Origin of the sequence: Vibrio minamisatsumaniensis (assembly GCF_050337445.1) — a bacterium.
Classification (GTDB): Bacteria; Pseudomonadota; Gammaproteobacteria; order Enterobacterales; family Vibrionaceae; genus Vibrio; species Vibrio artabrorum.
Window position 1 is genome coordinate 1 of sequence record NZ_JAKJSY010000036.1, and the last position, 43,120, is coordinate 43,120.

Below are 43,120 nucleotides of genomic sequence, written 5' to 3' on the forward strand. Positions count from 1 at the left end.
ATGCAGATATCTTTATATGCAGATATCTTTATTAATGAATAAGAATGACATATGCGCAATACAGAAAAACAAGACAACTTAGTTCGCGCTTTTAAATCGCTATTAAAAGAAGAACGTTTTGGTTCACAAGGTGAAATTGTTGATGCCCTAAAACACGAAGGTTTTGAGAGCATTAATCAGTCTAAAGTTTCGCGTATGTTAACCAAGTTTGGGGCTGTTCGAACACGCAATGCCAAAATGGAGATGGTTTACTGTCTGCCTGCTGAGCTAGGAGTTCCAACCGTTTCTAGTTCTCTAAGAGAGTTAGTGTTAGATATTGACCACAATAATGCCTTGGTTGTCATACATACCGGACCAGGTGCGGCACAACTGATCGCTCGCTTACTGGACTCATTAGGTAAGTCGGAAGGCATACTCGGCGTCGTCGCTGGTGATGATACCATCTTCATCACCCCAACCTTAACAGTAACGACTAAGCAATTGTTCGATTCAGTATGCGAACTGTTTGAATACGCTGGGTAATTTTTTACGGTTGCATAATCATTTATCACAATAATGGGTCATGAGCCAATCATTCACTTCGTGACCCAGATCACAGACTGAAATATCTTCTCCTTTTGCTGGTCATACAGGCCAACCTGTTGATTTAAAACAATTAACCATCAAATCAGACTCGATATCCCCGCCTCACTCACTAGATTTATTATCTATGTTTTTTAACATTTGAGTAATTTCCTGCCAAATTTTGCTATTATCCGGCCACTTTTTCATCACATGGATTGAAAAAGGTGCCGTTTCCAAATAGGAAACTCCAGAAACAACTACACTTGTTTCAGGGTTAATAATGAATAAAGGAAGGGAAATTCATGGCATTTACCAAACTTATCAAAGTTGGTGCTATTGCAGCTGCTGTAATGGGCGCTGGCGCTGTTAACGCTCAAGAGTTCATCACAATTGGTACCGGTTCAGTTACGGGTGTTTACTACCCAACTGGCGGTGCCATTTGTAAATTAGTGAACAAGGGCCGTAAGGACCATAACATTCGCTGTTCTGTTGAGTCGACAGGCGGTTCTATCTACAACGTTAACACCATCCGTGCTGGTGAACTTGATTTTGGTATTGTTCAATCGGACTGGCAATACCATGGCTACAACGGAACAAGCAAGTTCAAAGATCAGGGCGAGTACAAAAAGCTGCGCGCTATGTTCTCTCTACATACAGAACCGTTCAACATCATTGCTCGTTCCGATTCTGGAATCAACAATGTTGCTGACCTCGCCGGCAAACGTGTCAACATAGGTAACCCAGGTTCAGGTGACCGTGCAACCATGGGCGTTGTCATGGACGCAATGGGTTGGACTAACGATAGCTTCAAACTGGCTTCTGAACTGAAAGGCTCTGAGCGTTCACAAGCACTTTGTGATAACAAGATTGATGCATTCATCTACATGGTTGGCCACCCGAATGGATCAATCAAAGAAGCAACGACGTCTTGTGATGCAAAACTGGTTTCAGCAACCGGACCACAAATCGACAAAATCGTAGCTGAAAACCCATACTACGCTTACACCACAGTACCTGCTGGTATGTACCGAGGCACAGATGCTGACGTAAACAGCTTCGGTGTAGCTGCAACAATGGTCACAACGTCAGATGTTTCTGATGAAGTCGCCTACAACGTTGCTAAGGCTGTATTTGAAAACTTTGCCACCTTCAAACGCCTACATCCTGCCTTTGCAAACCTGAAAAAAGAAGACATGGTTAAAGCGGGTATCTCGATCCCACTTCACCCTGGCGCAGTAAAATACTACAAAGAAGTCGGCCTTCTAAAGTAGCTCTACTTTAAGCCGACTCAACCAATAAGGAGGGGCATCCTCCTTATTGGCTTTTCACGTTTATAAAAACAATATAAGTGAAAAGAGCAAACCTTTAAGTTTCTCCCATTTGGAGGACTTACCTTCGTATCAAGCCTAAGACAAAGCGGACAAAAATGTATTCCCTGTCAGTTCACGACACTGGATAAGGAATAAATATTGTCTCATTGTTCGTTATAAAGGCAGACCATCAATATTAAGGATAAAGTACATGACGCAGACAACATCACCGTCTCCAGATGTGCAAGAAATGGTGGCACAATCAGACACTGGTGCGCGTAGCCCTCACGGTATCCAAGGCCGTATTTTATGGTTTGTGCCTCTCTGTTGGTCACTGTTCCAACTTTGGTATGCATCTCCGCTGCCGTTCATTTTTAACTTCGCTATTTTAAATGACACTGAAGCTCGAGCGATTCACCTTACCTTTGCTATTTTCCTAGCCTTTACCGCTTATCCAGCCATGAAGAACTCGCCTAGGGATCGCATCCCTGCTGTCGACTGGATATTAGCGCTGGTAGGCAGTTTTTCAGCTTCTTATATCTATATTTTCTATACAGAACTTGCTGGCCGTTCAGGCGCACCCACTACATTCGATATTGTTGCAGCGGTATTCGGTATGGTTTTACTGCTTGAAGCAACACGACGCGCTTTAGGTCCACCTCTTATGGTTGTGGCAGCTGTATTCCTACTTTACACCTTTGGCGGTCCACACATGCCCGACGTGATCGCCCACAAAGGTGCGAGCCTAAACAAGGCAATGTCGCATCTGTGGCTAACAACTGAAGGTGTATTTGGTGTTGCACTTGGTGTATCAACGTCATTCGTATTCTTGTTTGTACTGTTTGGTGCAATGCTAGAACGTGCGGGGGCGGGTGCTTACTTCATCAAGGTTGCATTCTCTCTACTTGGTCATATGAAAGGCGGCCCAGCAAAAGCCGCCGTTGTCGCATCAGGCCTTTCTGGTCTCGTGTCCGGTTCATCGATCGCTAACGTGGTCACTACCGGGACTTTCACCATTCCTTTGATGAAAAGAGTCGGATTCTCAGGTGAAAAAGCCGGGGCGGTAGAAGTTGCCGCTTCAACCAATGGTCAATTAACACCACCCATCATGGGGGCTGCTGCGTTCTTGATGGTTGAATATGTGGGCATCTCTTATGTAGAAGTCATCAAAGCCGCACTACTGCCTGCCCTGATCTCTTACGTCGCTCTCATTTACATTGTTCACTTAGAAGCCTGTAAAGCAGGCATGACTGGCTTACCTCGCCGTCACACACCAACTATCGTACAAAGCCTCCTCTCTTTCACTGGTACCATTTTAGGTCTCTGTGTGGTCAGTGCTGCGGTTTACTACGGTGTCGGTTGGACAAAAGATGTCTTTGGCGATGCCGCAACACCGATGGTGACGGCTGCTCTATTGATCGCCTATATTGCCTTGGTCCGTGTTTCAGCAAAATATTCAGCGGAAGGTGGCATGGATATCGATGCCGAGCTAACGGAAGTTCCGGATCCTGGCCCTACGATTAAATCGGGCCTGCACTTCCTACTGCCTATCGTGGTGCTTGTTTGGTGTCTGACTGTCGAGCGTTTCTCTCCAGGCCTTTCTGCCTTCTGGGCGACTGTATTTATGATCTTCATTTTGACCACACAGCGTCCTTTAATGACTCTGATGAACAAGTCGGACGATCTTGCAGAGCAAACGAAAGCAGGGTTCATTGACTTATTAGAGAGCTTGGTGGCAGGTGCTCGCAACATGATCGGTATCGGTGTCGCGACAGCCGCAGCAGGTACGGTTGTCGGCGTGGTAACTCTGACCGGCATCGGCTTAGTCATGACCGACTTCGTTGAGTTCATCTCTGGCGGCAGTATCATTCTTATGCTGCTGTTTACAGCGGTCATCAGCTTGATCTTAGGGATGGGCTTACCCACAACGGCAAACTACATCGTTGTATCGACCTTGATGGCTCCGGTAATTGTTACCTTAGGCGCGGCGCACGGCCTAATCATTCCACTGATTGCGGTTCACTTATTCGTGTTCTACTTCGGTATTCTTGCCGATGATACACCTCCGGTTGGTTTGGCTGCATTCGCAGCCGCCGCGATTGCAAAGTCAGACCCTATTCGAACGGGTATTCAAGGATTTACCTACGACATCCGGACCGCGATATTACCGTTTATGTTCATTTTCAATACCCAACTACTTTTGATGGGCATTGATTCTTGGTGGCATCTAGTACTGACAATCTTCTCTTCGGTAACGGCTGTACTGATCTTTGCCGCTGCAACGCAAGGTTGTTGGTTTACCAAGAACAAGTGGTGGGAAACAGTACTGTTGTTAGTGCTAACTTTCTCTTTCTTCCGCCCAGGTTTCTGGTGGGACATGCTCTATCCAGAGAAAGTTCTTTCACCTGGAGTTGAGATCGCTCAAATCACAGAAGGTCTATCAGTGGGACAATCTCTTGAATTAAGAGTGGGGGGCGAAAACTTAGAAGGTGACTATTCTGAGAAAACGGTTCGCCTTCCATTTAAAGATTCTGCGATAACAAGTGAAGATCGGATTGCTTCAATGGGCCTAATGCTGACGAAATCTGAAGGCAAAATGATTGTCGACATGGTTGAGTTCGGTAGCCCAGCAGAAGCGGCTGGCATTGACTTTGATTGGGAAATTAAATCCGTTATCCAAGACGCAGAAAGACCAATGAAAGAGTGGGTATTCTTACCTGCCCTACTGATTTTAATTGGCTTAGCGATGAACCAAAGAAGGCGTGCTTGTCAGGATGAGATTAGCGCGTAATGGATAGAGCCAAGTACCGCTCAACTCTACTTGGCTTTATTACATGGAAAGGATAATCACAGCGCTTGGTCAAGACTCTGCGCTGATAAAAAAGAGAAAAACACATGTATAAACAAATCCTTGTTCCTGTTGATCTTAACGATAAAGGCTTTTCTGACAAAGCTGTTGAATTGGCGGTATGGCACGCAAAACACTGTAATGCTGAAATCCACATCTTGAACGTATTACCGGGGATTCACATGTCGATGGTAGCATCCTACTTCCCGAAAGATGCCGCAAATCAAATGAAGCTCGACGTTAAAAATCAGCTGAAAGAGTTTGCCGACAAATACATCGACGATACAGTGGTTTATAAGGTTCACGTTGCCGAAGGCAAGACCTACACGACGATTCTAGATTACGCAGAAAAGCTTGGGGCTGACCTTATCGTGATGCCTAGCCATAAGCGTTCGAAAATCGACAACGTGGTGCTTGGTTCTGTTGCAAGTAAAGTGGTACAGAACTCCCCCATCAATGTATTGGTCGTTAAGCCGCAAGGCTAACTTACTGAATCGACACAACGATTCCAAAAAGGTTGGCCTAAAAGCCAACCTTTTTTGTTTTGTGCTCGCACCATTTAATTCATCAATCAACTGACTAAGTTCTGCGGATTACCGGCAACAAACCCATCAATATTGTCGATTAATATATCAGACAGCTTTTGAATTGAACTGTCACTGCCCCACGCCACATGAGGTGTCAGCAGTAAATTAGGTAAGTGACTGTGAGCCAATAGTGGATTCGACCTGTCTGCCGGTTCTTGTGTAAACACATCCATACCCGCGCCTGCAATCTCATGATTTGTCAACGCTTCGACCAAGGCTTGCTCATCGACGAGTCCACCACGGCCTGCATTAATTAACACCGCACTTGGTTTCATCATTGCTAGCTCTCGCTCTGAAATCAGATTTCGAGTCGCGTCGGTCAGCGGACAATGTAAGCTGATCGCATCAGCTTGCTGCATCACAGTATCAAAAGGCAGATACCCCTCTCGACAACTGTTCGCCCCTTTGCGCTCTGCAAAAATAACGTTCATGCCTATCGCTTTAGCCAATATCGCCGTTGCTTGCCCTAAACTGCCGCTGCCGATTAAACCGAATGTGCTGCCTGCTACATCTTGAATCGGATGTGTAAAAAAACAGAACTGTTTATCCTTTTGCCACTCGTTAGCTTCGATGTCACGATGATAACCAACGAGGTTTCGCTTTAACGCAAACAGCATCGCAATAACATGCTCAGGAACCGATTGAGTCGCATAGCCTTGCACATTGGCTACTGCGATATTGTTACCCTTACAATACTCGACATCGACATTATTGACACCAGTCGCTGACACCGCGATCAACTTGAGTTGTTGTGCTTGAGCTAAATTGTCAGCGTTGAGTACAACCTTATTGGTAATAACAACATCCGCTCCCGCAACCCGATCAGCAACGAGTTCTGGAGCCGTAAAATCATACTCGACCCACTCATGTTCAAAGCAGAGAGGTTTCAAATGGATTTGAGATGGGATGGTGGCTCTATCAAGAAAGACCACTTTCAACTTCGGCATTGTACGTCCTTGAATTGATATTGATGACACCATTCTAAACTTTTCGCTTACTGTAGTCTGGAAGCTTTGGCGCAATTTCAAAGTGCTGCTCGATTTGTGGCGATGCTTGAGGATAAAACTCACACGGAACAAAGGCTTTGAATAACTGATCATTAGCCGGGTGATAAAAACAGAGTTCACATGCGTGCAAAGCTAACCTATCGCTATAGTTAAATGCATCTGGCGTGGCATAAAACTCGTCACCCACAATTGGATTCCCTATCGCCATACAGTGCACTCGCAATTGATGAGAACGCCCCGTTATTGGCAGTAGCTTCAATAAGGTCGTTTGCTCTTCCTCTTACTCAACCACATACCGCGTTTGTGATGCTTTGCCCTGTTCGAAACACACTTTTTGTCTTGGTCGATTCGGCCAATCACAAATAAGTGGCAAATCAATCAAACCCGCTGCTTTTTCCACTGAACCCCATACTCGCGCGTAATAGAGTTTGTGCGTCAGTCGATATTGAAACTGCTTTTTTAAATGACGCTCTGCCTGTTTGTGCTTGGCTAACAACATTAAGCCGGAGGTGGACATATCTAAGCGATGCACGACTTGAATATTCGGAAACTCGATAACCAACCGACTCCACATACTGTCGTAATGATCAGGCAATCGACCCGGAACAGAAAGTAGACCTGCAGGTTTGTTGACCACGAGAATATCGTCATCTTGATAAACAATATCAATCCAAGGGTCACGTGGTGGAGTGTACAGTTCTAACGCCATTGAATCCTCTTAGTGGCTGCTTAATAAATGACTTAGTGACCACTCTGTTTATTAAAAAGTACAATTTAAACCATTTTTGTACATAAAAGTTGACGACTTTACAAAACATGGTATTGATAGAGTCTCGAATAATAGGAACCTCAACATCAAAGGAAAAATGATGGAAAGTATGGTGAAAACCCCCACCCAACAAGCACAAAAACCGGCCTCCCTATCAAGTTTAGTCAAATCTCTTGGCCCAGGTATTATGATGGCTGCCGCGGCTGTCGGCGGCTCTCATTTAGTCGCCTCAACCAAAGCTGGCGCTATTTATGGTTGGCAGCTCGCGGCTCTTATTATCCTTGTTAACGTGTTCAAATACCCATTTTTTAGAGCCGGGATCCAATACACTCTCGGGACCGGTCAAAGCTTGGTGGAAGGTTACTCTAACCTAGGTCGCCCATACCTTGTGATTTTTTCGATCTTGAGTGCTATTTCCGCAGTCGTGAATACCGCTGCCTTGCTGTTATTCAGTGCCAGCCTACTCAGTTACTTTGTTCCTTTCGATTTGGCCACCAGTACGCTTTGTATGATCGTACTCGCGACCTGTTTGATCATTCTATTTGCGGGCCACTATCGCGCTCTTGATACGCTATCTAAAGTGATCATGGCGATCCTGACCATTACAACCTTAGCGGCGGTTGCGATTGCTATCGGCTCTCCGGTTGAACCTGATGCGGCTTTTGTTCCCCCATCACCTTGGTCATTGGCCGCTATTGGCTTTATCGTGGTGACCATGGGTTGGATGCCTGCGCCTATCGAGATCTCCAGCATCACCTCTATGTGGCTAAAAAGCCAAAAAGAGAAACAAGAAGTGACCGCTCAATCAGCACTGTTCGATTTCAATGTCGGCTATATTGGTACCGCATTGCTTGCTTTAGTGTTTGTTGCGTTAGGCGCGCTAGTGCTTCATGGTTCCGGTGTTGAACTGTCTCGATCTGGTGTTGGCTTCACTCATCAATTGGTCGGCATCTATGCGTCTACAATTGGTGAATGGTCTCGTCCATTAATCGCTGTTGTCGCTTTTTTCTGTATTTTTGGCAGCACCATTACGGTTATTGATGGCTACTCACGAGTGCTTGCTGAATCACAGCGCTTGCTACTCAAAAAAGAGTCGAATCCAAGAATGCTGCAAGGCTGGATCATCATTATCTCTATCGCTGCATTGGCGATTGTGATGTTCTTTAGCGCAGCACTGATGCCAATGCTTGATTTTGCGATGGTGCTTGCCTTTGCGACTACGCCATTCTTCGCGCTGCTTAACTTCATCTTAGTGAACAAAGCTAAGCTTCCAGAAGCACTGGCCATTGGCAGCAAACTAAAATGGCTGTCTGTCGCGGGTCTTGTTTACCTGTTTGGTTTCTTGGCGGTATTTGTTTGGTGGAAGTGGTTAATGTAATTCCTCAGCCAATACATCTTTCAACCACCAATACACTTTTCAAACGCTAGATAAACATAAGGCCTTCATCATGAAGGCCTTATTTCGTTGCAGCATGTCGCTAATTGAAAACTAGTTGTGAGAAACCACAATCAAGCGTAAGGAATCTAGCTGAACCTGAGCTTTGCTGATATAACCTGTCAGTTCATTGATTTGAGTTTCAATGACCTCTAGCTCTTCATCACGAATGTTAGGGTTCACGGCTTTAAGCGCTTGTAGACGCTCTAATTCACCGTTCAGGTTAGTCTGCATGTCTCGTTGAGCTTGTTCACGTACTTCTTCCACTTTAGGGAGTACGTGCGTCTCAGCCGCTTCGATGAGCTTATGAATCTCACCTTGTACCGAGTTAACCAACTTGCTCGCTAGGTGACGGTTTACAGGGCTGAGTTGACGGTTAAAGCTGTCGAACTCAACCTGAGCTGATAAATCATTACCACGGCCATCCATCATCAAACGAATTGGCGTCTTAGGTAAGAACTGGCTGATACCGCTGCGTTTCGGTGCTTGCGCATCCACTAGGTAAACCAACTCAAGCAGGATAGTACCTACTGGCAGCGCTTTGTTTTTCAGTAGCGATACCGCTGATGCACCAACACCTTCACTCAGTAGCAGATCGATACCGCCCTGAATCATTGGGTGTTCCCAGCTAATGAAGTTCATGTCTTCACGAGAAAGCGCCGTATCACGGTCAAACGTAATGGTTGCGCCTTCGTATGGTAAGCCTGGGTAACTTGGTACCATCATGTGTTCAGACGGCGTCACAACCAGAGCATTCTCACCCTTGTCGTCTTGGTTTAAGCCAATCGTGTCGAACAGGCTCAGGGCAAACGTCACTAGGTTAGTATCGCCGTCAGTCGACGCAATCTTCTCTGCAATTTCATGCGCTTTGTCGCCGCCGTTTGAGTGCATCTCTAGTAGGCGATCTCGGCCTTTTTCTAGATCTGATTTCAAGCTTTGATTTAGCTTAGCCGACGCTTCAATCACTTCATCAAGTTGCTCTGTGTTACCCGAAGCCAGCATCTCGATAAGAACATCTGAGTACTTATCGTAAACCGTGCGACCCGTTGGACAAGTTTCCGCAAACGCATTCAGACCTTCATCGAACCAACGCGCAAGAATCGCCTGTGATGTGCCTTTGAGATAAGGAACATGAATGTCGATATCACGCAGTTGACCGATACGGTCCAAACGACCAATACGTTGCTCAAGCAAGTCTGGGTTGAACGGTAGATCAAACATCACTAATTGGTTAGCGAACTGGAAGTTACGACCTTCAGAGCCGATTTCACTACAGATCAGAACCTGAGCACCGCCCTCTTCTTGAGCAAAGTAAGCTGCCGCTTTATCACGCTCTAGAATCGACATGCCTTCATGGAATACCGTTGCACGTACACCTTCACGCTCACGCAGTGCTTGCTCTAATTGCAAAGCCGTACTTGCACGAGAAGCGATCACTAGGATCTTTTCGCTGCGCTTGTCTTGGATCTTTTCAATCAACCAGTTAACGCGTGAATCGAACTGCCACCAGCTTGAGTCTTCACCTTCAAACTCTTGGAAGATCTCTTCTGGGTACAGCATCTTCATTGCACGAGCCTCGGGGGCCATCTTGCCCCCGATCATGCCCGATACACGCATCGAGGTTGTATACTGCGTTGGAATCTCCATCGGCAGTAGGTTGACATTACGCTTAGGGAAGCCTTTGATTGCAGCACGTGTGTTTCTGAAAAGAACACGACCTGTACCATGGCGATCCATAAGGTTATCAATTAATTCTTGGCGAGCTAACGCTTGCTCTTCTTCGCTACTATCACCCTCGATAACGCGGAATAGAGGCTCAACATCTTGCTCAGAAAGCAGTTCAGTAATCTGGTTCTTCGCGCTGTTTTCAAGCTTCACACCTGAGAACAGAGCCGTTACTGCATCTGCAACCGGTGCGTATTGCTCTTCTTCTTCTACGAATGCTTGGTAATCGTAGAAGCGATCAGGATCCAGCAGACGCAGACGCGCAAAGTGACTTTCACGACCCAGTTGCTCAGGCGTTGCAGTGAGTAGTAGTACACCAGACGTATTTTCCGCTAGGCCTTCCACCACTTGATATTCACGGCTTGGTTTGTCTTGGCTCCACTCAAGGTGGTGCGCTTCATCGACCACCAACAAGTCCCACTCGCCTTCAAGTGCTTGCTCGTAGCGCTTACGGCTCTTACGTAGGAAGTCCAACGAACACAGAACGTATTGCTGGGTATCAAATGGGTTGTCTGATTCGGCGAAGGCTTCAATACAACGCTCTTCATCAAAGATAGAGAAATGCAGATTGAAACGGCGCATCATCTCGACTAACCACTGGTGTTGTAGCGTTTCAGGCACCACAATCAGAATACGTTCCGCACGGCCAGACAACACCTGTTGGTGGATGATCATACCCGCTTCGATGGTTTTACCTAGGCCAACTTCATCGGCGAGTAAAACACGCGGAGCGTGGCGACGCCCCACTTCATGAGCGATGTATAACTGGTGAGGAATCAAGCCAGCACGCATACCACACAAGCCACGCATAGGGCTCTTGTGTTGTTGGTACTGGTTGCTCAGCGCGCGGTAACGCAACACAAAATTATCCATACGGTCGATTTGACCCGCGTACAATTTGTCTTGTGGCTTGTTAAAGCGGATTTGGTTACTTAAAAAGATTTCACGCAGAGTCACCTCTGTCTCTTGAGTATCTTCACGAGTGCCTAAGTATGTCAGTAACCCTTTATCTTCGATAACTTCCTCGACAGATAGAGACCAACCTTCTTGGCATTCGATGACATCGCCTACATTAAACGTTACTCGGGTTACGGGAGCATCAGTACGTGCATAAACACGGTTTTCTTCTGATGCTGCAAACATTAGTGTCACTGTGCGAGCATCCATTGCTACAACGGTACCTAAACCTAAATCGCTCTCCGTATCGCTTATCCAGCGTTGCCCCAAAGCAAATGTCATGAATCGACTACCTCAATCTTATAGTTGGAATTTGGTCTTCTTAACTGCAGTTTCAAACAAGAACGCTCGCGTTCCTGAACTAAAAATATAGCCAAAAATACCTAGTTTGCAGCCACTTTTTAAGTGCGCTCTCAATAATCAATATCTCGAGAAAATGGTGCAGAAAAAGGTCGCTAATCTTACTCGATGCTGTGATTTAGGTCACGCCTAAAGGCGATGATTTCACACTTTTTTTCTGTTTTCGTCAGTGCAATCAAACTGTCAAAAATTCATGGTTAATCTATCAGTAGCAGATTGCTGCTCTCAAACGAATACGCCATATTCACTCATAACGATATGGCGCTGTTCCTCTAGATGAAGTTTAGGTGAGTAGTTGACTATCACCAGAATCAGAGACTAATCTTTATATGAGTTTTATCTACGTTCAATGAATGCAAAGCAAGCCGCACGTCGGCAAGGAGATGCTATGGGCGAGACCAACCGGAAGCTATTTGTTTTAGACACCAATATCCTACTTCACGAACCCTTCGCTATATTTTCTTTCCAAGAGCACGATGTCGTTATCCCCATGACAGTGCTAGAAGAACTCGACAGAATCAAAGACAGTAAAAGAGACGTTGCTCGAGACGCGAGAATTGCGATTCGAACGCTCGAAGACCTGTTCAGGGAAGCCACACCAGACCAAATATCGGAAGGCATCCCTTTTTCTAAAGACATAAACGCATCCGGCAGTATTTCAATACTCGCTGACTACGAACTTCAAGAAAGCATCAAAGCCTTCGCTGATGACAAGGCCGGTGATAACCGAATCCTCAACGCAGTCCTCTATCTTCAAAATAAACGCGCGCCACGCGAAGTGGTTCTTATCACCAAAGACATCAACATGCGCTTACGAGCCAAAGGCGCTGGGGTTCGTTTTGTCGAAGATTATCAAACCGACCAACTGATTGATGATATCCAATACCTCACCAAAGGCTTCCAACAACTGGAAGGCTCGTTTTGGGATGGTATCGATAATGTCGAGAGCAGAAGTTTAGGCGGAAAGACGCTGCACACCTTAGCAAGAGCACCTTTCGAGCCAACCTTCCTCAACCAATATGTGATTGACGAAAAAAGTGATTTTGCCGCTCGAGTCGAGGAGATTGAGCCGGAAAGCATTACCCTGAGAGACCTCAGCCGCGAACGACTGATGAATCGCAGGGCATGGGACATCACACCAAAGAACGTCTATCAGGGTATGGCGATTGATGCACTACTCGACCCTGATATTGATCTTGTGATTCTCACTGGCGCCGCAGGTAGTGGTAAAACGCTGTTAGCCATGGCTGCTGCACTTGAACAAACCATTGAACACAAACAGTTCGATAAGATCATCGTAACCCGAAACACACCTGACATTGGTGAGTCGATAGGTTTTCTTCCGGGTACAGAGGAAGAGAAGATGCTGCCTTGGTTGGCCGCGGTGACCGATACACTGGAAGCGCTACACAAGAACGATCACTGTACAGAAGGCTCGATGAAGTACATCTGTGACAAAGCCAACATCCAGTTTAAATCAATCAACTTCATGCGTGGCCGTTCGATCCAGAATGCATTTGTGCTTTTGGATGAGTGTCAGAACCTCACTGCTTCACAGATCAAAACCATCATCACCCGTTGTGGTGAAGGTACTAAGATCGTCTGCTCAGGAAACCTAGCGCAGATCGATTCTTCCTACTTAACCCCTGTGACCTCTGGCTTAACCTACATGGTCGAGCGTTTTAAAAACTTCGAAGGCAGTGCCAACATCCACCTCAATGGTGTGGTGCGTAGCCGACTGGCTGAGTTTGCAGAAGAGAACATGTAATCGTTTTTTGGCTCTTACTCATCATTAACCCAAAAACAAAAAGCGCCTCACATTAGAGGCGCTTTTCAATTTATCTTTATCGTAACTTTACAGAGGCTAGCCTGCTTTACTCCGTACCACCGACGGTGAGCGAGTCTAGCTTCAATGTTGGTTGACCAACACCCACTGGTACACTTTGACCAGCCTTACCACAAACACCAACACCACGGTCGATGCTTAGGTCGTTACCCACCATAGATACTTGCTGCATTGCTTCGATACCAGAACCGATTAGCGTCGCGCCTTTCACTGGGTGAGTGATCTTGCCGTTTTCAATCATGTACGCTTCAGAAGCGGAGAATACAAACTTACCTGATGTGATATCAACCTGACCGCCACCGAAGTTCGGTGCGTAGATGCCTTTCTCAACCGTTGCGATGATCTCTTCCGGCGTGTGTTCGCCCGGTAGCATGTATGTGTTGGTCATACGTGGCATTGGAAGATGCGCGTATGACTCACGACGACCATTACCTGTTGGTGCTACACCCATTAGACGCGCGTTCAGCTTATCTTGCATGTAACCTTTTAGGATGCCGTTTTCGATGAGCGTGTTGTACTGACCGTTCACACCTTCATCATCGACATTTAATGAGCCACGCAGGTCCGTTAATGTACCGTCATCGACAATCGTACATAGGCTTGAAGTGACTTGCTCACCAACTTTACCCGAGAATACTGAAGACGCTTTACGGTTGAAGTCACCCTCTAAACCGTGGCCTACCGCTTCATGCAGTAGAACACCCGGCCAACCAGAACCAAGAACCACAGGCATTGCCCCCGCAGGTGCAGCAACCGCTTCGAGGTTCACCAATGCTTGGCGAATCGCTTCATCCGCAAATTGGTAAGCCACTTGAGATCCGTCGACATCGCTTAGGAAAAAGTCGTAACCAAAACGGCCACCGCCACCCGCACTGCCACGCTCACGGCGATCGCCTTTCTGTGCAAGTACACTGATTGATAGACGAACCAGCGGGCGGATATCACCAGCGTACGTTCCGTCTGTTGCGGCGACAAGCATCTGATCATGCACACCACTTAGACTTACCGACACTTCAGTCACCATCGGCTCTTTAGTACGAATGTACGCATCCAGTGATTTCAATAATTCAGTTTTTTGCTGTTTTTCCCAACTCGCTAATGGGTTTACCGCATCATAGTAAGCTTGATTGGCGTTGCGTTTGAATGCTTGAACTTTCCCATTTTGACCCTGCTTCGCGATGCCACGCGCCGCGATGGCACTTTGGTTAAGGCCCTCTAATTGGATTTGATCAGAATAAGCAAAACCGGTTTTCTCGCCAGAGACCGCACGAACACCTACACCGCAATCGATATTGAAAGAACCGTCTTTGATGATGCTGTCTTCGAGCACCAAAGATTCATGCCAGCTTGACTGAAAGTAGAGATCAGCATAATCAATTTGGCGGGTAGCAATGCTCGCCAATGTATCTGCGATATTTTGCTCTGTCAGCCCTGTTGGGGTCAGTAGCGCTTCTTCAATTTGCTTAATACTCATAGATGGCTCTTGTTTGTAATTAAAATTGATTGGTAAATCGAGTATGTTGCGTGATTGGCATATTTTGCCGAATGGACTCGCAACTGGATGTGTCTATCTCAACCACCATACTTTTAGGATCTTGGTCTAACTGTGCGACCACTCGTCCCCATGGATCAACCACCATTGAGTGTCCCCATGTTTCTCTTTGGCAAGGGTGTTTTCCGCCTTGCCCTACCGCAACAATCCACGACTGTGTTTCAATCGCACGGCATCTTAATAATGCTTCCCAGTGCGCTTGACCGGTTACCGCAGTAAACGCTGCCGGTACTACCATGATTTGCGCACCTTGCTTGCGTAACTCTGAATACAAGTGTGGAAAGCGCACATCATAACAAATACTCAACCCTAAGCGACCAAAAGGCGTTTCCGTTGTCACAACTTGGTTGCCCGGCGTGAAAATATCCGACTCTCGATAGCACTTATGTGCATCAGCGACATCCACATCAAACATATGTAGCTTGTCGTAATGAGCAACTAGATAACCAAAATCATCAATCACCAAGCTTGTGGTCGTCACCCTTTCAGCTCGACGTATCGGCATACTCCCGATAACGATCCAAACACGGTGTCGCTTGGCTAGCTCAGAGAGCTTCTTTTGCCATGGGCCATCATTTAGAGGCTCAGCATACTGGTGATAGTCGGCTTTACTGCCAAAAACTAACGCGTTTTCTGGGCACACAACCCACTTCGCTCCCAACGCTTTGCACTTTGCGACTTCTTGAGCAAGGTGATCAAAGTTTAATTCAGGGCTAGGGCCAGAGGTCATTTGAATCAACCCAACACAATCCATGTGCGTCACTCCTCCATTCTTTATGATTCAGAAATCAGCATTTTCCGTCTATAAACTGGCGAATCAATTCACTCGCCAATTCATCGATTCGCTATTCATGCTTATTTCGCTAATTCTCTCAGTTTTTCTGGTAACTGGAATTCACCAGAGCTTCTTGATATCTCACTTACCGTTGGTGAATCTAGTGGCCCTTTCACCGAATAGTTGACTTGGGTAAAGACCTCCACAACCGGCGAAATAACCGTGGTGACCGCCAATACATACAGAGCGGTTTGCGGGGCTACCGCAAAGGCTGTTAATACAGGAATGCCCGAGGTAATATCAGGCGTGAAGTTCACCTCTGCATCGACTTGACGAGTATTAAGGTTAGCAATACCTTTGATCTTCATATCACCCGCGACGGCATCCATAGTTAGGTCGTTGGTCAGGAAAATACCATTCTTAATTTTACCCGTGCCGACAATACTATTAAACGCCATCCCGTTGTCAAAAACATCAGAGAAATCAAGTTGCATCTTACGAATGATCGAATCGAGGCTAAACAAACCAAGTAATCGAGCCGCGCCACTCACATCCGAGATCATGCCTTTACCAAACTTAGTTTTAACATTGCCCTCAAGAGTATCCATTTGGATCCCCCAAGGAGCCCCCTCCCAATTCAATTGACCTTCTAACGCAAATGGCGCTTTTTGAATTCCAGAAGTAATACCAAAACGTTCCATTAACTCACTGTTGTTTTCACCTTCAACATCAAGAGATAACGACGAATAGCTCTGGCCCTCTTTCAATTCCCACCAACCACTGACATCGGCTTTGTTCCGACCGCTTAGAATATGAATCTTCTTCCACTCGATACGATCGTCTTTCCTTACCATTTCAACATCAACTTTACCGACTTTGTAACCTTGCAGCCAAAAATCATTAATCGTCAGCGTCAAGTTAGGCATCGCGTCATGAATTTTTCTATCGAGTTCAGAGACTGATGGTGCCTTTTGTGGGTTGCGTTGCCGTAATGGATCTTGGTTGATGCCTTCGCCCCACTCAGGAACAAATAAATGCAAGCGATCCAAAGAAACACTTAAATCGTAAGGCGCCTGATAATTAATATCCCCTTCGAGCTCTTGGCTGGACACTTCCATTTGCCACGCCTGCTTGTTTTTACGAGCGCTAAAATCAACATCATTCCAAGAAATACCACCTAAAATTAACTCTTTGCTCTTAAAAGTAATACGACTTGGCGTCGGAATCGTCGGCGTATTCATTTGGCTGAGCACTGCGTTTGACTTTTTTACAGGCTCTGTCACTACCGCTAACCAATCATCGGCATTGAATTTATCGGTACGAATCAGTGCATGATGGCCAACGACAGGACTAATTTTGTAACCACCACGACCGAGCACTAAATTGGTGGCCGTTAACTTGGGAACATCCCCCGTGATATCTATTTCAGCCTGATATTTGGTGTTAGGTAACTGCAAACGTGCAGTAATCGATTCTTGGTTACCCGAAGCTTGAAGTCTTGCTGAACCACTTTCCAATGCTTTTTTAGTCAATGGATATGGGTAATCACTGGCTAAAAACTTAAGATCGGACTGCAGGTCCAATTGGTAACTAAAGCCGACATCATTGAGCTGTATATCAATCTGACTTTGCCATGGAGCATGACCTGACAAGCGACTTAACCAGCGCTCACCAATGTAAGGTTCTAGAGGTTTAACGTCCCAATCACCTAACACATCAATATCAACGGCATAGCCAGGACCATCATTAAGGCCCTTAAAATCAAGCGAGATACCTTGGTTAAGCAGATCCGCCGCGAGGCCATTGGCCGTTACCACATCGTTATCAAATTCAATACGCCCAGTCGTATGTTCAAGTACTATCGGCGGAGCTTCCATCTCAACATGATTACCACTCAGATCGGCATACCCCCAAGCCCTGGGTTCTTTACTCGAATCAAACGGGATATTGAGCTGAAATTCAGAAGAGACATCACCACTCACTTTAAGCGCTGTTAAAGCCGCTCCCACAGAATCAACCAGTGGCGAAGCCATCATGTAGTCACGGACAGCATTGCCTGACGCCGTTGCCTTAGCTTCAATTTCGATATGACCACCTTGGCCTAGATAAGGAATGCGCCCTGTAATTCGGTCAGCCTTCACATCCATTAATTGAGCTGAGCGAGAATCTAAATACATCGCATCATTTTCAAACAAAAGGTCAAGTTGAAGATCACTGATCAGTGGCCACGCGGTATCAAAACTGAACTTAGCATCTTCTAAGCCAACCCAAACTTGGAAAACCCCCTCATGATGGGAGTATGGAAACTGATCCAATTCACCATACCAAAGTAGCTTAACGGTATCGGCTTTACCCGCTTGAATCGCAGTCGAAAGATAGTTAGTTAAGTCTTGACCAAGGGCTAATGTCGGCAAGTAACGCCATGTTTCACCGACGTTGTAAGCATCCGCTTCTCCGTAAAAAGAGAGGTATGGGCTCGCATTGTTTGGAAAATCCAAGCGAAATGCCCCCAACACTTGTAAATCTGGTGTTGCTGCGGTGATTTTATCTGACCAAAGTTTCCAACCACTTTCATCTTGTTGCCAAAAAATATCAAGCTGACCTTGTTTAATATTCAGTGGCGCTTGGAACACATCGCCATATGGAAAGACATCATCAATAACGCTCAAACTGGCTTTCGCTTCTGATGTCGAGCCAGATACGCTACCTGAAACTTGGCTAAAACCCGGAATCAATTCCCATTGCTTGATAGCCAGATCAGAAAAATTGGCTGAATAACGTAAGCTTTCGATACTTGAATCCATGGATACACGAATATCGGAAACCAAACCTCCGGGAGCGAGCGAATCCATCATTTCGGTCGATGGTTTTGAATCGGGCAACAACTTAATCAATGGCGTGATGGTTCCGATATCTAGCTCAGAAACGTTGAGCTTCCAAGGGCCTTGACTCCACTGAAAAGCCACATCCAGTTCAGGCCAGGGCGTGTCATCTGTTCTCAACTTAAGTGAGTGCCCACTGACTTGCCAGCCTTTTTTCAAGGGGGTAAGCTTAAATACACCAGACTCGAACATCAAATCGTGCAAGCCATCTTCATTCCAAGTTAATTCAGAAGGCAACACTTCAACATAAGCACTCACTGGCTGACTATTTTTCAACGTTACCCAGCTATTGAGGCTAACAGTACCCGTTTCAATGCCAGACTCCTCCTGCATGTAACGAGTTAACCAAGGCTTGATCGAGATATTATTCGCGCTGACATAAAACTCCCCGGTCATATCGACCAACGAACCGCCATCCACAAAGTTAGCGCTTACTGACAAGGAGTTTAAGTTAGCGTCCTTAATACTCACCACACCTTCCGCAAGGTGATGTTTACCTGAATTTTGCCATTTTAGATTTTCAATATCGAGTTGGCGTTCTTCATCAGAAACCGTGCGATAGATGAGGGTTGAATTTTTAGCGGTCACATCCACTAATGTTTTTAAGAGCAAATTATCCAGCTCTTGCATCACTCGCTTTGAAGAATTCGACTCTTTTGAGGAGGGTTCCTTATCACTTTGCCCAGCAAACAGATCAATAGAGCGAATATCAAGGTACATTTTATTCATGACCAGATCGGCGACAACCGGACGCATCTGAATCAGTGATTGAACCAAGTCAAACTCAATTTCAACACGCTCAACCGAAAAGAGCGCATCTTCAGTATTTGGAAGGTTGGCTTTAACGCCTTGCAGAGCAATAGAGGGATGCGTATTCCGCCAAAAACCGCCAACATCTTGAATGGAAAATTCAAAACCGGAATGCTGGTTTACCCAAAGCGAAATTTCAGCTTGGTACTTGTTCAAATTGGGTAAGGCTACACGCAGTGTAGTAACGGCAATGGCTAGTGTTACTAAAAGAGTAACCACTAGCCATAAACATGCTCGAAGAATTAGAGTAACGCTTGAACTCACAAAATATCCATCACATCATAACAACATCAAACTGCTCTTGTATGTACAGAGGCTCAGCCTGAATTTTAACTTGTTTTCCAATAAACACTTCAAGCTCTGCAAGTGCATGAGATTCTTCACCCTCTAATGCTTCGGCAACCGCCGCCGCCGCATAGACGACAAATTTGTCAGCATCGTAGGCTCGGTTCACTCGCGTAATCTCTCGAAGTATCTCATAACAAACCGTTTCGACTGTTTTTACACTGCCTCGACCTTCACAGGCAGGACAACTCGAACATAAAATATGCTCAATACTTTCACGAGTCCGCTTGCGAGTCATTTCCACTAAGCCAAGTTGGGTAAAACCATTAATATTGGTTTTTACCCGATCCTTGCCTAACGCAGACTCTAAAGAAGTGAGCACACGCTTACGATGTTCCTCAGACAACATGTCGATAAAATCGATAATGATAATGCCACCTAAGTTACGCAAACGCAGTTGACGAGCAATGGCTTGCGTTGCTTCTACGTTGGTATTAAAAATGGTTTCTTCTAAGTTACGACGCCCCACAAAGGCCCCAGTATTAATGTCGACCGTGGTCATCGCTTCCGTTTGGTCGATAATCAGATACCCACCCGACTTTAATTCGACTTTACGCTCTAAAGAACGCTGAATTTCGTTCTCGGTATCGTACATATCAAAGATAGGTTTATCACCTTCATACAGCTCAAGCTTGTCGGTAAGCTCCGGCACATACTCAGCAGTAAACTCTTTTAGATTTTCATATTCGAGACGAGAGTCGACCTGAATTTTACTCAACTCAGTCCCGACGAAATCACGCAAAATGCGCTGGCTTAAGCAAAGCTCACCGTACAAACGCGTGCGAGCTTTATGTTTACCACGACGCTCTAATACTTTAAGCCAGAGTCGCTTCAAGAAGGCGGCATCTTGTGCCAGTTCATTCGAATCGGCCCCTTCTGCCGCGGTACGAATAATGAAACCACCATGTTCATCACAGTAACGGGACACTACTTTTTTAAGACGGTTACGTTCAGACTCACTATCAATACGCTGAGAAACGCCGACATGGCTGGAGCCCGGCATAAAGACCAAATAACGAGATGGCAGAGTAATATCCGTAGTTAAACGGGCACCTTTGGTACCAAGAGGATCTTTGACGACTTGAACGACAATATCTTGCCCTTGACGAACAAGCTCAGAAATATCACGAACTTGAAACTGCTTTTTTTCATTTTCCGCAACGCATTCAGTATGTGGAACAATGTCTGAGGCATGTAAAAAAGCTGCTTTATCAAGGCCTATATCGACAAAAGCCGCTTGCATTCCAGGCAGAACACGGCTGACACGCCCTTTATAGATATTTCCTACAATACCACGTCGCGCATCTCGTTCGACATGGATCTCTTGAAGGCCCCCCCCCTCAATCATGGCCACACGAGTTTCACTCGGGGTCACGTTTAGCAACAATTCAGCACTCATGGTGCACCTCAGATTAGTAATTATAAGAATTCTTGCAGTAGCTTATCCGTCTCAAATAAAGGTAAGCCGACAACGGCGTAATAACTACCTTCGATTCGGGTAACAAAACGCCCCCCTAAACCTTGAATTCCATAGCTACCGGCTTTATCGCATGGCTCCCCTGTATGCCAGTATTGTTCTATTTCTTGTTCACTGAGGGGTTTAAACCAAACGTCGGTAATAACAATGTCTGTTTTTTGTTTTACAGCTGAGACAACTGAAACCGCGGTCATCACTTGATGGCGCTCATTCGCTAACTGAGTAAGCATACGCTTAGAGTCAGCAAAATCACTGGGCTTCTCGAGCACTTGCCCTTGGCTGACGACCACAGTGTCAGAACCAAGAACGACAATATCAGAATCAAGAACTACAGTATCAGAACTCGGAACAACATGCTGCTTTTCAGAACGGTTACCTTTCAATAAAGAGAGCGCTGTTAAGGCTTTATCTAAAGAGAGTCGCTTAACATATTCTTCGGCGGTTTCTTGAGCATGTTGACACTCTTCAACATCGGTGACGAGGACCGAAAAATCATAACCAAGTTGAGATAACAATTCTTTACGGCGTGGCGAACCGGATGCCAAAACTAAATATTTCTTTTCCATCGTCACACTACCTTACATGCCAATGGCGACGCACACGTCTCATTAATAAAAACATCCAAGGCCAAAGTATGCCGTTTATCAAGGCACTCCATAGCGATAACGGATTAAAAACGACGTCTTGAATCAAGTATTCACCAAAGAATATCATCACCTCAAACAGTACCGTCAACACAGCAATAATTATCGCTTGTTGCCACAAAGCCATGTTGCGAATCACTAAGAAGTTAAGTGCAACAATATACATGACTATTGCCATCATCATGCCACGTATACCTAACGTAGAACCAATTAAAAGATCCCACAATAAACCTAGAATCAAGGCGCTACCAACATTCACTCTATGAGGCATCGCCAACACCCAGTAACACGTCACCAACAGCAACCAAGACGGTCTGAATAAGTCTAAACTACCAGGCCAAGGGATCGTTTGTAGAATAAGCGCTATTAAAAATGAACAGCCAATTACTACCTTACTTCTTAACACGCTATTGGCCATCTTTGCCCTCTAACAATACTTGTTCTGTATTAAGTAGCTCCGTTTGTTTCTGTCTGTTTTCGTCAGGCCATACAAGTAGTAAGTATCTAAGCTTATCAAACTCAACGACCGGCTTTGCTTTAATAACCGCAAACTCACGTTTAGGGTCATAATCGACAGAAGAGACATAAGCCACCGGATACCCCTCTGGATACACGCCGCCTAAACCGGATGTCACCAACAAGTCTTCTTCTTGAATATCAGTACTGGTTGGAATGTGGTCGAGTTGAATCTCATCAATCATGCCATTGCCCGAAGCAATCACTCGAATATCGTTACGAACGACTTGCACCGGAATGGCATTGTTTGCATCGGTGAGCAGCAGAACACGACTGTTGTGAGCCGCAACAAAAGTGACCTGGCCAACAATGCCTTTTTCGTTGATCACGGGTTGACCTTCATATACCCCATCAATCTGACCTTTATCGATCACAACCTGATGGCGATAAGGTGAAGTGTCTACCGCCATCACTTCGGTGACAACCTTCTTCTCATCACGAATAAACGGAGAGCCTAATAACTTACGAAGACGCTTATTCTCTTCTTTATATTGATCAAGAAGAACCAACTCGCTCTTCAAGCGCAATACTTCTCGTTTAATCTGATGGTTGGATTCGATTAGGCTTTTGCGGGTACTAAAACGATCGTATACCCCATCGAACATAGTGCGAGGTAAGTTGGCGGCATATTGAATGGGGGCAACCATGCTGTTCAATAAATACCGGACATTTGAGAAAGTATCTAAACGACTATCAGCCAGCATAAGGCTGGCTGATAAAATGACAGCAAAAAACAGGCGCAATTGTAGAGAGGGACCTCTACCAAAAATTGGCTTCATTCTATATTTGGTCCTAGAGCTACATTTGATCCCATAGACAAGGTCTTAGGCTCTTTATATAAAACAATATAATAAAAAGAGCCTAACACTAGAGGTTATTCTTCGCTAAACAGATCGCCACCGTGCATATCGATCATATCCAAGGCTTTACCGCCACCGAGAGCAACACACGTTAATGGCTCCTCAGCAACAACGACAGGGATACCGGTTTCTTCGGTTAACAGACGATCAAGATCTTTAAGCAGAGCACCGCCTCCAGTCAGTACCATACCATTTTCTGAAATATCAGAAGCAAGCTCAGGAGGGCATTGCTCAAGTGCGACCATCACAGCAGAGACAATACCGGATAGCGGCTCTTGGAGCGCTTCCAGGATTTCATTAGAGTTGAGGCTAAAGCTACGAGGCACGCCTTCGGCTAGGTTACGACCGCGCACTTCAATCTCTTCCACTTCATCGCCAGGGTAAGCTGAACCAATTTCGTGTTTGATTTTCTCCGCTGTTGCTTCACCAATCAAACTGCCGTAGTTACGACGAACGTAGTTGATGATCGCTTCATCAAAACGGTCACCACCGATACGTACAGAAGACGAGTAAACCACACCGTTTAGTGAGATAACCGCTACTTCAGTCGTACCACCACCGATATCAACCACCATTGAGCCTGTCGGTTCAGAGACACGTAGGCCAGCACCGATCGCAGCAGCCATAGGCTCATCGATTAAGTAAACTTCACGAGCCCCCGCACCTAACGCTGATTCACGAATAGCGCGACGCTCAACTTGTGTTGAACCACAAGGCACACAAACCAAAACACGAGGACTTGGTTTAAGCACACTGTTGTCATGCACTTGTTTGATAAAGTGCTGAAGCATTTTTTCTGTTACGTAGAAGTCGGCGATAACACCATCTTTCATTGGTCGAATCGCTGAAATATTACCAGGCGTACGACCAAGCATTTGCTTAGCCGCATGACCAACAGCCGCAACACTCTTTGCTGATCCTGTACGATCTTGGCGAATAGCAACAACTGAAGGCTCATCAAGAACAATGCCTTGGCCTTTTACGTAAATAAGGGTATTGGCTGTACCTAAATCAATCGATAGGTCGTTTGAAAACATGCCACGAAGTTTTTTAAACATACTCTTCGCTCATCCTGCAAGAATTAGAAGACAAAAATTGCACTAAATGTACCAATGCCTTGCAGTTACGGCAAGGCATTGACGTATAAACATGGACTGAAACCCGTAATTTCTTACAGATTCCTAACTTAAGGGGGCAAAATGATAGAATTACCGGCCTGTTAAGCCACTTTCCCCCCGATAGATCACGCGATCGTTCCCCCGATAGATACCGAATGTGACGACGGTTGATGGATCTTCATCACCTAACTGACGCCAGTTGTAGCGCAGCCATGGCTGATCTTGATCGCTGCCTGAACATACAACAGGATTCTCGCCAGTTTTAGCCAGAGGGGGCGATGCATCCAGTCTTAACCATAAACGAACTTGCTCACGGGGAGAAGTCGCAGAAGGTGTATTTTGCTGCGCGGTTACTTTGTCTTCACCATCATTCACCTTTCCACTGCCACTCGGTGAAACTGATGTGGTCACAGACCCCGCGCGATGCCAAATGACTTGCTTACAATAGTTGAAGCCATCAAAGGTACTACGATTATCGTCTTCGTTAACAACAAACTGATTGCCATCCCAGAACTCGACTCGAAGTGGGATCGTTAAGGCTCGACCAGAGTTTCCACCAATATCATCAAGCGCCATTCGACCGTATCGCGCAGGAGGTTGGATTGGGAAAACGGCCGAATTCGTCACCGGTTCAGAATCAGTAAATGAAACCGGGTCTGGTCCATCAAGCGTTAAACCGAAGTGAGTCGTTGTCGAGTTGGCATCCGAAGTATTGAAAGGCGTATCTTTAATGCTGACGCCATCAGTGCCTATGACTCGTTTAAAAACCGCCGCACTGTCATTCAATAACCATTGCCGATGAGCAGCAGACCAGGTTCCAGAGCGAGTATCCAACAAGAGGCTATTCTTTATACTGCTGTCCTTTAACACACCAAACTTTACTTGCAGCTGTGGAGCAAAGAAGCGGTAATTATTGAGCGCTTTATCCGTATCATTTTCACCAGAGGCCATGGGATACACTTGATGAACGGCTGAATCATAAGGCTGATCTAAATACGCGATATCGTTTTGATCCGCGACCTTCCACTCAGGATCACCTTGTATGAAATATTTAGGATAGAAGCGTCCTATCGATTTACTACCAGAGAAGCCGCCTAAAATTGAGCTATAGAAGTGCCCAGTTTCAGTCGCGATAAAATTAAAGCTACCCACTTCTGAATATTTTAAGCTTTTGAATTTATAACCGTTGTCAGCTGGTACTATCTCAGAAGTCGATTGAATGAGTCGATTGCTTGGTTCTAAACTCCCCAGCACGGCACCACTGTTACTTGGCGTATCTAAGGTGCGAGTGACACTGACCGCACCATCAGAAAGCCAATAGTTTCGTGTGACTAAGCGATCGTTACACAACTGGCTAGGATCGCCCGTAAACCTAATGGGTTTAGCAAACACGTCAAAGGCTTCACCGGCAGCAACAAATGCATTGCCTTTATCACTATTGCCATCCGAATTATTATTCGTACAAATCGCGAATTGCCAAGGTCTGACATCAACATTGACAATACCTTCCAATGTATCCCAACTTCCACCTTCGTTATCTTTACAATCATACCCCGTGGGACATTGAAAACTTGGATCTGAGAGTTTAAAGCTCACCCTCCCCGCTTCATTGTAAATAACAGACCCTGTCGCTTGAGCGGTGTGATCAAAATTAGCCGTGATGGCTGTATCACTCCAACCACCACTATTGCCTTTGACGAGTAAGTTGCCATCAACAGCCCCTTGCGCACTAGTCGGCTGAATCAATAAAAAGTCCGAAACGCTAAGGTCTTTGTCTCCTTGATAACCTGATACAGGAGTGACGGCATCATTCTTACAAGCTAGGACATTAAAAGTAAATTGAGCCTCTTTTCCAGCAATAGCAAACACATCACTCGCTTCAAATTTATAAAGAGAGACTAAAAAATCACCGGCATCGTTTTCCGTTGAGTCGGATTCTAATTCAGCCTCAACCCGAAAATGACCAATCGAAGCCGCATCCAATTGAAAGGTTAATACTCCTGACGAGTTGGTTAAATAGGACCGACCACCGTTGTAACTTCCTTCTACAACATTCATAACCGACATACCGGCAGGTACCGTTACATTGACCGCAACCTGCTTCGAGGGTGGATTCCCTTGTTTATCCGTAACAGTCACCGTCACTTCCGGGTTTTCACACAATAATGAGAAATCCTTATTCGGGGTCAAACTCAATTGATAGTCTGTGGGTTGGGGTTGCACAGGGCACAGTTGACCATCATCAATGATTTTTCCATCTGGTCGCAATTCTATATTTTTCGCAGTAACACGCCCGTGTATAAGGCCATTACCACCAGAGACAATCACCTTATCTCGACTGAAAATGAGTGCGTTTAAAGGCCGTTCAACACGCACTAACGCCTGACTCCCTTGATAGTTTTCAGCCCATATAGAGAGTTTGAAATTATTGCTAACGACCTCTCCAGCCCCCGTCAATTCAAAACGATTCACATAGATATGAGTATTTTGAGACAAGACTATTTTACCGCTTGCGCCAACCATTAAGCGTTCGATGTAATAGGTATCCCCCGTCAAATGAATAGTACCAGAACCGCCTGCTGAGACTGTATTGTACTTACCACTACCCAAATCAATCACTTGCCAACCAGCATCCACATTCTGACCTGTTGACAAGTCTAAATTAACGATATTCGGCTCCGCTACATATAACGATGAATTCTCGATACACTCCTTTCCATCACACTGTGTTTTTAATCCTGCCGGATTAGTAGGATCAACCCCAATACCCACCTGACCACTGGCCTGGTAAGTACCTTCTATCTGGATACTGGGCGTACTAGAAGTCCATTTTAAACGGCTATTCCCCCCCCAAGATTGAACGACATTTGGTGTCACATCACAAATCTCGGGGGATGGCGGTGGGGGCGGTGGTGTTGCGATATCACCACATTGGATGTCGCTGGCTCCATCCCCTGAAACCGCAATGGCAGCAGAAAGCCCGGAAAGGTCTGCATATTGCGGTACACCGACTTGTCGCCAAGAACGACCTTCCCATAAGTGGTAAGTTAACCACCCAGACTTATTCCTATCAGATTGATACTCAAGTAAAACTTCATAGAAATCACCGCTCACCGTTTCCTTGTCATCGATCACAGCATCTCTAACACGGCGATCATTCGTCCACATTGGAGCCGGGCTAGAACTGTTTCTTTTCGTGGCGTAGATGGTGTCTTGAGCTGATGCAGGATCCAACTTAAACCATACCGAAAAATCACTTCCAGAATTAAGGGCACGACATTGAGAGGAAGAAAAGTCCGCAAAAGCGGGAAAAGAAACCAAGATCAACGCAAATATAAGACTAAGATATTTCATTTTGTCTCTCTCACCCACACTTCTTGAATGCGTTGCACTTGATTGATTCCAGAGCCACACACCGCCGTTGATTCAATTTTAAAAAAGCCCACACCATCTAAAACACCAACCTGATGACAGGTTAATTGGTCTACACGACAGATAGTCGACATACCGTTGCTCACCTGATTTGAATTTAAGTCGTTACAGGCCGTATTAACGCTTGTTGACACCGCAGGTGAGACTGACAGAGGATACACTTGCGTCAATGCCCATTCATTCGCAGAATGCGCTAAAAGCCAAGCCTGAGTACCCAGTTGCTTACGCGTTAGTGTATCGTGATTCGACCACTGTACTTGCACTAAGGAAGTGGCAAGAAAGCCGATCACCACGATAACAAATACAGCCACGACCAGCACACTACCTTGTTGAGATGATTTTCTATGGCGCATTGAGTACCTGCACATCTTGTTGGTAAACACTAACTTCACGGTTTTGTTCAAGTACGAGGTCAATGTGAATCACACCACCTCGCTGTAAGCTGGGTTCTTCGTAGCGGAAATCACTTTGAGCGAAATTGATACTGTCTGCAACAGTGACGCCATTACGTTGGATTAGACCTTGATTTCGAACAGTATCATTCACCAAACAATAGCTCACGCGAGCATTGCTATCATAGATATAATGTCGCCGAGCAATTGACTGACTGCTAAGGCTTACCGAAGAGACCGTAAATACATTATTCGTAGAGGCTAAGCCTGAGACCGAAATTCGCTTGGTAGAGCCCGCCCCTAACTCAGAGGGAGTGGTGGGATTAATAATAAGATAATCATTAGCATCGAGTCTTGGGGAGTCTTGCCCGATAATAAAATTCAGTTTATCGTTCGCTTCATCTAGGTGATAAAAACCGGAATACTTAATCGCATAGAAAACGATACATTTTTGAGAAAAAGCCGAAGCCGGAGTGATCGTGGTAGTAAAACTATTCGGAACCGCGTGGCTTATCTCTCGTGACATTTTCTCTACAACAAATTGACCTTTTACTTGTACTTTTTGTCGGTCAATCGTCTCAGCATAGCCTTTCATACCGTATTCAACAAAACTGGCAATCGCCAACCCAATAACCGCCACCACAGCAATCGTTACGATCATTTCGATAAGAGTAAAACCCCGTTGCTTCATTAGTAATTCCCCTTGTAAGCAATCAAGCTATAGCGGGTTTGACCACCAAAGATTTGTAATTCAACGCGTTTCATTGTGCCAATCGCATTATCATCGGTTCCGTCCAGGTTTTGATCATAAAAGACCACAACCTCAACACGAAAATTCGCATAACTATCGGTGATATTCTCATCCAAAATATTGGCTAATGGGGATTGAGTAGAAGAGACACAATCGGACTTGGTACTGTCTGTATACCAACAGCCAATATAATCATCAACATCATTAAAAGCCGCAGGCGTTGCCTCTGAGCCATCCACACCGAGTTTATTCGGAGCAGAGCAAGTTGCCGCACCAGCATCACCACAACGAACCAAACCACCATCAAAATCACTGTGTTCATCAAAGCCAAGAGCTAAAATTTGATTCATCAAACTCTGCCCCAAAGCAACAGAACGATTTTGATATTGTGGATCTGCAGAACGGGTGACTTGTGGCACTAAAAAGCTCGCAATCGTGATCATCGCAATGCCCAGTATGACAATCGCAACAATACTTTCAATAAGAGTGAAACCTCTTGTTCGAATCATCAACACGCTCCCTCACGGACATAGCCTTGATAGTTGATACACACTTGAGAGCTGTAATTTGAAGAGTTTGAATGAATAGTAATATTCACTTCCGTACTCCCGGAAGGGGTAGAAGGGTTACCCAATAGATCAAAGTCGATAATGGTATTCGTCGGAGAAAATGAAATATCAGCCTCTCGGACATAATCACTACGCGCATCCGCTTGTTTTTTCTGGGCACTGTTCGATAGATCTAAGCGACAAGCGGTTACAGAGCCTAAACAGTCGCGGTTAATCGCCAGGCGAAAGCTATTATTAGCCCCAGAAACATTAGATTGCATTCGATTAACCTGAATTTGGCGTATAACGGAGATGGCTTGCTCTTGCGCAGTAAAAGTAGAAAAACTAGAGGTGCCGACGAAGCGGCTTGCGGCAAAAATTGAAATAATGCTGAGTATAATGATAACGATGATCAACTCGATTAAAGTAAAGCCGCGGGATTTGGGGCTGCTATCCATATTGAGCCTCTAACGTCTAACGAATACTGATTATACAAAAGAACGACAGTTACGATGTTATGTATAGATATCGTTTTGTTATTTGTGTGCTGTAGATAGAAAAAAGGCCAGCAATAGCTGGCCTAAAAGTTAAGTGCCATTATGGGGTAGTAGAAGCCGTACAATTTGCTTCAGTATCGATAACCTTAATAACGGGAGCTGAATTTTTGTCTATCGCTTCAGTGTAGCTAACGCAATGAGTTTTATAATCTTTAAGACCGAAAGTCACTTCACTACCTGCTGTCACTTCCTTAATAAAAGTAAAGTCTTCGTTTGTACCAAGACCGCCTACGATTGCGGTGATCGCAGAAGAAGACGCTTCCGGATAACCATATACAACGTTGATGGTAGACGCCCCTGCGCTAACAGCACCAGATGCAATGGATTCAATACCCTCAATCGCTGATTTACCGTAAATGATACCAGATGCGCCTTGAATAGAGCCTTTTAACCCTTCAAGAGTCGCTTTTTTCGCATCGTCTTGCAGGTTTAAGAAGCGGGGTGCAGCCGTAACCGCAAGGATACCCAGAATAACAATTACAACCACTAATTCGATTAGGGTGAAACCGCCTTGTCTTTTCATAGTTAAGCTCTCTCTATGTTCTATTTTGCGCAGACTTACTGCAAAGTTACGGTCACGCGACCGGTTTTAATTTCATAAACAAATTGGTGCTCAGTATTACCTTCTAATTGAATGTAAGTACAGGTTGCCTCACCTGAATTTGCTTTTGCTGAATATTTGTAATTTGAGTCGTTAGCAATATCAGAAACCGCGCCAACTTTAGGCGGATTTTGTAATAAATTTTCCATTAACTCAGAGCAGGTTTTATCTGAAATACCCTGTGGAGCGATGCCGGAATTATGATTCAGAGTCAATGGGTAGCCGTCTCGAAAGTCCGTTTCCACACCATTGCTATTTTTTGACCTAGTCAACCAAAAATCCACACCGTCATAATTTACAGTATTGTATGTTTCAACGCCAATTTTCTTCGATGGCCTTGCTTCCGCTTCCCACTGTGCTCTTGCCGATAAAACAGCGGTTGCAAAACCACCAGCAACACCTTCAATACTTGATTTCTTGGCCTCATCGGTCACATCTAAAAAGCGAGGTAAAGCCGCGGCTGCCAATAAACCGACAACGACAATGACAATGACCAACTCGACTAGAGAGAAACCTTTTTGATTCTTAAGCATTTGCTACCCACTCACCTAATTGTTAACGCGCAGTATACATTTACACATGTATAAAATCATTAAAACAGTGTCAATACGCTCTCAACGCCAAAATATTGGCCTTGACCGTAAACCTGTCTTTTTTTAATACGATGTCTATTTGATACTTCTCACCATAATGATAAATACAATGAAATTGTAAGGAACTGCTTTTATCTTCAATACTGGGCGACGTGATTCCCAAGATATTCTATTGAGGGTACAGTTGTTCTAACCAATATTGACAGTTTCGCTTTGAGCCTTGGATCGGCATGATCCAGCCCGTTCGGCTATAGTGCTTTAATCGTTTTAAATCATTTTTTTTCTCCGGACTCGATAACAGGTATTGTTGTTTGAACAAATTGGCCTGCTCCAAAATCCGTTTGCTTGCTACGATCAATGCGGTATTGGTTGCGTCTTCTTCTATTGTGTCCCATGCAGAAAGCAACGCTATCATTAAAAAAAGGATAACCACACTCCAAATAACAAAGCGTGAGCGTTGTCGGTTATTTAACATTCCCTACCCTTTGATAGCATCTAACATTCCCCACATAGGTAAGAAAATACCCAAAGCTAAGACAAGCACCATGCCTGCAACAATCACCAATAAAATAGGTTCAATTCTTGCTGTTAGTGTTTTTAAATCGTAATCAACTTCACGATCATAAAAGTCGGACACCTCCAATAGCAGCTCATCAATTCGACCGGTTTCTTCTCCCACCGAGATCATTTGTATAACGAGTGGAGTGAAAATTTCGCTATTAATCGCGGTAGATGAAATCGTACTACCCGCTTCTATTGCAGACTTCATACCTTGAACACGCAGTTCAAGAAAGCGGTTATCCAAAGCCTCGGCAGAGAGTGCTAATGATTGGTTCAGTGGCACGCCCGCTTTCAACATCAATGCGAAAGTTCGAGAGAAACGCGACAACAAAGCTCGATTCACGACGCCACCAATAACCGGTAGTTTCAACCGTAACCGATCCCAGTTTTCTAAGCCTTTGTCTGTCTTTAACCATGCTTTCAAGCCAAAAATAAGACCGAAAATCACAGCAAGCATTAACCCCCAATAATTAACAAAGAACTCCGACATCCCGATCAAAATACGTGTTGGTAATGGTAGCTCGACACCAAAGCGCGCGAACATGCTCGAAAACTGTGGGATAACTTTGATGTTGAGAATAAACATCGCCACCAAAATAAAGCTAACGACAAACGTCGGATAACGCATCGCCGTCTTGATCCGCTTACGAGTTTCGACTTCTTGCTCATAATATCCAGCTAACTGTAACAAAGCTTGATCTAAGCGACCGGTATTTTCACCAACACCGATCATCGATACAAATAATGAGCTAAATACCTTGGGGTGCATCTGCATCGATGTGGATAACCCCCGACCATTCGTTAACTCGGTGACCACTTCTTCTAAAGCCGTTTTCAGCTGTTTGTTTTCACAATTTTGAGTCAGGCCTTTCATCGATCTCAATAATGGAACCCCCGCCTTGGTCAAGCTGTATAACTGGCGGCAAAACAGAACCAACACCTCAAGCGGAACAGTCGGTGAGAACAGGCTAGAGACATCCCTATCCAATATTGAGCCACCACTTCTGCCGAGCTTGATTGAAGTAGGAATAATCCCTTTATTCAGCAAACTTTCTGTCGCAAGATCTTCGTTATTCGCATCCAATCGGCCAGTGACTTGGCGACCATCAGAACTGCGTCCGACATAACGATATGTTGGCATATCACTTTACCTCTACAGATAAATAGGATCCGTGGATCCAGAAGCATCACCTTCACCAAGAAGCATAAGCTCATCAAGACTCACCACACCTTGCAAAGCGAGCTCCATAGCAGAAGCTAATAGCGGTTTATAACTTTCAGACCGTCTCGCGGTTTGAGCAAAGCCTACCGCATCATTTGCTCTTAATGCATCCATCATGTTTTGCTCTAACTCCAACATTTCAAACACACCAATACGCCCACTGTAGCCAGTCAAGTTGCAGTTCTGGCAACCACGCCCTTTCATGAATGAGACACCCACCTGATTTGGAAAACGGACACTCAACCACTGTTTACGAGCTTCATCTAATTCGTCATTCACCTTACAATCTGTGCATACCTTACGAACCAATCGCTGTGCGACTACCGCTCTCACCGCGCTCGCCACCAAATAGCCCGGCGCGCCCATATCCATCATACGCAGCGCACTGTCTACAGCATCATTGGTATGCAGTGTACTTAACACTAAGTGGCCCGTAAGTGCTGCTCGCAAACCAATTTCGACCGTTTCTTGATCTCGCATTTCACCTATAAGAATAATATCGGGATCCTGACGAAGAAAAGTTCTAAGAACAGTAGAAAAGTCGAGATTTATCTTAGGATTCACTTGCACTTGATTCACTCGCGGAAGGCGATATTCAACCGGATCTTCTGCGGTAATGATCTTCTTACCCGGTTCGTTCAGTTCACTCAACGCCCCATAAAGAGTGGTTGTTTTACCTGACCCCGTAGGGCCTGTCACCAAGATCATGCCATGCGGGCGGCGTAACTGTTGACGCAGTCTAATAAGAAGATCACTGGGTATACCTGATGCTTCTAATTTACGGAGACCTGATGTTTGATTAAGCAAGCGCATCACCACCGACTCGCCATACTGTACCGGCATCGTCGACATACGAATATCAACCGATTGGCCTTTTGTGCGAATATTAAAACGACCATCTTGAGGAAGACGTTTCTCTGAAATATCGAGGTTGGCCATCAACTTTAAACGTAAAACTAACGCTGAAGCTATATTCACCTCATTGAGCAGTGTTTCATGTAAGACACCATCAATCCGCTGACGAAGGCGTAATACGTTTGAATCCGGTTCAATATGAATATCAGAAGCGCCAACTTGGATTGCATCTTCAAACAACGAGTTAATGAGCTTAACGACGGTAACTTCATCACTGTCTTCTTCAGCAATATCAAAATCAAAGGCATCATTAACTTGATGTTCAGCGTGCAACTGTTCAGCAAATGAGGCTATCTCTTTGGTTCTTCGATAATAGCGGTCAAACCCCTCAACCAATTGCCTTTCTTGCGCGACTACAAACTCTAATTCGTAGTTACCCAGTTGACCAAGCAACGACTCTTGCGCAAAGAGATCGGCCGGATCACTCATCGCGATACGTAAGGTATCCCCTTGACGTCCAATAACCAACGCTCGCAGACGGCGGGCATGCACCTCAGGCAACAACTGCACCGCTTCTACATCGACATCAGCACGACTTAAGTCAATAAGAGGAATCGCTAGCTGTTGAGATAAAAAGGTCAGCATCTGCTGCTCAGACAAAAAACCCAGCTCTATCAGCGCATCGCCTAGCTTACGCCCGGTATGCTTTTGGGCCGCAAGAGCTTGTTCTACTTGATTGTCTGTAACAATACCTTCTTCAACAAGCAAATCACCGAGTCGCTTCCTTAATCTAATTTTCATCGCTACTCTCCTCTAAGGTACTGAGTATTTTTAAGCGGTCACGGGCAAAACTTTGTGACTGCGACGATATACCAACTCGGGTTAAAGCACCTTGATAAGACTCTTTTGCCGCGGAAAAATCAAGCTGTCGCTCTTGTTGAATGGCCAACCCTAACCACCAGCGCGCATTCTCTGAGTCCACTTCAACGAGCCGACGATAGCTCTCCAACGCCATCTCCTCTTGCTGCGCTTTTTGGCTCAAAGCGGCACGCATTGCTAAATATTCTTTCGTTGGATTGGGCGGCAAGTGTATTAACGGGCTCAACGCCGCCTCAGCCTGATTTGCTTTGACCAGTAGTTTTGACAACCCTAGGCGCAGTTTTTCACCATCGTTATTCAATTTTATACCGGATTGAAAAAGCTCATAAGCTTTTCGAGTCTCCCCTTTTCCAAAATAGAGAATGGCCAGTTTCTGACGCACATCCTCATTTCTTGGCGCATAGCGGAGCGCCTCTGTATAGCCTTTCAAGGCGCCATTAAGATCGTTCGCATCCAACGCTTTCTGAGCTCGACCTTGTGCGTTTGTTGATAATTGTTTTGGCGTTAGCTCCACCTGCTCAATCAACATTGCGTTATTTTTTGAATCACCATCACTATCTATCTTATTGGAGACCGACCTAGGATCGGTTTTAGCCACACTCGCAACAGACATCGGTTTGGGAATGCCCGTATGAGTGGCTTTGGCGGTACTGGGCAGCTTAGGCATGACTTGAGATTGAGTGACTTGGGAGCCATGTGCCGTTGCTGCGTTCGATTGAGCCACAGCTTTAATTTGCTCGCCAGAAGATACCGTTAAATTTTCCGAAGAAATCGTCGTTGCGTTTAGCGTCACTAATTTTTTAGTTGGTGACAACAGTTCCGGTGTTATCCCACTGTGATTTTCGCTCTGATTATCCACAACCGAGAGCGGAGCTTGTGCATCCCGAGTTGATATTGTTCGATCAACAGCCGGGCCTTGTGATATCGCCCAACCACTCATGGCCAGACTGAGTGTAAAACCCACAGCAACCCACATTAAAGGAGAGTGTGTTCGGATTTTCGGTACGACGACCGCTTCAATCGAAGTTGTTGACTGCTTTTTTGCCAACTCAGATAAGGCGTTGTTAATGACACTCATAATTAATTCCAACCCCACAATATTGGCGTTTTAAATTTTGGTTTACATACATCGTATGTCTCGTGCATGGCTGAATACAGGTGCTGATTCTCAATGTGTTGCTTATTCTCACTAAACGAAAGCAATAAAGCTTTGTGACAGAGTTGATTGATCAACCTTGGAATACCTAACGAAGAGCGGCTGATTGCCTTTTTTTGATTCAAACTGAACAACTCAGGATTACCACCCGATTTCACGATCCGATTGTCAATGTAAGCGACGGTTTCATCGAGAGTTAGCGGCCTCAATGTCGAGCTAAAAGTAATCCTCTGACGAAACTGCCTAAGATGATACTCCTCCAACCTAACATCCAGCTCCGGTTGTCCTAGCAGCACCATTTGGAGCAGTTTCTTATCTTCAGTCTCGAGGTTACCGAATAATCTCAACGTTTCGAGCACCTCATCCGACAGAGCTTGAGCCTCATCGAGTATCGCAACCACTCTTAATCCTGCGCGATTCAACTCAATTAATCGATGTTGAATATTATCCACTAAGGTGGCTTCGCTCTCGACGACAATATCTAATTCTTTGGCGACGGCTTGACGTAAGTCGGCACCCGATAACATTGGGTTCGGAAGGTAGATCAGAGCCGTACTGTTTTGTAAATGATTCACCAGCATTCGGCATACCATCGTTTTCCCAGTGCCGACCTCGCCCGTCACCTTGATCACACCTTCCCCCATCTCTAACGCCGAAATAACCATTTGAATGGCCTCAAAATGAGGCGCTAATCCATAAAAAAACTCAGTATTCGGCGTAAGAGTAAACGGCAGTTGTTCAAAGCCAAAATGCGCTTGATACATAAGGTGACCTACCTTAATGACATACTGCCAATCTACATGGAGAAAACCTGTGACTACTTTTCATCAGGAAACCACTGTTGCAGAAGATCTCGAGAACGCTCTATTTCCGTTTGCCAAGTATTCACACCAACAATCGTTGGTTTTAATAAAATGACTAACTCTGTTTTCTGGGTTAATTGACGGGTATTACGGAACAAGTGACCTAATCCAGGAATATCTCCCAGGAATGGGACTTTGGAGGTGATATCATTCGTGTTGGATTTCATTAATCCACCAATAACGACAACATCCCCATCCTGTGCTCGAATCACTGAGTCAGACTCACGAATAGAACTTTTTGCCAAAGGCAGTGATACCACCCCCGTTGTTGCACCAAGATTAAGTTCTTTCACTTCTTCCGCAACTTCAATAACGGCTGGATGAACATGCAAGAACACACTTCCCTTATCATCTATTTGCGGCGTCACATCCAACGAGATACCAGAGAAAAAGGGAGTAAGCTCAACATCAGGGGCAACATTGGCATTATCACCGCTGCCGACCGTACTTGATAAGTCAGTGACGTAATATTCGTCAGTGCCCACTTTAATCACGGCTTTCTGGTTATTGGCAGCGGTGACTCGAGGACTAGAAAGCACATTGAGGTCACCTTGTGTCCCCATGAAACTCAATACAGCTTCAAAACTCCCTCCAGAGACAACAAGGTTAGATTGACCGCCCAAAGTCGCACCAATTGGATCCATGCCAGGCAATGCACCAGGGATAATCGCACCCGCCGCATTTTTAACAATCGATCCCATACCGAGCGTATAGTTGGTGCCATTTGCCGAAAACATCTTCGTCCAGTTAATGCCTTGTTGGTACCCATCGCTCAAGGTGACTTCCATGATTTTGGCTTCCAAAATAACTTGGCGCTGCAAACGCTTCTGAGAAATCCCCAAAAACTCTCTGACTTCACGAATTTCGTCCGGATATGCACGAACGGTAATCACACTCGCTTGCGGAGTCACAACCACACTTTGACCATCACCAGACCCAATCAGATGAGCAACCGCAGCTTCAAGCTGTGGCCAAAAATCACTTTCAGAGGTCGTTTCAATCTCAGTACCGCCATTTGATGTCGAATTCGATGAGTTCGATGAATTTGACGAGTTCGAACTTGAAGAGTTTGATGAATTAGAATCAGAATTAGAGATCGTTCCTGTACTGATCGTTGTTAATGATCGACCTGAGCGTTTTAATTGCAAGTAATCGACAGGGATAGTGACCGTGCGAAGGCCAGCAGGATAAACCTGTATGACCTTGCCACGCTTTTCAATATCGTAACCATACATGTCCTGTGCAACCGACAAAACTTCATCTAAGGTAACGTCTGTGAGATTAAAAGTGAGCTTTCCTGAGACACCAGGGTGAATAGCAGCACTGTATTCGGTGCCTTTCACTAAGCTTGTAAAGAAAGTTCTCGCGTCAACATCTTTCGCCTGAATACGGAAGCGCTTGACCTTTTCCATATCCGGAGAGGTAGAGTCTGAATCAAGTTGAGGCATAAGATCATCTTGAACTGAAGACGGAAGATCATGAAGAACCTTGCTATTGGCCTCATTAATCGATGCGTTCAAAGACTCTTTTATTTCAACAGGATCTCTATGCCCCATTGAACAACCAACTAACGATGACACTAGAATTACTAATACTAATTTACGCATGTCTTCACTCTAACCTTAATTATTCTTAACATCTAAAGAGAACATCTCTAATTTCCACTGCTTAGAGCTTCTCTGTAGAGTGACATATTCTGGAGCGATGTCCTTAACTCGGTACCCTTTGATCGTATCTCCCTGACCGAGAACTTGACCATTCATAATGGCATAGCAGGGGATGTCACCTCTGCAAACGATGCTCTCTAGAGACGGCAAGCGATAACGAATGGGGGTCGCCTTCTCTGACGCTATTTTTTGTTCATGATTAAGCCAGCCTAACGGGGCGGTCGGGTCTTGCTCGGCCCACGCCACTGAACTGCTAAACAGTAAGGACAACAATAGAGCTCTAACCACCGATAAACTCCTGTCTGGTACCTAATGTGTAAACCTCGAGTACAAGTCGAGCTTTAGGGTATTCTTCAACTGTGTATTTAAATGTGCGCCAGTAATAGTTAACTGGCAGAGATTCTAGCGCTTGAAGATAAGCGGCAATATCAAAGTAACTCCCCGTTAACTCCATTCTTACTGGGTGAAGAAAATAACCTGAATATTCACTGGTTTCTTGATTATTCGAAATGGCTTCTGGTTTTAATGACTCAAGAGACTCTAATTTGAGTCCATCGCCTGCTTTCAGGACATTTTCCAACAGCTGCGACATTTGAGAAGGCGAGATCAGCCCCTCTACGATTTCTGATAACTGAAGTGAAAGCGCTTGGCTTTCTTCGAGTAATGTCTTGAGTTCAACATTAATGTCTTTATCTGGGTCACTATTGAGCTGAGCTTGCAGAGTCAGTAAATCGCCTTGTTGTCTTTGGTTTGAATGAGTCAGGCTCATCGTCTCAGTGCTTTTCGCCTGTAAATTGAGATACGCAGGCTCCAGCAATGTGATGAACAACAACATGGATACCCCTACCAAACCGCACACAACAATTAACCATTTCTCTCTTTGGCTTAAAACGAGAAACTTGTCGTTAAGTTGGTTCCACCACTGCATTATTTGCTCTCCCTGCGAGTGCTGAGCTCAAACGTCACCACATCTTGATCATTACGACCGATTTTGAGTTTTTCAAAAGCTCGCCCAACTAAATTAAGTTCACTTCTAAATTGACCAACCCAGTTAGGAACGGCATCAGCATTACGAGCAAAACCACTGAGATCCAACGTGTCGTGAGTGATGTAAATCTGCGAGAGTGAGATATCATTTCGACCTAATTTAGCTAAGGCCATCATCACACCAGAATATCCGACCTGTTGTGATTCATCGTATTGTCCTACCGCCTTCAAAGCTTCTTTTTTGGCTTGTGTCTCTCGCTGGAGACGCGCCACTGCGGCGACTTTATCGAGAGATGGCTTATGCTGAGTTAACTTATTATTCAATTGATCAACTTGCTTATTAAGCTGTGCTGATTCACGCTGCAATGCCGTTAAACCCTGATCAAGTGCTGAAGCTTGATACTGCATGATAAAGTACCCGCCAAGTAGCAGGATAGAAACACACACCCAACCGGCGACAACATTTGTCAGCGTGAATGATTCGTTCTTCGGTTTTAGATGCTCAGGGTAAAGGTTAACATTGAAACCATCTCTTTCAGACGCGATTTTCAATAACAAACGTTCTGAATTATCTCGCTCTCCTTCAACTAATAAGGAGACACTTGAACTCAACGTGTTATTTAAAGCACTTTGTAATTCAACTTCATCTTCCTCATCACAGCAGATTTTTAGCTGATGCAGTTGAGCGCCTTTAATTTGAGAGGAAAGGTAATCAATCGAGCGTTGCAGTTCCAAAGCCAAGCTATCTAACTGAAGAGAATGGGATGCAACACCGGTTAAAGGCGGCACAACACTGCGGATGGTTCTTTGAAAGCAAACGGTATTGTCAACAAACGCTCCAAGCTTAAAGTGCGATCCAGAACTGCGTTGCAGTAGGATAAAATTAGCAAGCTCACCTGCGCTATAGCCCCAGATTTCGTCTTCAGGGGCAATACCGTTAAGCTCAACTTGCGCTGAATCAGCAATGCTCACCAACTTATTCAACAGTTTTCTCGGTAAAACATACACTTGTAACTTATTAGAGGTGGGCAGCGCGACCGCACTCGCAGTGATGTCTGTCACTCTTTCCGATATCAGATCTTTGAGTAAAAAAGGCAGCGCCACAGGCCATTCGTTTTCGGGTATGTTGGGTTTATCGATCTGGTAGGTTTGGTAGTAGTTAGCGCTGATGATTAACTGGAAGCGATGACTAGAAAAAGCCTCACTATTCAGCGATTTTTTCAGCGCGCTTTCCCAGTCCCCATTCACCAATGGAATACGAGTGGATTGCGCCTCTAGCTCTGCTGATGATACATAAATAGCCTCATTACCCAATACGACAACTTGTGTGCTGCCCCTGTTATTCTTTGGCTTTACCTTGTTTAAAATCGCTTTAAAATTCATGTTTTACTACTACTCTTGCGCCATCGATTTCTTCGACCTACTTTCACAACAGATTCGTTTTCCACTGCGCTGTCACCTTGATTAGGCAAAGGGATAATTTGTTGTTCTTCTTCGAAATATCTGCCTTGATAGCCGTTAATACCCAACTCTATCAAAGTGTTCTTTTCTTGCTTTGTCTCTACACCTACCGCAATAACTTGAGTTGAAGAATCACCACACGCCCCGATTAAGCTTCGGACAAACAGTTGGTTTTCATGTCTTTGATCGATTCTCTTTATTAAGCTGCGATGAAGCTTAATAAAATTAACCTTTAAATCCTTGATGTAGTGTGTGCTTACAATCGTGCGTCCAGCTTGCCCGACAATGACTTTACACCCTAACCCTTTCAGCATCTTTGCCACCGGTCTCATATAATCAAGGTGGGCAATAAGATGTCCTTCTGAAAACTCAAAGGCTAATTGAGATCGGTGTTGGGCGGAAAGCTGTAACAACTCACTTCTAAACCACTTAAAATGGTGTTTATTGGCAAACGGGGTGACATGCAAGTTCACCGAATAGCTGGTGAGTTTGGTTGATTCTTTCAATGATTTCAATAAAACCGTCAAAACCGATTGATCAATTTGCGCTTGATAACCCACTTGCTCAACCGCGGGCATAAATCGAGATGATTTCAATAAACCTTTGTCTGGGTCATGAATTCTCGTGAAGACTTCTTGATGCAATTCAATAGCCTGATCAGAATCCGACATAAGGTAGCACCGCTGAGTGAAGATCACTAAGTTTTCAGGAAGTAGGGCTTTATCAAGCAGGGTTCGCCAACGGACACTGCCTCTATCAAGCTCACTTGTATTCTGTTTAGGATAGCGACTCCAGTTGTTAACCTGCTCCAACTGAGCGCTTTTTAATGCTGTTTCCGCTTCATCCATGATCAGGTTATGGCGCTCACCTTCAACATACATTGTCACACCGATATGACACCAATTGTCAGCTGCCAAAGGTTTCGGTGGGGTTATTTTATCTAACTGCCTTAAACATTGAGCCGCCAACTTTGCGATATCCTTTGCCCCCTGATGCGGAATAAACACAGCAAAATCAGCGTCGTAATAACGAGAGAACATAACATCAGGATAGCGTTGAACAATGTTTGAAAGCACCTCGCCAACCTCAACAATAAAACTGTCGGTCACTGGCTTATCATTCGCATCACGAACCTGTTCCCATTCATCAATGCGTATCAGTAGCACTCCCCCTCGCGCACCACTCTCATGCAGTGCGGATTCAAGCTTGTTATCAAATAGCATTCGGTTAGCTGTACCAGTAAGCTGATCTAGGAAAGTATGGGTGCGAATAAAAGTATCAAAGCGACTCCGCTCTTGCCGGGCATCTTGCAGTTCCTCAATTAGGACATCGAGAGCCTCACTTGCCGTATATGGCCACTCTCGTTCATCGCCTTTTGCATAAGCTTCAACTTGCCCCGCAAGAAGCATTCTGCCACGCTCTTCGAGCATTTCAGAACCCATTAATTGACCTTTTAGCCATTGTACGCCACGTGCTAAACAGAAAATAATAAGCGCAACCGCTAGAGTAATTGACCACATGGCTTCAAACGAATAGTTATAGCCGATATAGGGGGGAAGAGCTTTAAATTCGATGCGATAACCTTCATTCCGATCTAAGACAAAACTTCTCTCATAGAGACGGCTAGGATCAATTTGTGGAGAGGTGTCTTTAAAACGATAAACGATACCACTCTTGTTCGAGAGCTCCATCTCAACAATATTACTCGCTTGCAACATCTTAGGCATCCAACGTTGCATCGAATAGGCGGCATCAGGGTCTTCCATCTCTTTATCAACAACGTCGACAATACCGACCAAATAATGGTCTAAATACTCCTGCCCAATACGTTTAAATGAAAGAGTGCCACCGATAAAAAGAATGAACATCGCGCTGATAACAATCACGGTGACAAAGGCCACTAAGCGAGTGCTCAATTTCAGTGTTGGGGTATATCTCATGAATAACGAAATCCTTTTCAACTCACATTATACCGTATCGCTACTTATACTATAAACTGAGGTTGTCGATAAAGTGTTAAGAACTTTAGGTAACAAAAAGCCGCGATAAATGAAGTGACCCCATAAAGTTGGACATTTCTGTTAAGCGGCTTTCAAGGCCTGAGTTCGATATTCTATCGGAGTCAGGCCTTTTAGTTTCACTTTTATACGTTTGGTATTGTAGTACTCGATGTATTCTTTAATTTTCTCTATCAGTGCATCTGCATCT

Annotated in this window: 33 protein-coding genes and 2 pseudogenes; 6 read left to right on the forward strand and 29 right to left on the reverse strand. The window is 45.0% G+C overall.

Annotated elements, in window-relative coordinates; genetic code table 11:
- The first annotated feature begins 51 nt into the window (after window positions 1–51).
- The 4 genes from argR (at window position 52) to L4B77_RS09700 (ending at window position 5,207) form a co-directional block, all read left to right on the forward strand.
- Complete coding sequence (gene argR / locus L4B77_RS09685; protein WP_076676203.1) at window positions 52–522, forward strand: transcriptional regulator ArgR; 471 nt, start codon at window positions 52–54, stop codon at window positions 520–522.
- Between the two features lie 344 nt (window positions 523–866).
- Window positions 867–1,835, forward strand: a complete 969-nt coding sequence (locus L4B77_RS09690) for a TAXI family TRAP transporter solute-binding subunit (RefSeq protein ID WP_261838771.1) — start codon at window positions 867–869, stop codon at window positions 1,833–1,835.
- 250 nt (window positions 1,836–2,085) lie between these two features.
- Window positions 2,086–4,665 (forward strand): TRAP transporter permease, encoded by a 2,580-nt coding sequence (locus L4B77_RS09695; protein ID WP_429750107.1) that lies wholly within the window; start codon window positions 2,086–2,088, stop codon window positions 4,663–4,665.
- 104 nt (window positions 4,666–4,769) lie between these two features.
- The gene (locus tag L4B77_RS09700; RefSeq protein ID WP_429750109.1) at window positions 4,770–5,207 is read left to right on the forward strand and encodes a universal stress protein; all 438 of its coding nucleotides are present in this window, start codon (window positions 4,770–4,772) and stop codon (window positions 5,205–5,207) included.
- Window positions 5,208–5,293: 86 nt separating this feature from the next.
- Here L4B77_RS09700 and L4B77_RS09705 read toward each other — a convergent pair whose 3' ends face one another.
- On the reverse strand, window positions 5,294–6,256 hold the full coding sequence (locus L4B77_RS09705; RefSeq protein ID WP_429750111.1) for a D-2-hydroxyacid dehydrogenase: 963 nt from the start codon (window positions 6,254–6,256) through the stop codon (window positions 5,294–5,296).
- Between the two features lie 34 nt (window positions 6,257–6,290).
- Window positions 6,291–7,025: pseudogene (gene rluA, locus L4B77_RS09710) on the reverse strand (bifunctional tRNA pseudouridine(32) synthase/23S rRNA pseudouridine(746) synthase RluA).
- Window positions 7,026–7,185: 160 nt separating this feature from the next.
- Here rluA and L4B77_RS09715 point away from each other — a divergent pair.
- Window positions 7,186–8,463, forward strand: coding sequence for an NRAMP family divalent metal transporter (locus L4B77_RS09715; protein ID WP_429750143.1), 1,278 nt, complete (start codon window positions 7,186–7,188; stop codon window positions 8,461–8,463).
- Between the two features lie 111 nt (window positions 8,464–8,574).
- Here L4B77_RS09715 and rapA read toward each other — a convergent pair whose 3' ends face one another.
- On the reverse strand, window positions 8,575–11,484 hold the full coding sequence (rapA, locus tag L4B77_RS09720) for an RNA polymerase-associated protein RapA (protein ID WP_372040532.1): 2,910 nt from the start codon (window positions 11,482–11,484) through the stop codon (window positions 8,575–8,577).
- A gap of 466 nt (window positions 11,485–11,950) precedes the next feature.
- Here rapA and L4B77_RS09725 point away from each other — a divergent pair, with 466 nt between their 5' ends.
- Window positions 11,951–13,330, forward strand: a complete 1,380-nt coding sequence (locus L4B77_RS09725; protein ID WP_261838765.1) for a PhoH family protein — start codon at window positions 11,951–11,953, stop codon at window positions 13,328–13,330.
- Between the two features lie 106 nt (window positions 13,331–13,436).
- Here the strand turns inward: L4B77_RS09725 and tldD are convergent, their stop codons facing one another.
- The 26 genes and pseudogenes from tldD to L4B77_RS09855 form a co-directional block, all read right to left on the reverse strand.
- Window positions 13,437–14,882, reverse strand: coding sequence for a metalloprotease TldD (gene tldD, locus L4B77_RS09730; protein ID WP_429750114.1), 1,446 nt, complete (start codon window positions 14,880–14,882; stop codon window positions 13,437–13,439).
- Window positions 14,883–14,901: 19 nt separating this feature from the next.
- Window positions 14,902–15,714 (reverse strand): carbon-nitrogen hydrolase family protein, encoded by an 813-nt coding sequence (locus tag L4B77_RS09735; RefSeq protein WP_429750116.1) that lies wholly within the window; start codon window positions 15,712–15,714, stop codon window positions 14,902–14,904.
- Window positions 15,715–15,815: 101 nt separating this feature from the next.
- Window positions 15,816–19,691, reverse strand: coding sequence for a YhdP family protein (locus L4B77_RS09740; protein ID WP_429750118.1), 3,876 nt, complete (start codon window positions 19,689–19,691; stop codon window positions 15,816–15,818).
- A gap of 10 nt (window positions 19,692–19,701) precedes the next feature.
- A complete protein-coding gene (gene rng, locus L4B77_RS09745) occupies window positions 19,702–21,171 on the reverse strand; it encodes a ribonuclease G (RefSeq protein WP_429750120.1) in 1,470 nt (489 codons plus the stop codon).
- A gap of 20 nt (window positions 21,172–21,191) precedes the next feature.
- Window positions 21,192–21,815, reverse strand: coding sequence for a Maf family protein (locus L4B77_RS09750; protein ID WP_261838760.1), 624 nt, complete (start codon window positions 21,813–21,815; stop codon window positions 21,192–21,194).
- A 7-nt stretch (window positions 21,816–21,822) separates the two neighbouring features.
- Entirely contained in the window at window positions 21,823–22,311 is a 489-nt protein-coding gene (gene mreD, locus L4B77_RS09755; protein WP_429750122.1) for a rod shape-determining protein MreD, read from the reverse strand.
- Window positions 22,301–23,188 carry a rod shape-determining protein MreC gene (gene mreC, locus L4B77_RS09760; RefSeq protein WP_429750124.1) on the reverse strand — a complete coding sequence of 296 codons (888 nt, stop codon included), beginning with the start codon at window positions 23,186–23,188 and terminating at the stop codon, window positions 22,301–22,303. The genes mreD and mreC overlap by 11 nt, the downstream gene beginning before the upstream one ends.
- 95 nt (window positions 23,189–23,283) lie before the next feature.
- Window positions 23,284–24,327: a rod shape-determining protein gene (locus tag L4B77_RS09765; protein WP_261838757.1), complete on the reverse strand. Its 1,044-nt coding sequence runs from the start codon at window positions 24,325–24,327 to the stop codon at window positions 23,284–23,286.
- A gap of 150 nt (window positions 24,328–24,477) precedes the next feature.
- The gene (locus tag L4B77_RS09770; protein WP_429750127.1) at window positions 24,478–27,741 is read right to left on the reverse strand and encodes a DUF6701 domain-containing protein; all 3,264 of its coding nucleotides are present in this window, start codon (window positions 27,739–27,741) and stop codon (window positions 24,478–24,480) included.
- The gene (locus tag L4B77_RS09775; RefSeq protein ID WP_261838755.1) at window positions 27,738–28,172 is read right to left on the reverse strand and encodes an MSHA biogenesis protein MshP; all 435 of its coding nucleotides are present in this window, start codon (window positions 28,170–28,172) and stop codon (window positions 27,738–27,740) included. Before L4B77_RS09775 ends, L4B77_RS09770 begins: the two co-directional genes overlap by 4 nt.
- On the reverse strand, window positions 28,162–28,902 hold the full coding sequence (locus tag L4B77_RS09780; RefSeq protein ID WP_261838754.1) for a PulJ/GspJ family protein: 741 nt from the start codon (window positions 28,900–28,902) through the stop codon (window positions 28,162–28,164). The genes L4B77_RS09775 and L4B77_RS09780 overlap by 11 nt, the downstream gene beginning before the upstream one ends.
- Window positions 28,902–29,471 carry a prepilin-type N-terminal cleavage/methylation domain-containing protein gene (locus L4B77_RS09785; protein WP_372040527.1) on the reverse strand — a complete coding sequence of 190 codons (570 nt, stop codon included), beginning with the start codon at window positions 29,469–29,471 and terminating at the stop codon, window positions 28,902–28,904. Before L4B77_RS09785 ends, L4B77_RS09780 begins: the two co-directional genes overlap by 1 nt.
- Window positions 29,471–29,968 carry a prepilin-type N-terminal cleavage/methylation domain-containing protein gene (locus L4B77_RS09790; RefSeq protein ID WP_429750130.1) on the reverse strand — a complete coding sequence of 166 codons (498 nt, stop codon included), beginning with the start codon at window positions 29,966–29,968 and terminating at the stop codon, window positions 29,471–29,473. Before L4B77_RS09790 ends, L4B77_RS09785 begins: the two co-directional genes overlap by 1 nt.
- Window positions 29,969–30,107: 139 nt before the next feature.
- Window positions 30,108–30,590 (reverse strand): type II secretion system protein, encoded by a 483-nt coding sequence (locus L4B77_RS09795; RefSeq protein ID WP_429750132.1) that lies wholly within the window; start codon window positions 30,588–30,590, stop codon window positions 30,108–30,110.
- A gap of 35 nt (window positions 30,591–30,625) precedes the next feature.
- Complete coding sequence (locus L4B77_RS09800; protein WP_261838750.1) at window positions 30,626–31,201, reverse strand: prepilin-type N-terminal cleavage/methylation domain-containing protein; 576 nt, start codon at window positions 31,199–31,201, stop codon at window positions 30,626–30,628.
- Window positions 31,202–31,271: 70 nt separating this feature from the next.
- A pseudogene (locus L4B77_RS09805) lies at window positions 31,272–31,736 on the reverse strand (MSHA biogenesis protein MshF).
- A gap of 3 nt (window positions 31,737–31,739) precedes the next feature.
- Window positions 31,740–32,963 carry a type II secretion system F family protein gene (locus L4B77_RS09810; RefSeq protein WP_429750134.1) on the reverse strand — a complete coding sequence of 408 codons (1,224 nt, stop codon included), beginning with the start codon at window positions 32,961–32,963 and terminating at the stop codon, window positions 31,740–31,742.
- A gap of 12 nt (window positions 32,964–32,975) precedes the next feature.
- Entirely contained in the window at window positions 32,976–34,700 is a 1,725-nt protein-coding gene (gene mshE, locus L4B77_RS09815) for an MSHA fimbrial ATPase MshE (protein ID WP_372040523.1), read from the reverse strand.
- Entirely contained in the window at window positions 34,690–35,856 is a 1,167-nt protein-coding gene (locus L4B77_RS09820; RefSeq protein WP_429750137.1) for a tetratricopeptide repeat protein, read from the reverse strand. The genes mshE and L4B77_RS09820 overlap by 11 nt, the downstream gene beginning before the upstream one ends.
- A gap of 2 nt (window positions 35,857–35,858) precedes the next feature.
- A complete protein-coding gene (locus tag L4B77_RS09825; protein ID WP_261838745.1) occupies window positions 35,859–36,698 on the reverse strand; it encodes an ExeA family protein in 840 nt (279 codons plus the stop codon).
- Window positions 36,699–36,751: 53 nt separating this feature from the next.
- Window positions 36,752–38,404, reverse strand: a complete 1,653-nt coding sequence (gene mshL, locus L4B77_RS09830) for a pilus (MSHA type) biogenesis protein MshL (RefSeq protein WP_429750139.1) — start codon at window positions 38,402–38,404, stop codon at window positions 36,752–36,754.
- Window positions 38,405–38,419: 15 nt separating this feature from the next.
- On the reverse strand, window positions 38,420–38,752 hold the full coding sequence (locus L4B77_RS09835) for an MSHA biogenesis protein MshK (RefSeq protein WP_261838743.1): 333 nt from the start codon (window positions 38,750–38,752) through the stop codon (window positions 38,420–38,422).
- Complete coding sequence (locus tag L4B77_RS09840; protein WP_261838742.1) at window positions 38,745–39,392, reverse strand: type 4a pilus biogenesis protein PilO; 648 nt, start codon at window positions 39,390–39,392, stop codon at window positions 38,745–38,747. The genes L4B77_RS09835 and L4B77_RS09840 overlap by 8 nt, the downstream gene beginning before the upstream one ends.
- Complete coding sequence (locus tag L4B77_RS09845; RefSeq protein ID WP_429750141.1) at window positions 39,392–40,834, reverse strand: MSHA biogenesis protein MshI; 1,443 nt, start codon at window positions 40,832–40,834, stop codon at window positions 39,392–39,394. The genes L4B77_RS09840 and L4B77_RS09845 overlap by 1 nt, the downstream gene beginning before the upstream one ends.
- Window positions 40,831–42,852 (reverse strand): RNase E specificity factor CsrD, encoded by a 2,022-nt coding sequence (gene csrD, locus L4B77_RS09850; RefSeq protein WP_261838740.1) that lies wholly within the window; start codon window positions 42,850–42,852, stop codon window positions 40,831–40,833. The genes L4B77_RS09845 and csrD overlap by 4 nt, the downstream gene beginning before the upstream one ends.
- 141 nt (window positions 42,853–42,993) lie before the next feature.
- Window positions 42,994–43,120: IS3 family transposase (locus L4B77_RS09855; RefSeq protein WP_429750145.1), on the reverse strand; the 127-nt coding region annotated here is incomplete at its 5' end.

Bases quoted from the DNA above. Each gene is read 5' to 3' on its own strand.
- L4B77_RS09770 (WP_429750127.1), bottom strand. From the start codon at position 27,741: ATGAAATATCTTAGTCTTATATTTGCGTTGATCTTGGTTTCTTTTCCC.
- L4B77_RS09715 (WP_429750143.1), top strand. From the start codon at position 7,186: ATGGAAAGTATGGTGAAAACCCCCACCCAACAAGCACAAAAACCGGCC.
- mreD (WP_429750122.1), bottom strand. From the start codon at position 22,311: ATGGCCAATAGCGTGTTAAGAAGTAAGGTAGTAATTGGCTGTTCATTT.
- L4B77_RS09695 (WP_429750107.1), top strand. From the start codon at position 2,086: ATGACGCAGACAACATCACCGTCTCCAGATGTGCAAGAAATGGTGGCA.
- L4B77_RS09790 (WP_429750130.1), bottom strand. From the start codon at position 29,968: ATGGATAGCAGCCCCAAATCCCGCGGCTTTACTTTAATCGAGTTGATC.
- L4B77_RS09705 (WP_429750111.1), bottom strand. From the start codon at position 6,256: ATGCCGAAGTTGAAAGTGGTCTTTCTTGATAGAGCCACCATCCCATCT.
- csrD (WP_261838740.1), bottom strand. From the start codon at position 42,852: ATGAGATATACCCCAACACTGAAATTGAGCACTCGCTTAGTGGCCTTT.
- rng (WP_429750120.1), bottom strand. From the start codon at position 21,171: ATGAGTGCTGAATTGTTGCTAAACGTGACCCCGAGTGAAACTCGTGTG.
- mreC (WP_429750124.1), bottom strand. From the start codon at position 23,188: ATGAAGCCAATTTTTGGTAGAGGTCCCTCTCTACAATTGCGCCTGTTT.
- L4B77_RS09780 (WP_261838754.1), bottom strand. From the start codon at position 28,902: ATGAAGCAACGGGGTTTTACTCTTATCGAAATGATCGTAACGATTGCT.
- L4B77_RS09735 (WP_429750116.1), bottom strand. From the start codon at position 15,714: ATGGATTGTGTTGGGTTGATTCAAATGACCTCTGGCCCTAGCCCTGAA.
- L4B77_RS09785 (WP_372040527.1), bottom strand. From the start codon at position 29,471: ATGATTCGAACAAGAGGTTTCACTCTTATTGAAAGTATTGTTGCGATT.
- L4B77_RS09820 (WP_429750137.1), bottom strand. From the start codon at position 35,856: ATGAGTGTCATTAACAACGCCTTATCTGAGTTGGCAAAAAAGCAGTCA.
- L4B77_RS09775 (WP_261838755.1), bottom strand. From the start codon at position 28,172: ATGCGCCATAGAAAATCATCTCAACAAGGTAGTGTGCTGGTCGTGGCT.
- argR (WP_076676203.1), top strand. From the start codon at position 52: ATGCGCAATACAGAAAAACAAGACAACTTAGTTCGCGCTTTTAAATCG.
- L4B77_RS09840 (WP_261838742.1), bottom strand. From the start codon at position 39,392: ATGCAGTGGTGGAACCAACTTAACGACAAGTTTCTCGTTTTAAGCCAA.
- tldD (WP_429750114.1), bottom strand. From the start codon at position 14,882: ATGAGTATTAAGCAAATTGAAGAAGCGCTACTGACCCCAACAGGGCTG.
- L4B77_RS09810 (WP_429750134.1), bottom strand. From the start codon at position 32,963: ATGCCAACATATCGTTATGTCGGACGCAGTTCTGATGGTCGCCAAGTC.
- L4B77_RS09765 (WP_261838757.1), bottom strand. From the start codon at position 24,327: ATGTTTAAAAAACTTCGTGGCATGTTTTCAAACGACCTATCGATTGAT.
- L4B77_RS09725 (WP_261838765.1), top strand. From the start codon at position 11,951: ATGGGCGAGACCAACCGGAAGCTATTTGTTTTAGACACCAATATCCTA.
- L4B77_RS09845 (WP_429750141.1), bottom strand. From the start codon at position 40,834: ATGAATTTTAAAGCGATTTTAAACAAGGTAAAGCCAAAGAATAACAGG.
- L4B77_RS09690 (WP_261838771.1), top strand. From the start codon at position 867: ATGGCATTTACCAAACTTATCAAAGTTGGTGCTATTGCAGCTGCTGTA.
- L4B77_RS09750 (WP_261838760.1), bottom strand. From the start codon at position 21,815: ATGGAAAAGAAATATTTAGTTTTGGCATCCGGTTCGCCACGCCGTAAA.
- L4B77_RS09700 (WP_429750109.1), top strand. From the start codon at position 4,770: ATGTATAAACAAATCCTTGTTCCTGTTGATCTTAACGATAAAGGCTTT.
- L4B77_RS09795 (WP_429750132.1), bottom strand. From the start codon at position 30,590: ATGAAAAGACAAGGCGGTTTCACCCTAATCGAATTAGTGGTTGTAATT.
- L4B77_RS09825 (WP_261838745.1), bottom strand. From the start codon at position 36,698: ATGTATCAAGCGCATTTTGGCTTTGAACAACTGCCGTTTACTCTTACG.
- mshE (WP_372040523.1), bottom strand. From the start codon at position 34,700: ATGAAAATTAGATTAAGGAAGCGACTCGGTGATTTGCTTGTTGAAGAA.
- L4B77_RS09800 (WP_261838750.1), bottom strand. From the start codon at position 31,201: ATGCTTAAGAATCAAAAAGGTTTCTCTCTAGTCGAGTTGGTCATTGTC.
- mshL (WP_429750139.1), bottom strand. From the start codon at position 38,404: ATGCGTAAATTAGTATTAGTAATTCTAGTGTCATCGTTAGTTGGTTGT.
- rapA (WP_372040532.1), bottom strand. From the start codon at position 11,484: ATGACATTTGCTTTGGGGCAACGCTGGATAAGCGATACGGAGAGCGAT.